This is a genomic window from Rhizobium sp. BG4, from assembly GCF_016864575.1.
Lineage (GTDB): Bacteria > Pseudomonadota > Alphaproteobacteria > Rhizobiales > Rhizobiaceae > Rhizobium.
In genome coordinates this window covers 739,307-790,983 of sequence record NZ_CP044127.1, presented here as the reverse complement: position 1 = coordinate 790,983, position 51,677 = coordinate 739,307, and the positions used below count along the sequence as shown (strand labels likewise).

The window sequence follows — 51,677 nt, the reverse complement described above, 5'->3', positions numbered from 1 at the left end:
GGCGATGAAGGGCGCCGGCGAGGAGTTCGCGAAGCTCGTCAACGCAGGTGCCGCCTCATGGGCAAAGCGCTGGGCGGCAAACTTCGAATGGCGAATGGTGATCTCTTCAAAATTCTCGGTTCCCAGAGGTTGCGGTTGGCGCAGACAGCGCGGAGGTAAAATGAAGCAATGCCGAGCGTCTTCGATCCAACCTCGGAGTTCCAGGCGTAGAAGCCGCGGAAGTAGAGATCCGGCTCGCCGTTCGCCAACCGCCCGGCTTCGATCGGATGGGTGTCGTCCACCAGAAACAGGAAGACGTCACGGTCGCTGGCATAGAGCGTCGTCGTATCGGTGGTGATATCGACGAAGGGATTGTGGGTCATCGTCGCCCAATCCAGGACGCCCGGCACTTTCCATATCGTCGTGTCGCCGGTCCCATTGCCGGCGATCTCCATTACCGCCGACACCAGCTCATGGTCCCAGATGCGGCCATAGTCGGGTCCGGTCACCGCTCGCAGTTCCAGGCGGCCATCGTCCATCTCCAAAGTCTTGACGAGCTCGGCGCGGTGATTGAGCAGGCCATGCTGCAGATTGATCGCCGCAAGCGGCGCCGGAAGCTGGCGCATATAGGTGGCGGGCGCGCCAACCAGGCTGCAGAGCTGGCCGAAGCTCCAGTGGGTCGGCGCGATCGGCTGGCGCTGGCCGGGAACAAGAAGCGCAAGCGCTCAGCATTGTGCGGGTTGCTTCGACCCGGGATCGCAGCCTTTCGATCCTCCGGGCATGGGCGTGCTCAGCGCGGGATCGAACGGTGTCATAGAGATCGCTCAGCGACAGGAAGCGTTCGTCGTCGGGCCGTGAGAACCATTCCGACGAAACGCGGCCGATCCGCATGCCGCGGGGAGATATCGACTTGAAGGCGGAAGAGGCTTGGATGTTGGAAGGCAGGATGTGCATCGATTTGTCTCCATAAACGTAAAACCCGGCGCGATGGCCGGGCGAGGTCGAGGGGTTTTTTTCGAAAAAAGCTTAGCCATGTGCCGGCGGCGATGCGGCAAGCCGGATCGCAAAAGCCGCGGCGAATTTTGCGCTGGCGATCATGCTGGAAAACCATCGCTGAGAAGACCCGACCGCACCGCGATCGGGTCAGGCTTTTGTGATGCTGGTGAACCGACTGGGCGGCCGTGAGATTCGCTTTCAAACTCACGTCCCGTATCGCCGGGGTCATCGCTTGATGCTTGCGGCTCGTCTTGGAGGTCGGCCGGCTGGTCGGGGATCCCGAACTGACCCGCCTCGTTCACGCCAATGTAGTCATGGTCGGCGCTCTCCTCCTCGCTTAGACCCTGCGCGCGCAGGGCCAGGAAGGCGCGAAACTGATCGAGCGGATGCAAGGGGACGCGCTGGAGGCCTTCAGCAAGCGGGTCCTCGACCTACTGGGTGTCGTCTCTGCTGACAATGCCGGGACTGCTGGCGGTTCTGGTCAGTCGCTTCTGTGCCACAAGCGTTCGAGAGCGCGATAGCGCGCCCACCGTTGGGAATGCGGCAGATGCCGGTCTCGTTGCCATCGCCGTCGAGTTCAGGCCGGACGTTGAGGCTGGTGAGCAATCCGCGATCGCGATGTCTTGCGCCAAGTCCTCGATCGACAGGCTCGCCCTGAGCTTGCGGACGGTCTGCTGGTTGAGCACCAGCTTGTCGAGGGGAATATTTCGGGCTGCACTGAGGGTGAACTTCTCGATCGCCTTACCCATGCCGTTTCTCCGTAGCGAGCCGGCCAGAAACTCTCTCCAGCCTCCCAACCCGCTACAAAACCCCTTCCCTCCTCTCCCTCTGTCACGCGCCGCTTCGAGCACCTTTCACCGCACAACCTGACCGACCCAGTTATTGAGCGGCACCGTTCTCTAATTCGCGCTCCATTCAGGCGTGGCTCGCCCGTTGTTGAAAAGGCTGAGTCCTGGCTTCTCTGCCTGTTGCGGAACGCCGCAGAGGGCAGATGTCGAGCTGGAGTTCAGGGCGTTCGCAAAGACCGTTTCCTTCGGTAAAGAAGCCGCAGCCCCGAAGATGAACTTTGCGGAACACGTTTTCGATCTGCCGCAAGAAAGACCTCGACCAGGACCCTGACTGGATGCTGTCGGACGCGTTCGGATGATGGTTGCGGGAAACGCATCGTGGGCAACCTGTCCCTGCACGCGACGTGCCTCTGTCGCAAGCGTCCGTGAAGATGGGTCAGCGACCGGCGCTGGGGGCGCGGTCTTCTAGCCTTCGGCAAGGTCTCGATCGCGGAGTTCCGTCATGGGCTCAGAGGCTTTCAAGCTTTTACGCCGATGCGCTCGACGTCCGTTTGACCAGTTCGGATGTGCGATCCCTCATTATCAGAACCCATAGTGTGAATACCCACCTTAGCGTGACGCTCGCCCTTTCTGACACATCGCGCCGCCTCTTACCGCTATTGACCCAGCGGGACGAGCTCGTGATGATGGCGGCCGAAGCACATCACGGCATGTCGAGGGTTGATGATGAAAGACGAGTGGCTGATGGAGGACCATCCGCGGTGACGCTGACAACGCAGATGATTTCGGATTTCGTGCGCGCCGCAAATACCGTCCAGGCCCTGACGCTTGCCGAGCGCAAACGGCTTCTTGAACGCGGCATGACGACGTCAGGAGCGCTGCGCGGCTTATTGCTGAAGACCGGCAAGCCTGCTCCGTCGGACGAGCCGACCGGGCGGGTCATCGAAGACATCGCCCAGCATATCGAGGAGATGTCGGACGAGACTGTGGCGAAGGCGCTTCTCGCCCTGGCAAGCCAGATCCGGACGTTGCGAATCCTGAACCAGGAGCGCGCCTGAGAGCAAGACGGCCCGCTCAAGCTTTATGGTCAAGCTTCCTTGAACCAGCACCTGCTTCGAACGCGCCACGGATGGCCGTGGCAGGGGGCGTCGGTGCAGTCGCGTTCAATGAGGGTGCGTCATTCCCCGGTCCCGCATTACCACTCGGATCAGCAAGATGCGCCCTTGTGTCCGAAAGCGGAGCGGTGTCTTACCTCGGCTCGGGCGGGTAAATGACCGGGTTTCGAATAGCGGCCGGCTCGCTCGGCGAGCCCGCGACAAACATGAAGCGTATCGGAGCTTTCAGCATCGCGCCGTGCCTCCGGCGCGGGAAAGCGGGAATTCGCGACGCAGGTCGGGCGCGTCGGGGCAGCCGTAGGAGCTTCAGCATAGCGGTCCGCAGGAGAAGCGGGACCGACTGCCCGCGTCCGGCATGCTCCTTGACGGCCTTGTGCCGGCTTGCACCAGATGCAGGCCGCCACTTTTTGGCGTCACGACAGCTCCGCAAGAGTGTCGAGGAAGGCGCGCACTGCCGGGTTGGACCGGCGGCTTTCTGGCCACAGCGCTGTGATATTGTGCCGTTCCACCGCGTGGTCAGCCAGGACAGGGACAAGCGCCCCGCGGCTGACCCAGGCGCCGGCCATGAAGCTGGTTGCCATTCCGATGCCGGCACCGGCCGCGATCGCCGCAAGCACAGCTTCGCTCGCATCGACGATAATGCCGGAGGGCGGCAGGATCTCCACGTCCCTGCCCCCGACGAGAAATGGCCAACGGAACAACTGGCCGCTGTTCTGGTAGCGAAGGTTGACAGTTTCATGTTCTTCCAACTGGTCGGGACGGGTCGGTGGACTGCGCCCCGCCAGGTAGTGTGGCGAGGCATAGCAGCACAGCCTGTATGGCAGGAGCCGGCGTGAAAGCAGGCTGGAATCTGGAAGATCGCCGATGCGGACCGCCAGGTCGAAGCCGCCTTCGACGAGATCGACCGTATGATCGCTCAAACGCAAATCGATGGTCACCTTTGGATGGAGCCTGCGAAATTCAGGCAGGGCCGGTGCGATGATGTGCAAGCCGATCGGCAACGAGGCCGCGATCCGCAAGGTCCCGGTAGGCTCGGTTCGTGCTGCTCTTACCGCCTGCTCGATCTCGTCTGCGTCGTGCAAGAGCTTGAGCGCGCGCTCATGCAGGTCGCGCCCTTCGGCCGTCAGGGTGAGAGAACGGGTGGTGCGCATAAACAGCGAAATGCCGAACTGCTTTTCCAGCCGCTGGATGCTCTTGCTGACCGCCGAGGGTGAGACCGACAGGGAGCGGGCGGCGGCGGTGTAGCTTCCAAGCGATCCGGCGCGCGCGAAAGCGATTAATCCGGTCAGCCTGTCAATTCCGATTTGTTCCCTCATGGCATGATTAAAGCGAATAGCGCCGCCATTATCAACTCACAAAGATGCTCGTATTTTCTTCTGCGGAAACAAGCACCAGTGAGGCGATGATGACTAAAATGATGAAAGCCGTGCGCATCCACGAATTCGGTGGACCGGATGTCCTTCTCCATGAGGATGCGCCCCGACCGGCAATCTCAGCGGACGACGTACTCGTTCGCGTCCATGCCGCAAGCATCAACCCGCCGGATCTCTACCTGCGCGACGGCTATCGCGCCCTGCCGCCGCAATGGCGTCCCAGCCCGGCTTTTCCGCTGATCCTGGGCACGGACGTTTCCGGCGTGGTCGCGGCTGTCGGCGAAAACGTGTCGCAGTTCCACGCGGGCGACGCTGTCTACGCGATGGTCCGGTTCCCGCACGACTTGATGACCGGAAGCAGCGCCTACGCAGACTATGTTCGCGTTCCGGCATCGGACCTGGCGCTGAAACCATCCGGGATCGACCATATCCAGGCGGCTGCTGCGCCGATGTCGCTGCTGACAGCCTGGCAGTTTCTGGTCGAGCTTGGTCATGATGCGCCGAACCCTTTTCAGTCCTTCCCCCATGCCCCGGTGCCGCTCGCCGGCAAGACAGTGCTGGTGAACGGCGCCGGAGGCGGCGTCGGTCATCTCGCGGTGCAGCTCGCGAAATGGCAAGGGGCAAAGGTGATCGCCGTTGCTTCCGGCAAACATGAAGCGATGCTGACAGACCTCGGCGCGGACGGTTTCATCGACTACACGAAGGTGGCCGCCGAAAGGGTAGTGGCGAATGCGGATCTGGTGCTTGATGCCGTCGGCGGCGCGAAGATGGAACGCTTCCTTTCCAGCATCAAGCCGGGTGGCGCCCTCTTCCTCGTCAACCCGCTTGGCTTTTCCAGCCATGAGGAAGCTGACCGGCGCAAGATCACCGTCTCGACGACGCAGGTGCGCTCGAACGGCAAGCAACTGGCCGACGCTGGCCGTCTGCTTGATAGCTCCGTTCGGGTGGTGATCGACAGCACCTATGCCCTGGCCGAGGCACCGGCAGCCCACCGCCGTGCGTCTGCAGGAAGCATCCAGGGCAAGATCGTGCTGGTTGCCACGTGATCATCGCTTGACCAAACACCTGGCCGCCGCGGGCGGCCGGTCGGGTCTTCTTGATGGAGAAAGTTCTCATGCTGATCATTACGGGTTACGTGCATGTCGATCCAGCCGACCTGGCGCAATTCATGGCGGAACTGAATGTACTGGCATCCACCACTCGCGGGCGTCCCGGATGCATCAGCTATGATGCTGCCGTGGTCGGTTCGCGCACTGGGCGACTGCTAATATCGGAACGGTGGGTCGACCAGAATGCGTTGACCGCTCATCTGCTGGCAGCTGATACCATTGCGTTTATCGGCCGGTGGAGCGGCAGGATGCGGGGCGAACTGCAAAAATATGATGGGTGTAACGCACGCGACGTCATGGATTGCTGATGCCGTTCCGGTCCAAAGTCCTGTCTGCTTCACCGAGAGGCAGACGCACGCCACGCCGCCGTCCGCTTTACATCGATAGAACGTAAAGCCTCGCCGCAATTTTCCGATTGTCTCCGACAAGCATCATCTGGCGAGACATCTGCATTGTGGGGGCCGGCGCCTGAAGTTGCACTCAGTTTCGATGGGTATCGAATGGTACGCTCGCCATAGATCTACGAGGACAACACCGGCTTCTTCAAAATCTTGGGTATTGCGGGCTGCAACCGCGAGCGCCTCACAACTGACATGGTGGTTAAACTCACGGCTCGTCAAGCGGGTGGTGCCCATAGCTGCCTCCATGCAGAAACATACCCACATGAACATACCAGTAAGCGTCCGGACGTTTCTAACGCCATGGAATTCGGATGTAATGCTCTGCGGCAGGGATGAGATGTCGCAGCCGCGAACCGATTTATATGGGATACGCCGGCGCCTGTCGCTGCGCGTCGAAGAGCTCTACGAACGCAGGCAATAGCGTCTTGTCGTGATAGGACGTCTGCCTATCTCCCTGGAGACAGATCATCGGGAGGAGGTCATGGTGAATATCATAGACTGGCTTGACGACCGCGTTCAGGAGATTGTCGATCTGTCAGGCCACCACGCAGAAAAATCCGACTTCTGGGACCAGGCGAAAGCTCTGGTCGAAGCGGGCGTGGCCGAAGGTTTCAGCATAGCCGAGATAAAGGACGCCTGCGCGGGCGATGTCGAGCGCTATCTGCTTGATCATCAAAACGCCATGTCAGACGTATTGGCGCAGCAACGGGGCGACGGCAGTGCGGGGCGAGGTCATGGCTCGCACTGAACCAGATCGTCCGCGGCAGTGGGCTGTGGCTTGCGCGTGATCCTGACGTCGCATTTGTCAATCCGGCGCTGCTGTGACCGCTGACGATAGGGGAAACCTGGCGTCAAGTGGCCATACGTCTGATTGTAAGATCCGTATGATGGCGGCCATTGAGCGCGCAGAACATCGGTGCCGACGCCGTAAAACGCCAGCTCCGTCAATCTTGTCAGGAACAGACGGACCGCGACTGTGGAACCCAAATGGTCATCACGGACGCGAAATGGTTTGTCGGCAAAAGGTCGATTTCGCCGAATCGGCACCGAATAAGTCCGGAGTCCGTGCGAGGTTCATCATCGCCCACGGCTGTCAGGGCGCAGGCGCCGGACCGCCTCAGGCACCCCTAACGACGGTTCCAGGCATGAACATAGCGATGATCTCGCAGGAGCGGTGGCTTGAATACAAAGGTGGAAGGCAGGTTTAGACCCTGCTCCTTTGCAATCATCAGGCTCCTGCCCGCCCCAAGGCACGGATCGCTTCTGCCATGTTTACCGGCTTCATGATACACGGCACGGCGGCATACTCTTGCGGGAGCGCGGACGTCTCGTATCCGGTGACAAAGACGAACGGAATTCCGCTCCGCGCGAGCAGATCCGCGACGGGGTACACCAGCTCGCCACCAAGATTGACGTCCAGGATTGCTCCATCGATAGCGCCACTCTCCTGGATCAGAGCGGTTGCTTGCTCGACGGTCGGAACAGGCCCAATGACGACCGCACCTGTGCCCGAAAGCTCGCTGCTCATTTCCGTGGCAAGCATGTACTCGTCCTCAACGATGAGTATCCGGCTGGTTGGCACGCCAAGATCAATCATGGGGATCCTCCAAGCGGTTGGACACCGGAATTGATATGGTGCAGCGGATACCACCGGCGCCGAGACTGTAGGCCGTCCGCGCACCAAGTTGATAGGGCAGCGCCTTTTCGATCAATTCACGGCCTTGACCTGTCCCCCGCGGCACGCTGCCTGCCGCAGACATGTCTACACCGCTCTCCGCCCAATTGATGTGGAGCCACCGCCTTCCATGATCTTCGTCGGGATCGAGCGACCACGTGACTGACAATCTCCCGCTGGGCCGCCCGAGAGCACCATACTTGACCGCATTGGTGGCCAGCTCGTGGATGGCCATGGCGAGCGTCTGAACCGTCGAGGATCGAAGCCTTACTCCAGCTGGCCCTTCTACGGTTGTGCGCTCGGAACTTGCGCCGACTGCCGAAAGTTCCATATGGATCAGATCATCGAACGTGACGCGATCGACGTCGTCCTTCAGCCGGGATAGAAGACCTTGCACGCGCGCCAAGGCGTCAAGACGGTCGCGATAGCGGACACGGAAGTCAGCCAGATCGATGCTGGATCGGGCTGTATTCTCCGCCACCGAGCGGACGACGGCGATGAGATTTCGCGTCCGGTGCTGCAGTTCGGCGACAAGCACCTTCTGGCGTTCCTCCCAGGCGCGTCGCTCAGTGGTCTCGACCATTGCGCCGACCATGCGCAGCGGCCGGCGGGCGTCGTCGTAGAAGAACTTTCCGCGTCCGGACAGCCAGTGGACGGAACCGTCAGGATGAACGGTTCGAAACTCATGGGCGAATTCCTCCCGGCCCTCCATCGACCTTCGGATGGCTTCCTCCGCCGCAGACCTGTCATCCGGATGTATGCGCGACACCCACGCATCGTAGCTGGGCGTGATTTCACCTACCTCGTATCCTTCCATGCGGAAGTGCTCGTCCGACCAGTGAATGGCACCGGTTTGGACGTCCCAGTCCCAGAGGCCGAGCTTTCCGACCTCGACAGCGCTGCTGAGCCTCTCCTCGCTTTGGACGAGCCGCACTTCGGCAAGCTTGGATTGGGTGACGTCACGCCGGATACCGCCGATCCTCTGCACTCGCCCGTCCGAACTTCGGATCGGAAAGCTGGCGTCGCGCAGCCAGCGTATTTCGCCGTCCGGCCTCCGGATTCTGAAGTCGACGCTTCGTTCATCGCCTGCGCGAACCCGATCGAGATGATCGATGACGCGTTCGCGGTCGCTCTCAACAATCATCTCACGCCAGGTGTCGATGTTGTCGGCTGTGAGCGCCTTCTCGACGGCAATGCCGTACACCGTCTCGAAAGCCGGGCTTAGATACTCCCATTGCAGGGTATCAGCGTCGCGTATCCATATGACGTCCGACGACGCTTCACCGAACTGACGCAGACGAGCCTCGCTTTCCCGACGCCCGCCTTCCGCCCTCGCCCGATCTATGGCGACGCGGAGGCGTTCGCCGACCTCGCGGATGATGAATTGATCAAGACTACTCCAAGTTCTCGGCGATGCGCTCTGCACACCGAGAAAGTTCACGATCGAACCATCGTCGAAAATGACGAGATCGGCGAACGCCGCGACCTGTCTGTTCAGGAGGCTGTCCTTGCCCGCAGCGTTGATACCGGCTTCCGCGGCGACGTCATTGGACGTCACAAGGTTACCCGCCTTGTATCGGCCAAGGAATTCCGCACCCAAAGAAGTCAGGTGGTGACGGCCGAGGAGCGATCGGACACCGGCAGTATATTCGGCCGAAACGTTCATTTCGCTATCCTTAATGGCACCGTAGATAACGCGATGCGCGTTCAAGACGGCGCCGAGGCGCTGCGCCGCTTCAAGCGCGATTTCCTCGACCGTTGAAAGCGACCGAAGCGAATCCGACAGCTCCAGGAGGAACGCCTGTTGATCTTCATTGCGCTTTCGCTCTGTCTGATCCTGACCGATCTTGTAGTAGCCTTTAAGCGTATCACTCGCGTCGCGAAGAGCGATGGTCTGGCCCTCCAGAAAGACTTTCGAGCCGTCCTTGCGAAGATGCCAGCGGATGTCGGCGGAGTGCCCGCATTCGCGTGCGTTGGCGAGTTCGCGTTCGGGAACCCCGTTGGCCCGGTCGTCCTCCGTGAAGATCATGTCGGCACCCTGCCCCACGGCTTCTGCGGCTGTCCAACCAAGAATTTGCTCGGAGCCACCCAGCCAGTCGGTAATCTTATCATCGGCGTCGCTAACAATGAGGACGTATGCACGTGCGTTGTCCACAACGAGGCGAAGACGCTTGTCGGTGGCCCTGAGCTCTGCCACGGTCTGGAGACGGTCGATCACCGGTCCGAGCACCATCGCATATGTCTTCAGGAACTCGATGTCGGCTCTATCGAAGCTGCGGGGATGGCGGGCATCCACCTGCAGGATGCCGAAAGGCTTGCGGCCGGGGAGGATAATCGGAACGTTGACCAGCGCCACGACCCCGTGATCACGCAGAAATCTCGTGAACACGAAGCGACCTTCGTCAGAGATGTCGTTGGTGATCACCGGTTCAGATTTCTCGATGGCGTAGGCCTCCGAGGACCGATCGTTAAGGTCTACCCGTGCTCTCCCAATGACGCCGTCGTGCCACCCGACGCCGGCACGCACGATCGCAGTGTTGCTTCCTCGCTCGATCTCCATGATTTTTGCGAGATCTGCTCCAAGCGCCGCGGCGACGAGCCTGCATCCCTCGGTCAGTATCTCGTCGAGATCGTCGTGATCGAGCACAAAGTCTCCGAAGTCGGCAAGCGCCCGCTGGCGGTCATTGCGGTCCGAGTGATCGCCCATCGCGCGTCTCCTCCTTGCTTAGCGAACCTCCGTCCTGCCCCGAGGTCAAAGGCCGGCGGGCTGCTGACGGCCCGACTACGTCGTGGCAGAGGCCATGTGGAGGATTGAATTCCAACGCATGCATTTGTTCAGCTTGAACAGGTAGGGCACGGCTGCCTCGCGGCAATTGCAATAGGCCGCCTCAAAAAGTCCTGAAAATTTGCCACGGTATCCGGGGGCAACGGGCACCACCTTGGACGCCAGTTCGGTCGCAAGAGGCGCTGCCTCTACAGGAGCGCTTCTATTTAAGACGCGGGCAAGGTCTTCCCCATCGTCGTCGATCGAATTCGGGAATAATCCGGATACACTCGCCGACGAATTGAAGGTGATGCTAGGACACCCCCGCGGAAAGATAATCTGAGATATCATATTACTTTTCAAACGCAGTGCACGGTGCGTGTTCTGTGGATATTTACGGTTCGTGCACCGGCTGTTCGCTCGTATTTTGAAAAAGTATTGTTTAGCACAAGCTTGTTGCTGATGTTCTTATATCGTTCCACAGAAATCGATGGCATCGCGCTTGCGATGCGTTCGCTATCGTTTCTCGCCGCACCGATGATAAACTCTTGTCGTGCTGCTCGATCAGCATGACATCTGCCCGCTTTTCTCTTTTCTCAGGACCTCCCGGCAGCAGCACTGTTCCGGCTTGGCTAACTTGCACGCGGGTAATGGCGACGCAGGCCTCATTTAGGAGGAGGTCATCGTTTTTTCCCTGCAGTCCGGCGATGACCTCACCTAAGTTTGCGACGTGGCGATTGCAGCCCCGTTATCGCGTGGGGGTGCTCGTTTGACCTAACCCTCGCCGGGCAGTTCTCACGTATAAAAAAGCCACCGTGGCGGGCGATGCGACGGTGGCCTTTTTGGCTAATTGCAGTCAGCCTTGAACGTGCGTGCTGGGTCAAAGCGATGACGTTCACGGCACAAACGAGTTGGGCCTTGTCAGGTTCCATCAAGACGAAAAATTAGCGCCAGTGTTTCCACCCGCGCTAAATTGGAACATCCATTGGCAGTGCCACCCGACAGGATGCGGGATAAAAATGGCGGTCAGCCATACGCGCGACGAGAGAACCTGCGAGGGGCCTTGCTTTCGTAGAGGGATTGCCCGAGTAGGAGCTGTCTTGACGTCATCAGGCCGTCCAACTGTCGTGCTCGACCAGACTCCGAGCCACTTTAGACGCCGCTGAGGACGACCTGGGAGGATAAAACGGACGATGGCTCGCATTAAGCTCATCGCCGATATGGCTGAAGCGGAACTGGGGGTTATCGGCCGCGTTTCTTGCATCATAGTGAGCACAGAGTGGATCGGACGTGCACCAAAATTCCGGACGCGAGGTGCAGAAGCGCGATTTGATGGAGGCCTTCGAAGCTGCCTTGGGAAGAAGCAAAGCGTCGAAGACCTGGCAACTGCCACCGCAGCCTTGATTGCGCCGATCTAAGGCGGCCCAACTGACTAGGCTCGTTCTGCTGAGCAAACCGCGCGCTTTCTTTGATAGTCTCAAGAGGATGACACATGAGCAAGATCACCTATCATGTCGCAGAGCACGACGGAGGTTTCGCGTATCGACTAGGCGAGGTGTGGTCCGAGTCCTTTGCCGACCATGACGCGGCGCTTGCCGCGGCAAGATCTGCTGCAGAGCGACAGCACCTGGAAGGCCGCGACGCCGAGATTTCATATCAGCTTGCGGACGGACGCTGGCAGACCGAGCATGCATCTGGCGGAGACCGTCCGGAGACCGACGTCGTCGATGATGCAGCGGAGAAGTCGGCATGAGAACGCTGGTCGGTTCCTGCTCTTGTGGCGATGTGAAGGTTGCTGTGCGCGGCGAACCCCTGCGCACCGGCATCTGTCATTGCACCGACTGTCGTCAAGAAAGCGGATCGGCGTTCACGTTCTTCGGCGTCTGGCCCGCGAGCGGGTTCGAATTGAAAGGCGAAACACGTGAGTTTCGCGGTCGATCATTTTGCCCAAAATGCGGGTCGCGGCTGTTCTCGGCCAACGAACGGGAGGCCGAGGTCAAGCTCGGCGTTCTGTCCGACGCGCCGACGCCGCTAAGGCCTACATACGAACTTTGGGTAAAGCGCCGGGAACCCTGGCTAGCGCCGATCGCGGGGGCAGAGCAATATGACGAAGATCGACCATAACCGGTAGTGTGCGTAGGACAAGGATCGATCATCGTGGCTTCCAGTTGCTGGACAAGATCACTTGTTTTCGGAAGCGAGTTCGCCCGGCTTGAAGCTTCCCGGCTCGTTTGAACGGATTGCGTCCGAGGAAGTCTCGCTTCCGTCCGGCGGTACGACCCCGCCACCATGGTCCGAAGACCACGTCTGTGGTGTCCCGCTCGATTTCGACCGGTGGGCCTCTTCGGCCTCGCGCCAATGTCGCTCGTGCTGGCCTTCAGGGCGACCTTCGTCCTCCCACCGCTTGTATGCGTCCTTTCGAATGTCGTCGTCCATGATTGCCTCCTGTGGCTTATGATTGGCGGCCTGCTCCTGCGCCTTCAGGCGAGCCTTTTCGAACGTTCCCTCATCTCGTGGCGCCGTCGACGCTCTTCGGCCAGCGCTTCACGGCGGGTGAATTCGTACACTCGCTCGCAGCGAGCCGATTGGCCGCGTCGTGGCATTCCTGCTTTTGCTAATTCCGTCCGTCATGGTTGCGTTCTCCGGGAGAGTAACGCGCCAACGAGCGGATCGATCAGTCCGATCGCGTTCTGAGCTCGCCTTCTTGCCGAGTTGGATCGATTTTTCTACGGGAATCGCCGGTCCAACCAACAGACAGCTTCACGGCGTTTTTCTCTTCGCGTTGTAGCGCGCTTCGTGATCCTGTCCGCCGGCTACCTGGGCGCGGCCTCTCCGATGTCTTTCCATGGTCGTCCTCATTACCGCCCAAAAACGGCGTCGATTGAAATTCCCGTTTGTGGCCAGCAATCGTGCCCTAGCGCCGTTGGGCCCGTGGAAGCATCATCGCGTTGATTATCAGGTTAAGGAACGCTTCAGAAATATCTGCAGTGTAGGGGTAGCCCTCTGAAAACAAAACATATCTTTGCGTGAGAAGAAGTGAAATGGATCTTAGTTTCCGTCATCCCTTTCCTCAAGGTGTAGGACTGCTTTTTAGTTTGCATGGGCTTTCATCATCGGGCCTTACGGTTTGCATGCGACTTTCAACTGTTCTGACGGCTACCTCGCAACAGTGCCTGGAGCATGGGGCCTGGCTGGAAGGAGCGATGCCGCGCTCGAAGGGTGAGGCTGCGCAGGTATCCACCCGGCGAGTTTATCCGCTCTGCGCCTTCAAGAATGCACGCCGTGACGATTGCCGCCCCTTCGGCACCCATAGCGAGGACCGCATCCTGATAGGCCGAACGACTGATGCCAAGCATGGTGCGCACGATCTCTGTTGCAGCAGCGAGATCCTGCCAGTTTCGGACGGCTCCGTTCGGGCCGTAGGAGTTCACTTGCGGGCATGCCTTCAAGACAGCGCCGAGATTGACCGCTGACGTTGTATATTCTCCGCCTCCCATCTGAGTGACGAAGGTCTCCGGACCTGACTGCTGGATTTCTTCGTGGTGATTTGCGGCTTCAATTTCAAAAAGGGATTCTGGATCTGAATCCTGTATGTGGCGCTCACCCTGCGATTCATTGGCGCCTGTATTTTGTGCTTTTACATGAGTTTCCAATTGGTTGACGACACCGGAGCGAATATCTTCGAGCTGACGCAATGCAGTTTCGACCTCCAGGAGAGTGGCCTGGCGAGGCAATCCATCGACAACGCGGCGGAACGCCCCAAAAAGCGATGTCCAGTCACCGGGGACTTCCTCGAGCGTAGCTGCAGCAATCAGTTTGCCGATATCACGGCGGCAGATTGAAAGACGTTCCTTGGCAAGGCGAAGGTGTTCCCGCTCGAGGCGCAGACGTTCGGCGACAGCTTCGATCTCATCGGCGCGGGCAAGCAGCGGGGCCAGGTTGAACCCGAAGGCCTCATCGATTTCCCCACCCTTTCCCCGCCGGGCATAGCGCTTTCCATTGGGACTGTCCTTGCGGGCAATCAATCCGGCGTCAACGAGCATAGCCAGATGCCGGCGTAGGGTCGCTGGCGTCATGCCCCGGGCCCGGATTGAGAGCTGAACATTCGACGGAAACACAACGAGGGAGGCACTGCCGGACAGGTCATCATCAGGCAAAAACGTCAGCAAGGCATCAAGAACCGTCAGCGCCCGGTCGCTCACGCAGAGATCACGGCGTGCCTCGCAGACCGATCTGAAGAGCTTCCACTTGTTGCGCCGGTGGTCCTTTGGCAAGGTACCGGCCTTGTGCTGTGCCAACATCATGGCAAGCGTCATCGGCCGCCGCCCAACAGGCGTCGTCACATATGTCGTATCCATTTTTCTTTCACCTACGTTGAGGCAAAAGAAATCCGCTCACCAAAATGGCGCCAAGACTCTTGACTGTGATTCGGGGAAATGCGATTCTTGATTTGCTTAAGATCGAGAAGGGCTTCCACGACGGCGACGTTTGGGGGCCTTTTTCTTTTGCGCGTTACGCTCCTTGTTGCTGTTGGTATTCGGCGAAGAGCTGCGAAAGCCTCTCCTGCACAAATCGGTCGAATCCAGGTGCGGCCTTGTTGTTGAAGACAAAGGTGGCACTCTTTGCTGACGTCTTCAGGGTGACGGGCAGGCCTGGAATTTCTGCCTTGGTAGCGGCCGAAACAGTACGCTGCTCCTTGTTTTGTGCAATTTCGAGAGCTCTTTGGAACCGTTCCGGACTGCTCAAGGCACGCCAGTTGTCCGCGGACAACTCGGTCGCAATGGTCTCGCAATTGCTTGGGGTCAGTCTTTCTGCCAGCTCTGCCCAGCGTCGCCGGCCGACATCTGGAGCAGCGCCGATTGCCGTAAGGACGGCCATCGGAACCTGAGAAATGACCGACATCATCTTGGACAGCGCAGCCTTGTCGACGCCGAGAGACGCCATGATTACGTCGCGACCGAAGCCGCGTTCCTCCAGGCGTGCAGCAAACAATGCCCGCTCGATGAATGACAGGTTGGTGCGGGCGCTGTTTTCCTGTCCTTGGCTGACCACCAGCTGTTCGTCGGTCAGTTCGCGAATGACGGCACGGACCTTGATGCCGAGCATCCGCGTTGCCGCCAAACGACGATGACCATAGGCAACCTGGTATCTCGATCTGGCCCCGGGATGCGGCCTGAGCAGAACCGGAACCTGCTGCCCGTGTTCGCGAATCTGCTCGACGAGTTGTGCAAGTTCAACGGGATCGATTTCAAGTCGATCGGCAACGAATGAGGCGTCAACGAGAGCCGGATCAATCTCGACGATTGTCTGTCCCTGTGCCAGCTGCCTTTCAAGGTCGGTGGCGCGCTCCATCTTCTCGGTTATGTTTCCGAGGGTTTTTGTAATGCCCCCGACAGGTGAGCCTGAGCGGACCGTCGGAGCAAGGCCGGCCAATGGCCGGCTGTCACGATGAGGTGCCGGTTCGGGGCGTTCCCCGTTCGGGCTCGAAATCTCAAGCAGGTTCTTTCTCGACATTCACTTACCTCCTTCCCCAGGTCGACCGGATGTGGGCCTCGATTTCGCTATTGACGAGATTGAGGGAATCCAGTGCGCGATCGTAGGTCCCGCGGGTAAATTGCGCGCGGTCCACCTCATAGAGTGTCTGCTTCGTTACGCCGGCATCGGAGACAGCCGTCGATTTGAGCATCGCATTGTGAAGCATGCGATTGCCGAAGATCGCGCGCATGAAACCGGTCATCTGGCTCTGCGGTCCATCATTGGGCTCGAAGCGGGTCACGAGATACCGCATCCAGTCGTAGCTTGTGCGGCCCCCTGCCCTTTCGACCACGGACATCAACTCGCTGGTCATCGTCAGGAACTGCGACATCGACATGACGTCGAGCATCTGGGGGTGAACGGTGATCAATACCGATGTCGCCGCGCAAAGGGCAGACATCGTCAAAAATCCGAGTTGCGGCGGGCAATCGATAATCACCAGATCATAGTGGCTTTCGATGTCCGTCAGTGCTTCGCCGATACGGGCAAAGAACATCGTCTCGGCGTTGCCCGATGCCATAGCGCGCGGCGTCTCGTGCTCGAATTCCATCAGTTCGAGATTGCCCGGAATAAGATGGAGGTTCGGCGTATAGGTCGCGCGCACGATTTCGGCGATTGGCCGCGGATCCTCGTAGCGGATAGCGCCATGGAGGGTTTCCCCCTCGCCGACATCCAACTCAGGCTGATGACCAAACAGCGCCGACATCGACGCTTGCGGGTCGAGGTCGATCGCCAGAACACGGTAACCTCTCAGTGCCAGATATTGCGCCAGATGCGCGGCGGTGGTTGTCTTGCCCGATCCGCCCTTGAAGTTCATGACCGAAACGACCTGGAGTTTTTCGGAGGCCTTGCGGGCAGGAATATATTTGGTGTTGCCGTTGCGCTGGTCGAGCGCATGGCGAATACGATCCATGTCCTCGGCGCTGTAGAGGCGGCGGCCATTGGCCAGGGGATCGGGGCCGTGGCCCTCGGCTGCAATCTGGCGCAGGTAGCCCTCGCCGATGCCGATGAAGCTTGCCGCTTCGGCCGGCGAGAATGTCCGCAGGGTCTTGCGTGCCAGCGGCGAAAAGATCTTCGCCTGGTGCTGCTGAAGCTGGTATGAGAGTTCCTGCGCATCTGTTGCCAGAAGCGAGGGGAGGTGCTCTTGATCATCCTGAAGGGCGAGACTCGGCTGCATAGTGTTTTTCCAATCAACTGCGCAAATGTTCGAATAGGGTGGAAAACTGCGCAGTTAGAGTATGCTCCGATTCGTTACCAATTTACAAACGCTTAACCATGACCTGTGGAGAGCCGATTTGATGGGCCTTTCGGGCCAAGAAACGGTGTTCGCCACGCCCTGATTTGCGAGTTGTCCGCGGACAACTCGGCGGGTTGTCCGCGGCCCCCGTGAAGCGGAAACTCTGCGACAGGTCCGTTCCAGCCGGCGCCAGCGGCGATGCACCCCGTTCATCAATGTTGCGGTGGGCCGCGAGACCCCTGTCCAGTCGCCTTGCAGAAAGGGCCGGTCCCACACGGGCGGCGAACGCTGGTGCCAGGCATGGCGAGCATGCCAGTCAGGATCAACGATTTTGCCGCTGAGCTTGTAGTCAGTTCTGCCCGGCGGTCGGCAGGAACTTTTCAACTGCATTGGGTTGGTCCTGTCGTGGCCGATGTGTGGCGCTGAGTGCTGTGCGTCGCGACGTCGGCGCGGCGGTGCGGCTCTCACCCGCGGCCTTGTCCCACGAAATTGATAGGCGGCGACAGCACATCGCATCATTCGAACCTGGAGCCTTACAGCTTCAAACGGGCACCGCTCTCGCCGCTCCGTCAATGTTCCGGATTGTGGTGCGCAGTCCAATTTGAGATGCGTCCCAGAAGGGCTTCCAGTCAGACAGTATGACAATGGTTGGTGGCGGCGCCTTGCGTGGGGTAGCCACCTAAAGATGGTGAAGATAAGCCGCGCCAACGATCTCCATCACGCGCTGGATGCCGCAGCGGTCCGTGTCAATCGCCAGCAAGGGATTGGGAGCGACGCATCCCAGCGTCAGGCGATTGCGAACGCGCGACCTTAATGAGACGACGGTTCGCGTTGGGAGTTTTGTATCGAGGCGGATAGGTGATTGCGCGGCTTGTTTTCTACCAGCCGGCCAACCCGCCCCTGTGGCAAACCTCGGCTAGCGCTCTGAGCTTGCTGTAAGAAGGTCACGCTCGAAACGGTCCCGGCACCTTGCGAAGCCGACATGTCGGGAAGATTGCTCACTCGTTCCCACGCTTTCGAGCGCTGGTGGACCGTCAGCGCCGATGCCCACCCGCCAAGATGTAAAGCAGCACAACAGTTGTCCGCGGACAACTCCGGTGCCCCAATGCTTGCGCTCATCTTGCCGATGCGACACCCACAAAAGGCCGTACACATCGGCGCCACTCAGGATGCGATCTCTTCGCGCCGGCGCTTGTCAGGGTCCAGTTGCGATCGCCATGCGCGCCGAAGCTTCTTCCTGTCTCAGTCGCGTCGCCAGAGGCCGTTGACGATCGCGACGCAGCTTTTGCGACTTTCCTGCGTCGCGCCGGAAAACAAAGGGGACGTGAGACCGGCGAGGGGGCTCCCCTGGCATCGACGCGAGGATCGGTTCGCATCAGACCAGACCGATGCTCGCAGCTGGATAGCAGATCCAGAGCCTTCCGGCGGATGCCAATGCCCGCTCGGGGTTGACGAGCTGCGCTGGACGAACATTCAGGGGAGGGGATTTGCTGCGCGGGGCGTCCGGCCTTGGAATAAGCCGCGATAGGAGATCCTGCGGCGCATCAATCCGTGATGCGATCACGGCGTGCAGCGCGGGGGCTGAGGCAGGGTCCCGCGCGTAACGTCCCGCCACGGCCCGTAAGGGGTGCCTCGGCACGGGGGGCTGCGGCTTGATTCATGCTGCTCCGAAGCATCACGTCAATCTGCTGGTGCCCGGCAGGCCGCCCCGTCGCCCTTATCCCTGCCCGGTCGGTTCGAATGCCAAGGACATGCCGCTTGTCATTGACAATTCCGAGGTCACTTAACTCCTGGCGGCACTGCCTCACGGGTTGCCCGCGGGAAACATCTGTCGGACGCTCGATTTTCTGCTTGGAAGGCCTCCGCCTTGGTTCGTCGATGACACTAATATCTGCCTTCTTGATCGCAACGCCGGCCGGCACCGGCCCTGTTGCTTCCCCCTGTTGATCTGCGCGCAAAGCCAATTTGGGCTAGGACTTTGCCCGGGATCTCGAACCCATTCCTCCACAGGTCTTCATTGCAGACGCCCGCGGCGAGGTCGCCATAGTCGCGTTGCGTGCCGTCCGAAGACGTCGCCCATCTTTCGCGACCGGCACCGCAATTCTGCTGACGCCATTGGGTCGGGGGCTATCCTTGGCAACGCGTGGATCGGAAATTGCGAACATTGGCCCTATGTTAGAGGCGGTTCGGCTTGATAAATCCGTCGCCAACGGGTATGTTTGCCAGGTGCCAGACTGGTTGGCCACGTGCGCCGGATGCCATGCACAGTACTCTCCAGCGATCGACTTCCAGGGCCCGGAAATAGTGGCTTCGTAGGCTGTACGGGCAGCGGAAGAAAAGGCCGATATTGCTTCCGGCACGGAAAATAATGTCATTTCTTCAGATGGTTAACAGTAGAATAATCTAGGCAGCGCAGGATCGAAATCCAGCGGTCGTGCAGGCGTGAGCTGAGAACAGCAGATGGGGATTATGCGGAGCACATTGCACTTTCGCAAAAGACCCCGGACGGTAAATAGTGGCAAGCGAGTGATGCAAACTTCCCCTGTTCCGGCTGGTTTTTTCCACCCCCTCTCGGAGCTTGCCCGTGCGCTGACGATCGAGTGGACAGAGGCGAAGTAGGGCCGTCAGCCGAGACTTCAGTCACAGGGTGAGGAGGGGGCGCCCGCACATGCGGTTTTCGCGGGCTCCCTCCGGCGAGGGGCATGCCACTCGGCTGATAGTACTGTCGGCTGTCTTATCGTGGCGCCGCCGCGACAGGGCGAAACAACACGGCGCTGTCTGCGCATAAGGTCGAGCGATGCAGCAGGTCGATCGGCCTTCTGCCGGATCCGCCGTAGACAAACTCTTCGCTCGCCCACTCCACTGACCATCGTGTTCCCGAAGGCGCCGCCAAAAGCGGATCTGCACGGCTCATGACCGGGAGATCCCGGCCCAAGTTAACGATCAGCAGTCTCTCGTCCAACGGGTCCGGGGAAAAAAACCGCAACTGGAAAGCCGACTGAGCAAGAACGCTTCCATCAACGTCGCCGTTGCCGGCTATTGCTGGCGTCTGCTGACGCAGAGCAATGAGATCCCTGTGCAACGCTATGACATGCCCGCTCGCTTCGGTCTCCGACCAGTTGAGTTTCGAGCGTTCAAAAGTGCTCGGTTGAGCCGGATCGGGCATCCGTTCGACGAAGCTATCGTCCTGCAAGCTCGGAAACTGTTTGAGGAAGTCGATCCGCCCGTTGCGCACAAGGTTCGCGAGTTCGCCCGACTGATCGGCGAAGTAAAAGAACGGACTTGAGGAGCCGAACTCCTGGCCCTGAAACAGCATCGGCGTCTGCGGACCTAAAAGGAGCAGCGCCGTCATCGCCCGGACCCTTGCGGGTGACGCAAGCTTGTCCATACGGAGGCCCACGCCGGAATTGGCGATCTGGTCGTGGTTTTGCAGAAAATGGACAAAAGCGCTGGGACGCAGGTCGAAGCCCGGCTGCCCTCGCGGCGCGTCCTGCCAATCATATCGTTGACCCTGGAAGAGATAGCCGTACTTCGCAGCAGAAACGAATTCTTGTGCGCAGCCCAGATGGTCGTGGTAATAGGCTTCATTGCGTCCGGTCAGCGCGACGGTCGCGGAGTGGTGGAAATCGTCATTCCAAAGCGCATCGAGACCGTAACCGCCCTGTTCCAGGCTGCGCACCAGACGGGTCTGCTGAGGCTCGTTCTCCGCCACGAGGTATATCGACTTGCCTTCGCCGGCTCGGCGCGCCTCCCGGGCAATCACCTCCAATATATGCTCGTCGCCTTCATCGAAGAGCGCCTGTGTCGCATCCAATCGCAAACCATCGAAATGAAATTCATCGATCCAATAGGCAGCATTTTTCGCGAAATATTCGCGCGCACCGGCACTGTTGGGACCGTCGAAATTGATCGAGCTGCCCCACTCGTTGGCGTAGCGATCCGTGAAGTAGTCCGGCGAAAAATCCTTAAACCGGTCGCCGGCACCAAAATGGTTATAGACGACATCCAGAATAACCCCAATTCCGTGTTTGTGGGCCGTCTCGACGAAGAAGCGCAAGTCATCGGGCGATCCGTATAGGCGTGTCGGGGCATAGGCCAGAACGCCGTCATAGCCCCATCCGAACGATCCGCAAAATTCATTGACCGGCATCAGCTCCAGGCAGGTGATGCCGAGTTCTTTGAGGAAGGGAAGCTTCTCGGCCGCTGCCCGATAGCTTCCCTCAGCCGTGAACGTTCCAATATGCATTTCATAGAGCACCTGACCGCCTGGGCTGAGGCCCGTCCATTCGTGATCATGCCAGTCAAAGTCTCCCGGATCGACGACCATCGATGGACCGGTGGGCCCGTCGGGTTGAAACCGCGACGCCGGATCTGGGGCAAGTTGGTCACAGCTTCCCAGCTTGAAGCGGTAAAGGGCGCCCGGCCTGAGGTTATCGACTTCGATTTGGAAGTAACCGTCATGCTGACGACGCATGTCGAACGTCTGTCCCTCGTCAAGCACAATTGTCATGCTGTCCTGTGCCGGTGCCCATACGCGAAAGGACACGCACGCGCCGATCGGTTCAGCGCCGATCGGATATCGCCGGTTTTCCCCGATCTTTTCGTTACCTGCCAAGACGTCTTGATTGGCGCTCATGTTTCACCCTCCAACAATGGACCACGAGCATCAGACAGCCATGCGCGGGCGTTGGTCGTAACCATGTTGCCCGGTCATTGTTCCATTCGCCTAGGTTCGCATGACAAGAATGGCAAAAGCCTCATATGGCTGGAGTTCGACGACACCGGCTAACCGTGTGACGGGCGCATAATTGCTGATCAGGCATTGACCGGAGACGAGCAGCTCTTCCGGCAGTTCGACGGTTATGATGCGGGCGGAAAAACTGGCGACCACCACCATGAACTCGTCGCCGAGCCTGCGCGAATAGACGAATACATCAGGGTGATGGTCCAAGTAGGACTGGTAGCGCCCGTGTACGACGATGGGACTGTTTTTCCTAAGCGCGATCAGCTTGCGATAGTGGTTCCAGATGGAGTGTTCATCAGAAATAGCCTGTTCCGCGTTGATCACCGTGTAGTTCTCATTGATTTCAATCCAGGGGATGCCAGTGGTGAAGCCGGCATTGGCCTCAGGCGCCCACTGCATCGGCGTGCGGGCATTGTCCCGGCCATTTTCGTTGGCACCCTTGATGAAGTCTTCGGGCGAAAGGCCGGCTTCCAGGTGCAGACGGTGCATGTTGAGGGTTTCGATGTCCCGATACTGCTCGATCTTGGAAAACGGCACGTTGGTCATGCCGATTTCCTCGCCCTGGTAGATAAAGGGCGTTCCTTTCATCAGATGCAGAACCGTTGCCAGCATCTTGGCCGACTCGACCGGATAGCCTTTGACGTCTCCATACTTCGACACAGCCCGCGGCAGATCGTGATTGCCCCAGAAAAGGGAATTCCAACCGTCGTCGGCTAGCGCATATTGCCATTTGTTCAAAACGGATTTCAGCCTGATCAGATCGAACGGCCGCGAGCGCCACTTGCCGTAGACTTCATCCCATTGCTGCGTCACATGCTCGAACTGGAAAACCATCGAAAGTTCATTGCGGTTCCGGCCGGAGTAAAGAAGTGCGGAGCCGGGTGTTGCGCTCCATGCTTCGCCCACAGTCAATATATCGCGATCCGCAAAGGTCTGGCGGCGCATTTCCTGCAGATAGGTGTGCAAATGCGGTCCGTCTGTGATGACTTCGCGATCCACCTGCTTGCCGATATAATCGATGACGTCCATGCGGAAGCCCGCAATGCCGCGGTCAAGCCACCAGTTCATCATCTTGTAGATCTCGTTACGGACTTGCGGATTTTCCCAGTTCAGGTCGGGCTGCCGCCGTGAGAAGAGATGAAGATAGTATTCGCCGGTTGCGGGATCGAGTGTCCAGGCGGGGCCCCCAAAGGACGAGGTCAGGGAATTCGGGGCAGTCCCATCGGGGCGGGGCTTTCTCCAGATGTAGAAATCACGGAAGCGATTATCGACCGATTTTCTCGCTTCAACAAACCATGGGTGTTCATCAGAGGTGTGGTTGACGACCAGATCCAGTACGATGCCGATGCCGCGTCGCCGCGCCTCACTGACGAGACGGTCGAAATCTGCGAGCGTGCCATATTCCGGGGCGATGTCGGTGTAGTTGGAGATGTCATAGCCGTTGTCGTCCATCGGCGACGTGTAGATCGGGGAAAGCCATATGATCTCGATACCCAGTGTCTTGAGATATTCGAGCTTGGAAATGATGCCGCCGAGATCGCCGACGCCGTCACCATTGCTATCGGCAAAGCTGCGTGGATAAATCTGGTAGATTGTCTTGCGTTCCCACCACCTGTCGGTCCGTTTGCTGTCGTCGGCCATGGAAGATCCCCGCGGTGTCAGAGTGATTGCTGAACAAAGATCAGACGCGAAGAAGGTTCCGGCTATTCCGGCAAAACCTTGCCCACCGCTTTGCCGCCAGCATTCTTTATGCGCGATCGCATAAACGGGTCTATCTCAAGAACCGACGAAGGTCCCACCTTGCATCTGCGGTCAAAAAGGAACGTCTCTAACGATGCCGGGCGGCGATCTCACGGTTGGCCACGTCGGCATGGCCCAGCGATTTAGCTCCCCCTGTTTCTTCGAGCAGCAGGCGAAGCTCGCAAGCGCGAGTTGGAAAAACTCCCGAGGCGAGCTCCGGCCGCTGCGTCAAATATTCCACGAACTCGATAACGAGTGACCGAAGTGAAGCGTCGGCGATGGAGGTGAAGGCAGACAACAAGTCTTCTGAGGAATGAAAAGCGTCGGAGAACCGTGAAACTGATGCGTCACCGAGGGCGCCTACGAACATTGCATCGCCAAAAAGCCATTCGGGAGCCACCGCTAGGCACCTGGCGATCTGGAGGAGCCGTACCGGGCTCAGTTTGTTGCGTCCCGTCTCATACTTTTGAATTTGCTGATAGGTGATGCCAATGCAGTTGCCGAGCTGCGTCTGCGACAGACCTAGACGCCGTCGCTGCGCGCGCATCCGCGATCCAATGACCGCGTCAAATTCTTCCGGTTTGCTTTTCGTCAATTTCGCTCCGGTTGCTTCGGGTGGTTGACGGTACTTGGTAGGAGCGACTTGTAAAACCTCTCCGGCGAGGCGGCAACGACCATACCGTCAGCATCGGCAATTTCGATACGATGGCCATTAACCTTCTGGCCTCCGCGAATTTTCTCCGCCATCAGATCCCTAGCGCTCGCCCTTGCTTCTTCGAAGGCAAGTTCGACAGTTTCGAATTCGGTACCGTCTGGGTCGACCGCAGCTCATCGCCATTCGATGTTCAGAAAAACCGCAAGCCTGCGTCTTAATCGCATCAGGCCCACGGCGATGGGGGCCTGGAACCTAATGGCTGTTCTTGTGGCTCTGCTGGCCCGGCTTGACGTGTTGCTCATGCGAGCCACCCTGCTTGTCAGCCGATTTGCCTTCGGAAGGCGATGACTTCGTCGTCGAAGCCTGCTTTGAACTCGACTTGCTCTGAGCAGCCCTTACGTGCTGTTCGTGCGATCCGCCTTGATTTGCCATGGTGTTCCGCAGGTCGATCGAGCACCGTACCTCAGCGCCACTTCGGGTTCTGAGATCGGTGTCTGGCCGCGCTGTCGGTGAAGTGCTCCTGCAGTCGATCGGTGGACCAACGAATTCAATGCCTTTCCGCTTGCAGAGCGCCGCAAGCTTCTGCTGGTCGTCCGGGGTGAATGGCACCTGCGGCGGAATTTCCGCTCGCTCAGTGGACACAGAGGCCGCACGGCGCGTCCCTGTCGTGCCGCTATTAGAGTGCAATGACGGACGAAGTTTGCTGGCTGCAGCACTTTCCGCAATGGGCATCGCATTGCAGTCAGCATTTGGTCGTTGGACCGGCGATCCGGACAGGGCAACTCGTTCCGGTCCTGAGCGACTGGGACATCGCGACGCTGGTCCATGCAGTCTATCCTGCCAATCGTCACATCGCCGTCAAGGTCAGGATGTTCGTGTCCTTCCTCGTCAATCATCTCTCCGGTGATCCGGACCTGCGACGAGAAAAAGCTAGGCCCGGCCAGCTCAAGTGCCGACCTCAATCTCGCTGCGGCTTTGCTAGAACCGCCCGCTGGCCGTCCACTCGTTAAACAGGACGGCCTCGACAAAAACCAACGCGCGATGGGATGAGGCTGAGTGGTCTATTTCCAATCGTCAAGAAGGTCGTTCGGGAAGCGGATCTGTGGCGGTTTTGTTGAGGCGCGTTTACACCTCTTGCTCCGGCGCTATCCGCGCTTCGTTTCAACATCGACGCGCAATCTTGCTTGGCTCGATGCCCCCTGGCGGAACTGGACCGCGATTGAACCGTTTCTCCGCAAGAGAGTGCGGGGGCGTCAAATTGACATTCAGCAATATAAGTTTTGGGAAGCCCTCACGTTCAGTGTGGCCGATCGCTTTCTTATGCTTCATGTCATCTTGCGGCGCCGCGGCAGCGGCGGAAGGAAACGGCACCGGGGCGTCCGAAGCCTTGTTTTTGGTTCAGATCATGATCCTCGTCGTGGTCGGCAGACTCCTGGGCGAGGTGATGGTGCGATTGGGGCAACCCTCGATCATGGGTCAGATCATCGGAGGAATTCTCCTTGGTCCTTCCATCTTCGCGGTGATTGCACCGGGCGCACACACGGCACTCTTTCCGGATGGTGAAGCGCAGAAGGCGATGGCTGATGCTGTTGCCCAGCTTGGCATCCTATTTTTGTTGCTGCTCGCGGGCATGGAAACCGACCTTGGCCTAGCCCTAAAGCTTCGTCGCGCGGCTGCAGGCGTCTCGCTCACAGGCATCGTTTTGCCGTTCGCATTGGGCTTTGCTCTTGGTGAGCTCGTGCCAGCTACGCTGCTCCCTGATCCTGACGCGCGTCTTGTCACCTCGCTGTTTCTCGGTACTGCCTTGTCTATCTCATCGGTGAAGATCGTTGCATCAGTTGTCCGAGAGATGGATTTCATGCGCCGCAACGTCGGCCAACTGATCGTGGCGTCTGCCATCATCGACGATACGGTTGGTTGGGTCATCATCGCAGTGACATTCAGTATCGCGCAAAGCGGGCACGTTGACCTCACAACATTGGCGAAGAGTGTGGTCGGTACCGTCGCTTTTATGGCTTTGAGCTTCACAGTCGGCCGACGCATCGTTTTTGAAATCATTCGCTGGACGAACGACAAATTCAAAAGCGATCTGCCGGTCTTAAGCGCCATTATTGCGATTATGGGCACAATGGCGATCATCACCAATGCCATAGGCGTTCACACCGTGCTCGGGGCGTTTGTCGCGGGCATTCTGGTAGGGCAATCTCCTATCCTCACCAAGCAGATCGAAGGTCAGTTACGGGGGTTGACGACGGCACTGTTCATGCCGGTCTTCTTCGGACTGACGGGCCTCAGCACGGATCTCAGCGTGCTTGGAGAGCCCTCGATCGCTCTCCTCGCTGCCGGCCTGATCGTCATCGCAAGTGTCGGGAAGTTTGCGGGTGCATTCGCGGGCGCTAAGGTCAGCGGCTTCACTAACGCGGAGGCAATTGCACTCGGATGTGGCATGAACGCACGCGGATCGACAGAGGTGATCGTCGCCTCGATTGGCCTTTCTGTTGGCGTGCTGGACGAGCGGTTGTTCTCGGTGATTGTTGCCATGGCGGTTGTCACAACGATGGCCATGCCACCGACATTACGCTGGGCGCTAAAGAGACTGCCGATGCGGGACGACGAGAGAAACCGGCTGGAGCTTGAATCTTTCGAAGACACCAGCTTCCTATCGGATTTCGAGCGCGTTCTGCTTGTCACCGATGAGTCATCCAGCAGCGATCTGGCTTCCCGGGTGGCAGGGCATTTCGCGGCGGTCAGGAATATGCCTGTCACCGTTCTGGCGGTCGATGCGCCAGATGCCGACGCCGCCAAGGCAGAGCAATCGTCGAAGGCTGGCGATCGCGCAAAACTCGTCAGCGATCGCGTTCGCCAAATCGCCGGCGGCGCTGTGGAAGCCGCCTCTGAAGAAGGAGCTGAGGTCAGATCCGACATCCACGTGTCGATCAGAGAGCGGGATGGCAAGTTGGAAGATGTCCTCGCTGACACGGCAGAGAAGGGCCATGACATGATGTTCGTCGGCATCGAGCCGACGACGTCAGAAGGTGGCGGCTACAGCGAGTATCTTTCGACCATGATTGAAGCATTCGAAGGTACGACCGCTCTCGTCGCATCAAGAGGAAGAGTTCCAGCGGAGGATACCGAGCTCAGAATTCTTGTTCCCGTCAGCGGAACAGAGCGCTCCATGAAGTCTGCCGAGTTCGCATGCGTCATAGCAAAGGCGAGTGGTGCCGCGATATCCGCTGTCTATTTCCAGGAGCCTGGGCAAGCGGCGTCGCCGTCCAGGGTAAGCGACACCGGCAATATTCACCACTCTGCTTTCCAGCGCATCGATCAGATTGCGGGCTTCTACGATGTCGATGTGGAGAAAGTGGTTTCGCATGGTTCCTCCCCTGAGCTGGCGATCCTTGCTCATGCGAGAAAGGGCCGGTTCAATCTAATTGTTCTAGGGGTAAGCAAGCGTGCAGGCTCAATTCTTTCTTACGGAACAATAGCAGACACTTTGCTGGAGACCGCCGATCGATCCTTTGTATTCATAGAGACATAAGGGAAGGGCGCTCCATTGGCGTTTTAGAAAAGCCAGCCGAGGTCATTCGATAGTTCTAAAAGTAAGAAGGGTCGCGGAAACCCGACGCTTCGACCGAAACTTGAGCCGATCTTAATGATTTCCTTCTCCGCAGGCCTGATCCCGTGGCGTGGCATCGCCCTTACCGGCATGGGTCCGAGGTGCGCCCTTGGCATTTGACCTATCCTTGCACTTCCTTATGTCGGTGCCGGTCGTGCTGTTTGTCATGTATCCGTTGGTTGCCACCGGCCTCATGGTCTTGGCGGCGGTTGCTGCCAATCGATCAAGAGGCCCAGGTTTGACCGGACGAAATTCGCAGCGTTCGGTCGCTCATTCACGCGAGCGCGTCTCCGCCGGGAGGTCCCAGTTCGGACGATACGGTTCGTTCCACATCCAAATGACGAAGCAGATGCCACAAACCAGCACGCTTCCGATGACCGCCGCCACAACAATGCGGGTATCTCTCTGCACGCTTGAGTCCCTAGAAATATCATGTCGTGATGTATTCGAGGGTCGAGTATCGGTCAAGTTCTAATATCCGCCAACTTTTCAGGTGTCCCCTTAACCGTTGCGTGGCACGTCGGCGCCCGGCAAACGAAGGTTTCAATAATCGATTTGGCCGTCAAGAGTCCACAAGTTCCCTCGGGCGGACCGCCATGCCGGAGTGTCCCTAGCGAGCCTTGTCAAGGCGGGCGCTTTGGAGACAATCGCCGCTCCTGAGGCTGCAATCACGAGGTCGAAAGTCGCCTAGCCGCTTGCTGCATGCCGCTCCAGCGCGTGGCTTGCCATACGCCCCAGCGTAAGCCCCTGAACCAATATCGAGAAGACGACCACGCAGTCTGTCGTTGAGAGGAGGAGCGGCTTCCATTCGGTGTCTGGAAGCGACAGCGCCAGCGCGATCGTTATACCCACGCGCCGGCTATCGCAGGCCAGCACCACGGTCGTACTACGCTGGAAGCTATACCGACGCTTGACTGTCGCAACGGCAGATGCAGTGGCGACGAAGCGCGCGCCGACGGCAACCGGGATCGCAAGGAGCGAGACCGGAAGCTAAGCCGGGTCGAAGGCGAAGCACGGCAACTTCGATGCCGATCAACAGGGAGAGGATTGAATTGAGTATCTGATCGACCAGCGTCCAGGGGCCGAAAAGATGGCGCTGGGTCACGTCACTCAGCGCATCCTTTGGACCGCGGTTCCCTACGAGAATGTCGGCGAACACAGCGGCGAGCCAGGAGACGAAAAGCACAGCGGTTCATTGCGTAACGACCACATGTGACACGCCTGCGAAGTTCACTTGAAAAAGGGGTTGAACCGCTGGCGCTCATTGATTTATATCACGACATGATATTGCTATGACCGGAGCGTGACGTCGAGGTGTCAGATCCAATCAAACCCCGGCATCTGCCGAATGACGAGATCCTGGCGGATCGCCTGGGCCTCTCCACCAAGGAGTTCAAGCGATATCGCCTGCAGAACCTCGTTTCAGTTTCCACAGCGGACGCGGTCGGGAGCGACGGGTTTGTGGTCACCTGCCAGCTCGGTAACAGGATCTGGGAAGGGGTTATCCTAGATGGGACCGTCATCTCTGAAGAGGTCCGGTTTCTGCGCGGAAAGCGCGCCGGCAACCCGCCACCGATGGTTCGCCGCGGATCCTGATTCGACGTAAAGAAAGGAAAACAATGAAGAAGCTCGCCGGCCTCTTTGTCGCAATCTCGATCCCTCTGTCCGCCCACGCTGCGGCCAGAATGGTCTCTCAGACCGGCGACTGGGGCGTCTACTCCTTCGAAAGAGATGGAAAGCTTGTTTGCTACGCGCTTTCGGTGCCCAAGGAAGCCAGACCCTCGGAGGTCGATCACGGGAAGAACTACTTCCTGGTCGCGCCAGCGGAAAACGGCGGCAGCAACGAGCCAGAGGCCGTCCTCGGCTACGCAGTGCAGCCCGGTTCGGTACGGGTTTCCGTTGGCGAGAAGACGTTCAAGATGTTCGTAAAGGACAATACCGCCTGGGTCGCTGACGCCGCGCAGGAACCCGGACTCATCAACGCGCTTCGCTCCGGCAGTCGCATGACCTTGCAGGCGACGTCTGCACGAGGAACGCGTACTAGCTACGATTATTCTCTGTCAGGCATCACGGCTGCTTTGGAGCGGGTCGCGAGATGCAGGTGAAGCCGGGCTTAACCAATTCGAAACGAACGTGTAAGCGGGCGCCGCGAGTTCGCCAGGGAGGCGCAACGGCGGTTTACCTTTGCCCGAAAGTAGCGGTCCAATTCGTGCTTCGAGCTTTCGAACTTATGCCAAGGCGCTCTGCGTCGTGTTGGCCGACACTGTGGCGTAACCTCAAAATCCTCACATCGTATCCGCATTGAAGATACTGTTCAGGGTCCACAGTCGCCAAAATGTCGGCGCCACTTTCAAAAGTGGCCCGCCCGAAATCATTTCGGACGGGCCACGCGCGGACCGGACATCTCATCACGTCCGACCTGAACTCTAGCTGTCGGTGACTGGCGCGTCTCCTCCCGATCGCGGCAGTTCCTTCATTTTTACGAGCTGGTCGGCGCAGGCGTCGGCCGCGTTCGTGACGGTTCCGTCGATCCCCGCGATCTTCGCCCACCCACCTTCGGTGATGAAGTCGTCGCGCTGCCATGAGGACTTTGCCTGCAGCGCTTTGAGATTGTGCTCGGCGTCGTTCGCGGTAACAAAGTTATGAACGCAAATGCTTGCGACCAGATCCGCCTTGGCGTTACGGACGGCAATCTCGGTCATGACGTTCGCCCTGCCTGATGTCGTCCAGCCGCCCCAGGTGAAGCCGAGCACCATCGTCAATGCCGAGGCGCCGACGATCGACCAACCCCAAAGGGTCTTGGAAGGCCGGTATCGCGACCAGCCACTGTCGCCATTTTCCATAGCTGTTCTCCTCCATTTTATATCATGTCATGATACAAAATTGAGAGCGGAGGTCAATCACGCAATGATCAAAAAACGGTGACGCCGGTCAAGCGAGCTCGGTCACCTGTCGCAGTCGCGAGAGGGATTCGGCCAACAGCGGTTCGTTTTCGAGCATACCGTCGACATGAACCCTCGCCAGACCCTCAAGCACCTTTTCGCCCTTGTTGGTCATGCCGATCAGCACACTCCGCTTGTCGTCCTCAGCGGGTATCCGCTCCGCAAGATCAGCCGAACATATGCGGTCAACGAGCTGTACCGCGCCATGGTGATGCATCAGCATCTGTTCTGCGAGATCGCGAAGCTTGATCTGGCGGCCAGGCGCCGTGCGGACGACGAGAAGAACCTGATACTGCTGGGAGGTCACGCCAGCCTCGGCGAGCGCCGCCTCGCTGAAGGACAGGAATCGGCGCATGGCAAGCCGGAAGCCAGCAAGTCCATCATAGACTTCGTCAGCCGGGCCGGAAATCCGGCGTCCCGATCGAGGCATTCATTAGTCCTTCCAAAATGTCATGATGTGATATAAACGTCGAACCACGCCAGGAGAATGGATCGCGTGTGCGAGATGCGGAGACGGTGCAAACCACCGGCGTCGACCGATCACTCGCGGACCATATTCTTCTGATGCTGGCAAAAAGACTGTGCCTATTTCGTGACGTCGAGAAAACATTCATCATGGTTGGCAAGAGCAGGTCAGGAACGCAGCCATTTGAGACCGATCGTTTCGGCGTCCGGATCGAAGGGGATGGTACCTGGACGGTGTTCGACATCTTCACCGGCTGGCCGGCAGATTATGTCGGACGGTTTCTCGATGGATTGGACAAGGGCGTCGCCGACAGCCTTTGCGCCGTCGTAAACGCCTTGGACAAGCGCCACCGCGTGACGCCGCGCCGCTGAAACGGCTCTTTCCAGATCGATTTCAGGCCGGAAATATCCGAGCGATTGCATTTCCATCTCCTAATGCTATCTGAACCTGTCTCGAGGAAGGGGATGCCATGAGCTCGCGCTTGATTTGGTCGATATCGGTTCTGGCGCGGCGGATCTGGTTCAGGGCGACCCTGTTCTCAATCGCGGCAGTTGCCACCGCCCTGCTGGCGATCGTCGTCACGCCCTACATCCCGGCGGACTTGTCGACGAAGATCGGCGCCGACTCCGTCGATAATATCCTGGGTATCATCGCTTCGAGCATGCTCACCGTCACGACCTTCTCGCTCAGCACAATGGTCTCGGCTTACTCTGCGGCAACGAGCAACGTAACGCCGCGTGCGACCCGTCTCGTCATGGAGGACAGCACGACACAAAACGTGCTGGCGACTTTCGTCGGCTCGTTTCTGTTCAGTCTTGTCGGCATCGTCGCCCTGACGACGGGCGCATATGGCGAGCAGGGGCGGCTGGTTCTCTTCGTCGTCACGATCGGCGTCATTGTGCTCATCGTGGTGACGCTTTTGAGATGGATCGACCACCTGTCCCGGCTAGGAAGGGTGACAGAGACGACACGCCGTGTGGAGGAGGCGACGCTCGACGCCGTAAAGGCCTGGCGGAAATCCCCGAACCTCGGGGGGAAAGCCCTCGACGCAGACAGTCTCGAGCCCAGGGCCGGTGACACACCGTTTTTCACGGACGAGATCGGCTACGTGCAGCATGTTGATGCAGCGGCGCTGGCGAAAATCGCCGACGAGATAGAGTGCGACGTGGTGATCTTGGCGTTACCTGGCAAGCTTGCCTCGCCCGCCCGGCCGCTTGGATGGCTGCGTGGAGCTTTGGGCGAGGATGTTTTGGATCGGGCCGCGGCCTGCTTTTCGATCGGCGACGTCCGATCCTTCGATCAGGACCCGCGGTTCGGAGCGTCGGTACTAACTGAGATCGCGTCGCGCGCCTTGTCTCCTGCTGTCAATGATCCGGGGACCGCCATCGACGTCATCTCCCGCGCGATGCGAATCCTTTACTCCTGGCACGAAGCAATCGGCGAGGCGCCGGAGGAGGCTGTCTATCGCCGGCTCAATGTCGCGACACTGACGGCAGCCGACTTGTTCGACGACCTGTTCACGCCGATCGCCCGCGACGGCGCCGGCCTTGTCGAAGTCGGACTTCGACTTCAGAAGACCCTCGCAGCTCTTTCTAAGCTCGGCCCGCAATTCCATTCAAACGCCGTGCGCCATTCGAAGGAGGCACTCGATCGAGCGGCCGCGGTGATACACATTGACGCCGACATGGAGAGGTTGCGGGCCGCTGCTGCACCCATCATTGCTGACGGTAAACATATTTGGGCGCCGGGCGCAGAGGATTGATGGGACACGACATCAAGGTTGCCGAGCGCCGTTCAATGATTTCGCTTCTACGCAATCGATCACGACGGCAGCGTCGTCCCCGGCGACGGCTCACTGACGGCGCCGTTTCGCAGACCGGTTCGTCGATCGGCACGGTCTACCTCGCTAAGGCGTCCAGGGAACAAGTTCTCCGAGCCTAGAGGGCCACAGTCCGAGATCGTCTTGCACCGCAACTGGCAACGCGTCCCTCTGCCGCACCAGCAAGGCGTGATGGATTGCGGCTTCGAGTGGTTCCGCTTCGCCTTGATGCGGTTGGCCTCTGATTGCGAGCTCGCCGGTTGTCCTTACGTCGTCGCCTGCGACGATGATAACATGCCCCGGATAAGACGATGCGGTTCCGCTATCCACCAGGTCGAATCTTCGCATTCATTCCCCCTTGTCACTGCTTTCGGCGCCTCTCGGAGCATCCGAAGCTATTTCGGACCACACCTCTTCAATGGTCTTGCCGGCCTTTCGGAGCGCCACGATCCTGGCAATTGTGGCATAGGCCACTGGATCGCTTCGGTTGACCGCCGTTTGCCTGCACCACTGGTCGAGAAGAAGGCTCACAGCCACAAGCTCACGGGCGTCCGTCCTTTGAGCGTGCGGTTGACGATGAAGGGCAGGGCTTACGAATCCAATGACCTTAAGACCTACCGCTGCGGCTGAAAATATCATGTTGTGATACTAATTCACTTTTGGACGTGAAGGAAATGACAATACCGCGAGCGGTGTCTGCTGCTGGGAAGGCGCAAGCATTGGTAGGGCTCGGTGGAGTGTCAGTCTCCGCCGGGCAGGTCGAGCCCCACCCATCTCAGGCGACTTTGCTCGTAGACGCTTAGTGTCGGAACCAGGGAGGACGGATCGTGGAAACATCCCAGGGCGAGCGCGACGAGATCCTCCCGAAAGTCCGTCATCCAAAAAACGTCGACCCGCAGTCAAGACAGAACTTGAACTCGATCGATCTCCCGCTGTCTTGCGCCCTCGTGTAACGTCGCGAGGCTCCTGAAGCCGCCACCTCTTCCCGGTCGAAGAAGACCGCTACCCCGAATGCACTGCCAGTGCGGCGCTTGCACTCCTGGCAGTGGCATGCGGAGATCTTTACGGGGGCCGCGTTAGCCCTGATGGTAAGCTGGCCGCAGGAGCAACTGGCTTCTCGCGTCACTGTCGCTTTGGTCTGATCCTCCATATGGCCTGCGTCTTTCCCAAATCCACAGCGAGCACTATGTCGAGGTCTGTCGCCGCCGTTGCTTGTCGAGTGCATTCATGACGATGCATAGGGACTTCGATCCGCCTTCGTCCATCAGTGTTGTTGTGCGTCCGTAGTACTCCGCGGCGAGCCCGGTGAACAGATCGAAGATTGTCCAGGAGCCGTCATGTTCGCGGCGAATAGAATACCGGTCAGTGAGATAGTCGCGCATGGTCGTCGGCCGAGTGTGTTAGGTTCGATTTGATCCCGGTTCCTTCTCCGCAGCGCGTCGCGCCCGGATTGCGGCGGCGATAAAGACCCGCGACAGACCGTGGTAAAGCGGTTCACGTGAAAGCAAGCGCGAGGTCACGTAACCGATCATCGACACCGCCATGATCGGGATGACGGCCTGGTGGTCGCCGGTCATCTCCAGGATAATGACGAAGGCCGTCATTGGCGCTTGTACGACGCCTGCGAAGTAACCCGCCATCCCGAGGATTGCTGCAAGGGCGATGCTGGTGCCGAGCAGGGAGCCGACGGTGCTGCCAAGACCGGCGCCGACGGCGAGCGACGGCGCGAAGATGCCGCCGGGTATGCCTGACAGCATCGATAGGAAGCTGGCTGCAAGTTTCTCGACACAGAAGAGCAGGGGCAAGGCATTGCCCTCGACCGCGCCACGCGCCTGCTCGTAGCCGGTGCCGAAGGTGGTGCCGCCGGATGCGATACCGATGACAGCGATTCCCAGTCCGCAGGCTCCCGCAAGTGCCAGCGTGCGCTTCAGCGGTCTCGGTTGCGCCCAGCGGCGGATCTTCTGGCCGAAATGCAAGGCAAAACCGCTAAATGCGGCACCAAGGGCGCCGCCACCCACACCGCAGATCAAAACCAGTCCCCAGTCACGAAGGTCGGTCGGCGCCGCCGAGGCCATACCGAAATAATTGTAGCTGCCCGAAAGCCCGAGTGCGGCCAGACCGGAGAGGATGACGGCGGTCAGCACCAGCCCGTTGGCTCGCGATTCATACGTACGGCTCATCTCTTCGATGGCAAAGACGATACCGGCGAGCGGCGTGTTGAAGGCAGCGGCGATACCTGCTGCCGAACCCGCCAGGATCAGCCCGCGTGCCTGCGCCATGCCGCCAAAGCGGGCGACGGCGAGCATGATCGAAGCGCCCACCTGTACCGTTGGCCCTTCGCGGCCGATCGAGGCGCCGCAGAACAATCCAAGCACTGTCAGTACGATCTTGCCGAAGGCAATCTTCAGCGACAGCAGCCGTGCCCTGTCTTCTGCGTGATGTAAGTGTCGCGCTGCAATTGCCTGCGGAATGCCGCTGCCGCCTGAATTCGGAAACAACGTCGACGCCAGATAGGCCGACAGGATGAAGCCCGCCGGCGTCAGCAACAGCGGCAGCAGGAAGCTTCCTTCAGCGACAGAGTTGAGAGATAGGAATGCGTTTTGCGCCAGATCCGCGAGCTTGGCGAAACCGACGCTTATTACACCGATCGCGAAGGCCCCGCACCAGAACACCAGTCTTGGCTTCCAGAGAGAAAACGAACCCCAAATCACGCGGGAGCGGCGAAGAAGCTTGGAAGGGCGGTAACGGCTTGGCATGGCGGACTCGGTACGTGACGCAGGCAAGAAATCTTCTAACGCCAAAGGCGCCCGGAGATCACCCCCCAAGAATTGAAAATGCGCCGGATCGGGGTTTGTTGCTCCGTGCCGAACCACCGAGCACGTTATACTCAGCGCCTTCGGAAGGGGATCGCCATCCCTCGGCCAGACGACGTTTCCACGATGCAGGCTCTGGTGAAAGACCATTGCCTGACGAAGGCAATCAATCCGGACAGCGAGGAAGGGCGGGACCTCGCGCGCGAGTTGCTGAAGTGCTTTCAGATCGGCGTGACCAATAAAAGCAGACCAATTGAACCGCTCGCGTCCCGCATCTGACGCCGATCGAAGCTTGTGATGTATACGCGTCTACGTCGGTTGCTTCCTATGGCCCGACGCCCTCAGGACGACGGCCCCGGCCACGCCCGATGCAAGCGAGCCCGCAAGGATCCCGATCTTCACGTGATCTTGAGACGACGCATCCGGGAAGGCCAGCAGTCCGATGAACAGGCTCATCGTGAAGCCGATGCCGCAAAGCAGAGACACGCCCGTCATCTGCGACCAGGTCGCCCGCGCCGGAAGCTGCGCCAACCCGGACTTGACCAGAAGCGCCACCGTTCCAAGCACGCCTGCAAGCTTCCCCAGGAAGAGGCCGGCGGCGACGCCGATGGTCACCGGCTCCGCAAGGACGTTTGCCGACGCGCCTGCGAAGGAGACGCCGGCATTGGCGAAGCCGAATATTGGCACGATGAAGAAAGCCACCGGCTTCTGGAGTGCGTGCTCCAGTTTATGGAGCGGTGAGTCCGCGTCCGAGGCTTCGGGCGCGCCGGGGGTGACCTTCAGCGGAATGGCAAGCGCCAGGACGACTCCCGCGAGCGTGGCGTGAATCCCTGACAGGAAGACGGCGATCCATAGGAGAACTCCCAGCGCCAGATAGGCCCAGATGTTCTTCACGCCGGACCGGTTCAGGATCACCAAGTTTCCGATCAAGACGGCTGCGACGGCAAGTGCAAGAACGTTGATGTCTGCCGTATAGAAAATGGCGATGACGATCACCGCGCCGAGGTCGTCGATGATCGCCAGCGCCGCCAGGAAGATCTTCAGCGAGGCGGGCACCCTATCCCCGAGAAGGGAAAGGACGCCGAGTGCGAAGGCGATGTCGGTCGCGGTTGGAATCGCCCATCCTCTCAAGGTCGACGTGTCTGAAAGATTGAAGGCGATGTAGATCAGTGCGGGCAGCACCATTCCGCCCGCTGCAGCGGCGCCTGGAAGAATTCGTCTGCTCCAGCTCGACAGTTGTCCGTCCAGCATTTCCCGCTTGATCTCAAGGCCTACCAGCAGGAAGAAGGCGCTCATGAGGGCGTCGTTGATCCAGTGCTGTAGACTGAGCGGGCCGAGGTAGACATGCAGGGCGTGGAAGTAGACGTCTGCGGCGGGAGAGTTTGCGACGACGATCGCCAGCACGGCCACCGCCATCAGGATCAGGCCGCCCGACGCCTCGCTATCGAGAAACTGACGCAGCGTGGACTTGATGCGGCCTTGGATCGTTTTCGACACGGGTTCGCTTCTCCGATGAAGGTTGATCTCAGTCTCCGTCAATAAGGGGAATCCCCGGCGCACGCAGCACACGCGTGTCTCATAAGTAAGGACTGGATATGGGTTTGCCTAGTGAAATCGACAGGCGCGCCCGTTCTGACAAAGGCTTGAACGGCACGTCAGGCGCCTTACTTGTCGATCAGCAGCCTGAACCGGGCCGTGCATTCCGTCTCTTCCCATAGGAGGTCGCTAATGCGTCCCTCTCAAACGATATTGCTTGCCGTCACAGCAGTCGCGATCGCCGGACTGCTATACTTGGCTTTCTCCGTCGGCCATACCGTCGCCCCGCCACCCGTCTAGGAAGCGAGATGGAATGAGGCTCAAAGCCGAACCACCCAGCGACGCCGGCGGCGCCGACCGCAATTTGCCCCAGTGCAAGGAGGACCAGAGCGCGATCACTTATAGACGCCACTTATTTCTGACATGCATGCGTCTTCCACTCAAAATTGCGTTTCCCTTCCTTAGCGTGAAGCGTTAGACGCCTGCAAAGCGCGTGTGGCGGCTTCCCCGGCGCCGGCCCCTGTGCGGGAATGCTTGAAGGACGTCTCCGGCGGTCGGCTGTTAGTGGGAGGTCTTTTCAGCTGCTGGAGGCTTATCTGTAAGTATGGTTCGCCGGGCGAGTGCACCCAAGGTGAGACCCTGGACGATGATGCTGAACAACACCACCGCATAGGTGGAGGAGAGAATGGCGAGCTTGGCCGGGCTCTCCGGAACAGACAGGGCCAGCGCAATGGAGATGCCACCACGGATGCCCGCCCAGGTGAGGAATGGCACGTTCCTGGTCGACATCATATCGCTCGACCAAGCAGCCATGGCGGGCGCGCCGACGGCGATCAACCGAGCAAACAGAACAAGGGGGATGGCGACGGCCGCTATCTCCAGGGATCGTGTGTCGAATTTCAGGACGAGTACTTCGAGCCCGATCAGCAGGAAGAGAACCGAGTTGAGGATCTCGTCGATCAGCGTCCACAACCCGAACAGATAGGTCTGGGTGCGATCACTCATGGCCTTGCGCGGTCCGTGGTAGCCAATCAGCAGGCCCGCAGCGACCACGGATAACGGTCCGCTGACGTGAAGGCGATCGGCGATCGCGTAAGTGGCTGTGACAAGGGCAAGCGAGATCAGGACCTCGACCGAATAGTCGTCGATCAGGCGCATAGCCCAGTAAGCAATACCCCCGGTAACGATGCCAAGCAGGAGACCGCCGCCGCCTTCCACGAGAAGGAGTTTGATAATCGACCCGGCGGTGATGGTGCTGTCATGACCCTGCGTCGCAAACAGCAGCATCACGGTGAACAGAACAATCCCGATACCGTCATTGAAGAGTGATTCGCCCTGCATTTCGACCTCAAGATTGGCAGGCACCTTGACGTTCTTGAGGGTTGCCAGAACCGCCACGGGATCCGTAGGGCTGATGAGGGCGCCGAATACCATCGACCAGGCCAGCGGCATCTCGAGTCCGAACAGTTTTGCGATGAGCCAGAAACCGACGCCAACAATAGCGGTGGACACGATCGTTCCGAACAGGGCGAGGATAGCCACAGGCGCAGCGCGGTCGCGCATCCTGCCCAGATCGACATGCAGCGAGCCGGCAAACAGCAGAAATGCGAGCATCCCGTTCATCACCACTTCGGTAAAGTCGATCCGAAGCAAGGCCTGGGTCAGCGGCTCGAAGAGGTGCCGCTTGGGATAAGCGGCGTCGACGGCGACAAGGATCAACGACGCCCCCACACTCATCACCAGAAGGCCGATCGTGTTCGGCAGCGGCAGGTACTTGTGGTTGATCCAGCCGAGGGCGGCCGATAGAGTCAAGAGAATGGCGGAGAGTTCAAAGATCGACACATCTACCCCGAGTGATCTGTGGTTTCTATCCGGAAGCGCGGATTGGCCGGAGACCGAACGCGCTTTTGCCGATCGAGAGCACGTTCGTCGCCGAGGATGGCACAACGTACAGCTTAAAGGCATTGGCGAACGGCAGACCGATGCCGCTCATTCCGGTTCTCCATCGGAATATACGTGGCATTCGTATTGAATTGATCGATTTTTCTGATAGGTGAGCGGTGTCCCTGCTGCAGTCATTGCGGAAATGCTTGGGCTGGTCCATCCGGTTTTGAACGAAACCGCGGTCCGGGCGAACTGGGGTTCTGCAGGCGGTCTTGGCGCGCCAAACCCTGAAGCGCTCTGCCGAGTCTCACGATGGAACTTCGATGCCCTAAGACAGGGTTTCGCATTGAAACGCGCACTACCCAATACCAAACGCGGCGTCACTCTCGGGTGTAGCGACCTCACGCCGTCGATGGAGGGCCGTCCGACCGCGGCCTGCGAGGAGCAGATCCAGTTCATCCCTCGAATTGCCGAAGCGCTCGATAAGCCGGCGGGCCTCGTGCCTGCTGACGCCGTACTGCCGGCGGAGCGACGCGATGTTGTGGATCGCTTCCGGCTCATTTTGACCGTCTGTGGTTTCGTCCTGGGGCTCGCTCATGTCAAAACTGCCTTTATTATCATCCAGACGGCCATCGCGACCATCATGAGGTTTTCGGTCAGGGATATGAATCCCAAGGGAACGTTGCTGTCGCCACCAAGGCACGCGCACTTCAACTCGCGCTTCTCGACGTAGACCGCCTTGAATACTGAACAGGCGCCGATCGTACCGATGGCCAGTGCGACCGGCGAGGCGATCAGGGCCAACATCCCGCCTGCGATCATCAGCACGCCCGCGAAGGCTTCGGCGAATGGATAGATATAGGCGTAGCGAACCCAGCGCCGAGCCAGGAGATCGTAGCCGAGGAACATGTTCGTGAAACTCTCCAGGTCGCGCAGCTTTAGGATCGCCAGCTCGCACATGCTGAAGGCGGCAAACCACTCGACCGTGCGAAGCGATGCCAGAGTCCCGGCAGCACAGCCAGCTGCAATCGCCATCGATGCGGTCATCGCAAATACTGCCACGACCGGCACGTAGGAAGTGGCGTCCGGATCCTTTAGAGGATCGCCAAAGAAATTGCGAAGGTCGTCGTACCCACCGACGGGTCTGCCGTCGATGAAAATCTGCGGTGTGGTGCCAACGTCCTGGTCAGCCTTGAAGCGATCCGTTTCTTCACGGGTCCTGAGCCAGTGGTCCTCGACCCGATATCCTTCGCGTTGCAGCAGGTCGAGCGACTTGAGACCGAACGGACAGATGTGGTCCTTCATGACCATGCGGTAGATGACGGCCTTCTTGACCGGCGTCGCCATGAGCATCACGATGCTCCCGCACCGCGGGTTGACGTACGGTGGATCAGAAGGTCCGCGTCTTCGTAGGCCCACCGCGCGAACGCGTCCAACGTTTCCGACCGGGTAAAGGAAACGCCGAAGACGCTCACGCTGTAGTCGACGACGCCGCAGTCGATCCTCGCGACATATCTGCGATTGCGGCCGCCACGCGCGACGTAAGAATGGTTCGGCCTGATGAGGGTAGGCTGCATCTGCGTACTCCCTTTATCAAAAGATAATGGAGAGGCGCCCTTGCGGTTCCGCGATCCGCAAAATTTATATCACGTCATGATGAAGGTGCTTCAAAGATAGAACAGGACATAAACAGATCCGCCATAGATGCTCGCGCACATGATGGCTGCTCCGGCGAGAAAAAGCTTCACGTCCATCCCGTCAACCTCAGTTGACCGCCTGCTGGGTCTGCATTTGCGACACGACTTGGGGCGCTTCTGCGGGGATCGACGCGACAGCGAACATGACGGCGACATAGGCTGCGAATACCGTTGAAATGAAAGCCGTCTTCGTCATCGTATCATCCTTTATATCATGTGATGACATTCTTTAACGCTTCGACCATATTGTCAATCCTGAATACAGGCTGAACAAAACTGGGAGGAGGGGGCGATGACGGCCGAGAAAATATTGATTGTGGAGGACGACGCCATCCTGGCCGCCGATCTTCGCGACATAGTGACAAGCTTCGGCTACGAGACGTCCGGCGTCGCCGATAGTTTCGAGACCGCTCAAGCGCTCGCTCCGTTCAGCGATATCGCGCTTGTCGATGTCAAACTTCGAGACGGTGCAACGGGTCCCAGGGTTGGACATTATCTGGCAAGCGAGTTCGGGTTGGCAGTCGTGATGGTGACTGGCAATCCCGAGGCCATTCAAACCGGACTTCTGGGCGTCGTGGGCGTGATATCCAAGCCAGTTCATCCGCCGATGATAGGCAAGGTCCTGACCTATCTGCAGGACATCCGAAAAGGCGGCCGTGGCATTCCCCCGGGGGGATTACGACTATTAGACTGAGCTGGCAAGGGCAGGGGTATAGCGATGAAAGACATGCGCGCCGAACTCGGCCTTTGGGTCGGTCGGATCGAAACCATACTCATCGATCGGGGAGTGCTCGATGAAAAAGGACAGCTTGCCGTCGGGATAGGGCGTTCTTTCCCGCAGGAGGTAGAGGAGATTCTCGACGGCTTCATAGAGAATCCAATCGAGTTGATTGGTTTCCTGAGGATTTCGCGCGATGCGCGCGATGGAATGCCGCTGTCGCCGGCAGTCCTGACGGCGGCACATCTCATGGCGAAGGAGGTCTTGAACGTGTTGCAGCGCTCGGAATTCGATCGATAGACAGGAGCCCGGCTCGTTCAAAAAGTCATTGCCACGATCCATACGAGGACACCTATCCCGAGGATCGCGCCAATGCCGACCGTGCCATAGTTGGGTTCGTGATCCATGCCTCGTCCAGCTCACTGGCCAAGCGTGCCTGAGCGATCAAACCATACGCCGAGGAGAGTAACGAAAGACACGATCGCCAGAAAACCGGCTCACGGCGAGCAGCAGGACGCTCGGTATCTTCTTGATATCCGGCTCCGGCGGCGGCGGCCCAGGATTGAACTCCCTGATAACGGCGACGACGAAACAGAAAGCGCTGAAGACGACCAGAATCGTCCCCGTCGTGACAATGAGGATTTCCGGAACGACGTCCGCCAAGAGTGCTTTCGCTCCTATCCCGCTGGCAAGCGCCGTTAAGCCCGTTCGCATCCAGGCAGCATAGGTGCGTTCGGCGGCATAGATCGTGCGGTCGGCGGCAAGCACTGTGCGCCGGTCTGGTCCGGCCTCATCGCTGCGCTGGCTCATGCTGCCAAGCCTCCTGTCCCCCGCCGGGCGCCCATCATGGCTCGGCCTCTATCCTGACGGGTATCGATTTAGAGGCCGGCGTCTTCGAAAGCTCGTCGTGATGATCGATCGCATTAAGAACGTTGCACTCCGGATAGTAGGAACAGATCGTCCCCTTCGGCAGGGCGTGCTGTGTTACGACTAGACCGCCGAGCTCTCGCCGCCTGCCGTCCTCGAAGTCGCTGACGAGCCGCACTGTCTGTCCGGGCGCGAGGCCGGCTTCGGCGATGTCTTCGGCGCACATGAGGACGACATCGCGCGTGCCCTCGATCCCGCGGAATCGGTCGGAATATCCATAGATCGTCGTGTTGAACTGGTCGTTCGATCGCATCGTCAACAGTCGGTAACGGCCAGGTCTGTCGGGGAAGGACAGCGAGTTCAGTTGATCGGGCGTTGTGAAGACCGCCTTCTTTTCCGGGGTCTTCCAGATGCGGTCGTGCGCCGCGTTGCCACGATAGAAGCCGCCGGGTTCGTTGAGCCGCTCGTTGTACTTCGCGAAATCTTCCGGGTAGGTCTTCTCGATGAGGTCCCGCACGAGGGAGTAGTCGCCGGTCCAGTCGTCCCATGTCACTTTGGGATTTACGGGAAGGGTCGCCTTGGCGATCCCGGCAATGATGGCGAGTTCACTCTTCAGGTGCTCCGAGGCCGGGCTGCGCTTGCCGATCGAGCCGTGGATGTGGGAGAAGCTGTCCTCGATGGAAATATATTGGTTTCCGGTCGCCTGATCGTCTACCTCCGAGCGCGAGAGACATGGCAGGATATAGGCCGCCTTTGCCGGAAAGAGATGGCTTCGATTGAGCTTGGTCGAGACCATCACGGTCAGTTCCTGCTTCGCCCATGCGACTTCCATGTCCCTCTGGTCGGGACGGCCCGAAGCAGATTGCCGCCGAGCGATACGAAGCCCTTGACGTGACCGCTCATCAAGCCCTTCACCGCGTCGACCATATGGGTGCCATCCTCCGTCGGCGGATCGAAATCGAAAAGTTCCTTCAGCTTGTCCATCGGAACCAGCTTGGTCTTTTCTGCGATGCCGACCGTACGCTGGCCTTGGACGTTAGAGTGGCCGCGCACGGGACAGACGCCTGCGCCTTCGCGCCCGATGTTGCCCCGCAGCATCAGCAGGTTGGCCAGCATCGCGATGTTGAGCGCGCCCTTCGAATGCTGTGTGAGGCCCATGCCGTATACGCCGATGACCCTCTCGGCCTCGACATATATTTGACCGGCCCGGCGGATGTCGGGCTCGGTTAGACCGCTCTCGCGCTCGATGTCGGACCAGGATGCCGTCCGGACACAGTCGACGAACCGGTCGAAGCCCGTCGTATGCTGCTCGATGAACTCGACGTCGAGGATGCGTTTAAGACCGAGCGTCTTGGCGTCGTCGTCGGCCTCGACCACCACCTTGCAGAGGCCAAGGATTGCCGCGACATCGCCGCCGCTTTGCACCTGCAGATATAGATCGGAAATTACCGTCTCTTCGCCTGTCAGCATTTGGCGCGGGCTCTGCGGATTGACGAAACTGACAAGGCCCTGCTCGATCACCGGATTGAAGGTGACGATCTTCGCCCCACGCTGCTTCGCCTCCTGGAGAGGGTGCAGGAAGCGTGGGCTGTTGCTTCCAGGATTCTGCCCGAAGAAGAACAGGCAGTCGGTCTTTTCCAGATCGTCCCAGACCACGGTACCCACCGGCGAGCCGATCACCTTGGTCAGGCCGACCGACGTCGTCTCGTGACACATGTTGGAGCTTTGCGGGAGGTTGTTGTTGCCGTAGAGACGTGCGAGCAGAGCATAGAGATAGGAGGCTTCGAGACCGGCATGGCCGGAGGAATAGAAGACGACCTCCTTTGGTTCTAGGCGCTTCAGCACGGCGCCGATGCCGGAAAACGCCTCTTCCCAACTGACTTCGACATAGCGATCCGTGTCGGCGTCGTAGCGCATCGGATGCGTAAGGCGTCCGGCCATTTCGAGGTCGTGATCTTTCCAGTCGCGAAGTTCCAGGACCGTGTGGTCGTTCCAAAAGTCGGGCTTGCACCGTGCCGAGGTCGATTCCCACAACGTCGCCTTCGCCCCGTTCTCGCAGAACCCAAAGGGATGGTAGTTTGCCGGCTTCGGCCAGGCGCAGGAAACGCACATGAAGCCGCCAGGCTTGTTCTGCTGCTTCAGGGTTTCGAGGACCGCCGGATTGGAAAGGGTCTCGCCGTAAATGCGCGCGATCGATTTCACCGATCCCCAGCCGCCGGCCGGTCCTTCGGATGCAGGGTCAGTCAGATGCTCGTTCATGAAAACCTCCACGCCGTAGGAAATGCAAACGCGCGGGCGATGCATCGGTTTCCAGGTGGCGAACTTTTAATGCGGGACGCTATCGATGTATGCTTCGATTGTTTGAGCGCCCGTGCAAAGGCGGAAGGCCCGCCCATAATGACGTCAAGGCTGATGCGCCGACGAGCGACCACGCCCAGAGGGTTTTTGAGGGGCGATAGGGTGCCGACCAGCGTTCTGCGTCCGCGATAGCTGTTATCCTGGTTTTATATCATGTCATGATACAAGAACGAAGTTGGAGATCAATCACGACGTGATAAAAAACTTTGACGGCGTCAGGCGAGCTCGGTGACCTGTCGCAGGCGGGAGAGGGATTCCGCCAGCAGCGGCTCGTTTTCGAGCATGCCATCGACGTGGATGCGGGCAAGTGCTTCAAGGACCTCCCGCCCTTTCGAGGTCAGGCTAATCATGACGCTGCGCTTATCGTCCTCCGCCGGGATACGCTCCGCCAAGCCAGCGGAACACATGCGGTCGACGAGCTGGACGGCGCCATGGTGATGCATCAGCAACTGCTCGGCGAGATCTCGAAGCCTGATCTGACGATGAGGGGTGGACCGCACCACGAGGAGGGCCTGATATTGTGGAGACGTGACGCCCGCTTCCGCAAGCGCGGCCTCGCTGAACGCCAGGAAGCGCCGCATTGCGAGCCGGAAGCCGGCCAGACCTTCATAGACTTGATCGCTCAGGGCCGCTGATTTTGAACGGGACATCGAAAAGACCTTATATGTGTCATGGTATGATATAATCGGCATGGCCACGCTGAGATAACGGTTCGCGGGCCGGTGGAGTCTGTGCGGGAGACGCTGCAAAGCAGCGGCATCGAGTCGATGCTCGCGAACCATAATCTCACCAAATACGCGTGACGACTGTGCCAAATTCGTGACGCCCCTGCATTTTGTGCGTGGGGTGGCTCGTCCTGCGATGCCAACGGAAATCAGTGCTCGTGACGGGTCTACTGCCGTTTGCTTGTGACCAAAAGCGCTGCAGCACTAAGCGGCCGTACCGAGCACAAGCAAAGCAGTCATGGCACCCTCTGGTCGGGCGGCGAGATCCGCCCTGATGACCTTTTCTACCGCAGCGACCGTTTCGAACAGAAGGCCCGGGGATCGCTCCTCGATCTCGCTGCGAAGCGGCGTGCCCTCGCAGAATGCCGCCGCGATCGTGCCGGCGTCCGGTGCTGTCGATGTCAGCTCGACGCGATCGCAGGAGACGGCCGAGAATCCTGCCGCCGACATCTGCGCTCGGATGACATCCTGATCGTAGTATGAATACGGCAGCCGGCGCAGGAACGACGGTGGGTCTGCAGGAAACAGCCTCGCCAGTGCCTCGTCCACGGCCCTGGCGAAGTCGTTGTCGTGAAGCCAGTCCCAGGTGCAAAACAGGAACCTGCCGTTCTTGCGCAGAACCCGCGCAGCTTCGCGAAACGCTGCCACCTTGTTCTGATAAAACATGACGCCGAACTGCGAGACGACCAGATCGAACATTTGCGGCCCGAAGGGCAGCTTACCAGCGTCGGCCTCCAACCAGTGGACCTCCAGCCCCTCGGTCGCCCTGCGCCCCTCAGCTGCCATGGCCGGGCTGATATCAGTCGCCACGATTTCAGCGGTTGGCATGCGAGAGCGAAGCGCGCGTGTCAGGACGCCGGTGCCGGCTGCGACTTCGAGGATGTTTGCTGGACGGGATCGGGCGGCATACTCGACCATGTGCACGGCATAGGGATCGAAGAGGATCGGAGAGAGTAACGTTTCGTAGCTGGAAACGAGGCGATCGTTGAACGTCGGATTCAACCAGCCGGAGGTCTGCTGCGTCTCGATCATACCAAACCTCCGCGATCAGTGGAACGTGGGCACTGCGACACGAGAAGCGCTGATTCCGTCGAGAACCGCAATCAGTTTCTCGAACTCGATTAAGATGCCGAGGAGCTCTGCTGTGTCCATTGCTGCAATCTCGTCCAGAGACGTCTTGACGGACGCAATGAGGGTGTCGATCCAGAAGCGTTTGTCCGGCCGCACGCCCTCAAGCGCCGTCGTGCGGTAGGCTTCAAGCTGTCCGAGTATTCGCTCGATCAGGCCCAGGCGGCTCTGACGATCAAGCTGTGGCAGAACAAGGCACGCATCACGGATATCGGTCGCCAGCGTCATTCGGGTCCTCCCCAGGGCAGATCAACAGCTAACACAACCGTCGCGTTTGATCATCCGGACTTTGGTCCGGGATCGCAGCTTGGTCCGCATCCGTACAAAGCGCGGCCGATCAGGTCCCCGAGCCGCAATCGTCTATCAGTCAGAAGCACCGTCCGGCATTACAGGCTTCCGAAAGTGCCCGCGACAACTGGGTCTGACTGAACGGCTTCGACAATCGGACGACATCGCTCAGAAGCTCGGCCCCCTCGGGAAGCTCGGCGTAGCCTGTCGCTAGAATCAATGGAAGGCTCGGATACTGCTGCCTTACGCGCCTGCAGAGCTCTGCGCCGGTCATGTGGGGCATGGCATGGTCCGTGATCACGACAGCAGGGAGCTCACCACTATCCAATATCGTCATGGCCTCCGCCCCGGAGGACGCCTGCATGGTTTCCATGCCGAGATCCTCAAGTAAGAGGACTGTGTTCATGAGCACCAGCGCGTCATCATCGACCACCAGGACCGTCATGGCGGTTGGCGCGGGATCAAACACGGTCTCGGGGGTAGAAGCGGCCAATGTCGACGGCTCCCCTGACACCGGAAGCCAAAGCTCGGCTGTCGTGCCGACACCCGGTTTAGACTTCAGCACCAGTTGTCCGCCGCACTGTGCCATGAGCCCCTGGACCATCGCGAGACCCAATCCTGTGCCCTTGCCGACGCCTTTCGTCGTGAAGAATGGTTGGCTGGCATTTGCGAGTGTCTCTGCATCCATCCCCTCTCCCTGATCGGCAATCGAAAGGCAGACGTAGTCGCCTGTCGCGAGCGAGTTAGCACTGCCTGTTGTCACATACCGCCGCTCCGCCGTGATGGCGATTTCGCCACCATCCGGCATTGCATCGCGCGCATTCACGACGAGGTTGAGGAGCGCACTCTCCAACTGATTGGCGTCGGTAAGCACGGGGGGAAGATCAGCTGGAAACGCGGTGTTGATGACAACCTCCGGGCCGATCGTTCGACGCATCAGGTCTGCCATCCCGCCGACAAGGTCGGGAACGCGTAGCGAGTCGATCTTCAGCTCTTGCCGCCGTGCGAACGCCAGAAGCCGTTGCGTCAACGTTGCGCCGCGCTGGGCGCCCTGAATGGCATTTTCGATGAGGTCTAGGACGTCCGGCCTGACGGCTCGCTTCCTGGCAATCTCGAGGCTGCCCAGGATCGCCGTCAGGAGATTGTTGAAGTCGTGGGCCAAGCCGCCTGTCAGCTGCCCGACCGCCTCCAATTTGTGAGCCTGAACCATGGCCTCCTGAGCCGCGCGCTTTTCGCTGATATCGCGCGTGATCTTGGCGAAGCCGATCAGGTTCCCGTCAGCGTTTCGGATCGGATCGACGATGACGTTCGCCCAAAACTTGGATCCATCCTTGCGCAGCCGCCATCCCTCACGCTCGAAGCGACCGTCGGCTTCAGCGATCCTGAGCGCCTCTTCCGGGAAACCCTTTGCGCGGTCTTCCTCGGTATAGAAGGTCGAGAAGTGGCGACCGATGATCTCGGCCTCGGAATATCCTTTCAGCCGCTCCGCTCCCGGGTTCCAACTCGTGATGTTGCCTGCCGGGTCCAGCATGTAGATTGCATAATCGGTGATTGCTTCGATCAGCAGGCGGTAGCGCTGCTCAATGCTGGGGTTTGGTCCCTGTGTCATTCGACTGCAATCTTCCCGGTAAAAAATCGTGAACTGCAAACCCGTGGTTACCCCACGCTATCTAGTGCGTCTATCAAAATGCGCCACGGACCTTGGTCGAATTGATGCATTTTAATCATTGGAAAGAGACTTCATTTGCCATTGGTTGGCAGGACGCTGGACAAACAGGGAGCAAACACCAGCTTGTAGCTACACGTATCCAAAAAGGGCAAAGATGCCCGTCCAATCCAATAATGACTTAGTTAACACCTGCGACGAAAAGTGATGACGGACCTTCTTGATAAGCTGGAACGCCTCAGGGCTCCCGCACTACTGGTTGGCGCGGACGACCTGATTATCTTCGCGACCGCAAGTGCGCAGGATATTCTTCTCGACGTCGATGTGACGGACATGCCGGCAGCAAGCTTCCTGTGTGACTGGGATCGCTGCCGCGAGCTGCGCGCCAATCCGGAAACGAAGACCGTGGAAGTGTTTCTCCGGAGTGGACAGTACCGGTCGATGTCGGCTGCCGTCTTCAATACGAAGTTTCGCAGGAGACCGGTGTCGGGGGTCGTGCTGTTTCCAGATAGCCAGAACGCCTCGTGCACTCCGTTCCGGAGGCGCTCTTAGCCGCCCAATACGTGTTTGGTCGCACAGCCGACCTGGCGGGCAAGTCCGCCAGATCATCATCATCCGACATCAGCTCGCCCACGAGACGTTTCCGTTCGTCTTCGCGAAGACCCGCCATTCATGGTCGAACGTGAACCTGCCGCACATGCCCTTACGCTCTCCCGCTTCTGAGGCCCGCCAGATCGCGTTCCAGATCACGATTTGCGAGCTCCGAAAGCATGAGGTTGTCCGCCAGCTCCACGAGTGCGGCCCAAACTTCTTCCGGTGTCCAACCCGCGTCAACGCCCGCCAAAGCAACCGCGGCCACGACGTCGTCCTGGCTTCCTGACACCGCAGGAAACGGTCGGGATGCCCGTCGGCGGGAGGGGAAGGGATACGGTCCATGGCGGTGAACTGTCTTGCCCAATCTCGGCGTCAAGGGACCCGTCTTGCGAACGTCGCCGGCATCTTCGTGAGACGATCGCTTTTCCGTCAACTCTCCTGGCGCGTCCAGACCTTGCAGATGGCTGTTTCCGTTTGCCGGTACGTCTTGAAGCCCATGCGCTCGTAGTAAGCCTGGGCGACAGCGTTCGCGTTGCCTATGAAAGCTTCGATTTTCGTCAGTCCCGTACTGATCGCAGCCTGCTCACTCGCCGCAAATAGTCTGGTTCCGACGCCGCCTCGTGCGGCATCCGGTGAAACGTGCGTACCAATGATACCCCAGCCGGCCGGCGTGCCGTACGGATTGCCATCGACGGCGCGGATCAGGGACTGGAACCCGAGGATGATACCGTCGTCGTCTTCGGCAAGAGTGCAGCATATGCTCAGCGGATTGTCGACATAGTGCTCCCGAACGTAGTCGATCTCTGCCGGCATCGTTCGCTTGCCGGCCTCGACCAGATTTTCGAGAAGTTCGCTCATCGCGTCCACGTCGCTGCTGGTCGCTTCCCTGACTTTCATCGACACGCTCCAGCGCTAAGTCAGGCGCCGCGGACGCCCTCGGCCCGTGACTTGCCGGTCCGGCGATCCTGGCCCACCTCGTAGGAAACCCTCTGGCCATCCCGCAGAAGCGTCGAACCCTGCACTGCGCTCACGTGAACGAACACGTCCTGACCGCCTTCGTCCGGTGTGATGAAGCCAAAGCCCTTTTCCTGGTTGAAAAACTTGACCGTGCCGTAAGCCACTAGCGATCCCCCTGATGTCGCGCAGGCATTTCATAGCCTCTCAACAAGTGGGCCGCAACAGGGGTACAGTCGCAACAAGGAGGCGGCCAAGCGATGAACCGGAAGAAAGGCAAAAGCGCGCCCAGGCAAGCAAGGGCACCGACGAGGAGGACAAAGCGAAGCGTCGGAGCGCAGGAAGAACGGCTGCCCGTGCCGAGCGACGATCTCTCACCCCTCGCTCGGCCTATGGCGACAACCGCTTTCGGCCTTGTCGTCGTCACCGAGGTCACCGGCGAACTCGTCGATCCGGAAGAGATCGCCGAATATCAGCCGTGGTGACTTATGGTCACCTCAGGCTCGATGGCCTGGTTTGCAGGGCATCTCCGAGTTCCAGCTGCACATAATCCGCCCCGGCTAAGCGGCGGTTGACTTCTTCCATATATCCATTATTCTGGATATATGGAAAGCAGAAGCGCAATAGCGGCCCTTGCGGCCTTGGCCCAGAACACCCGCCTGGAGACGTTCCGTCTGCTCGTGCGGCACGAACCGGAGGGAATTCCGGCAGGTGAGCTCGCACGGCTCCTCGATGTCCCGCAGAACACAATGTCGGCGCATCTTGCGACGCTTTCCCGTGCAGGGTTGGTGAGGAGCGAGCGCCAGAGCCGATCAATCATCTACCGGGCCGACCTGAACGGCTTGCGCGACCTGACACTATTCCTGCTGAAGGATTGTTGCGGCGGATCGACGGAGCTTTGCGCTCCTTTGATCGCAGAACTGACGCCGTGCTGCGCGCCGGGGGCGACCCCATGCTGAGCGTGATCGCATTGCACGAAGTGGCCGGTAGCGACGCTCGTCTTCGCGAAGCGCTCCGTGCGGCGGATCTCCCAACCGATGACATTGAAGACGATGGCCGCGCATTCTTTGAAGCAGCCTCAGGCGACGGCCAAACGATCGGATATGCCGGCCTCGAACGCTGCGCCGGCGATTGTCTGCTGCGGTCTGTTGTCGTTCTGCCGGCACATCGGGGTCATGGGGTCGGCCGAGCCATCGTCGAGGCAACGCTGCGCGACGTCGATGGCAATGTCTTCCTCGCGACCACTAGCGCCGCCCCGTTCTTCTCCGCCATCGGGTTTTCCGAAGTTCCTCGGGCCGAAGCCGGCTGCGGTGATGGCGACCCGCCAACTATCATCCATTTGCCCATCGTCGGCGACCATCATGAAGCTCAACAGGCCTCCGATGACCACGGACCACGACCATGACTGACAAGACCGATAACGTGCTGTTCCTCTGCACGGGCAATTCCGCTCGCTCTATTCTCGCCGAGTCCATCCTTAACAAGGAGGGTGGCG

Annotated in this window: 50 protein-coding genes and 3 pseudogenes (1 of these 53 cut by a window edge); 21 read left to right on the top strand and 32 right to left on the bottom strand. The window is 59.4% G+C overall.

What is annotated here, in order from left to right; genetic code table 11:
* The 3 genes and pseudogenes from F2982_RS31470 to F2982_RS31465 all read right to left on the bottom strand — a co-directional run.
* Window positions 1-933, bottom strand: a pseudogene (locus F2982_RS31470) (DUF932 domain-containing protein); the annotation flags it as partial.
* A gap of 140 nt (window positions 934-1,073) precedes the next feature.
* Window positions 1,074-1,367, bottom strand: coding sequence for a hypothetical protein (locus F2982_RS32270; RefSeq protein ID WP_348652540.1), 294 nt, complete (start codon window positions 1,365-1,367; stop codon window positions 1,074-1,076).
* A 39-nt stretch (window positions 1,368-1,406) separates the two neighbouring features.
* Window positions 1,407-1,724, bottom strand: a complete 318-nt coding sequence (locus tag F2982_RS31465) for a hypothetical protein (protein WP_348652539.1) — start codon at window positions 1,722-1,724, stop codon at window positions 1,407-1,409.
* An 800-nt stretch (window positions 1,725-2,524) separates the two neighbouring features.
* On the opposite strand from F2982_RS31465, the gene F2982_RS31460 reads away from it, so the two are divergent.
* A complete protein-coding gene (locus tag F2982_RS31460; RefSeq protein ID WP_203431394.1) occupies window positions 2,525-2,821 on the top strand; it encodes a hypothetical protein in 297 nt (98 codons plus the stop codon).
* A gap of 470 nt (window positions 2,822-3,291) precedes the next feature.
* Here the strand turns inward: F2982_RS31460 and F2982_RS31455 are convergent, their stop codons facing one another.
* Window positions 3,292-4,194: a LysR family transcriptional regulator gene (locus tag F2982_RS31455; RefSeq protein WP_203431393.1), complete on the bottom strand. Its 903-nt coding sequence runs from the start codon at window positions 4,192-4,194 to the stop codon at window positions 3,292-3,294.
* A gap of 89 nt (window positions 4,195-4,283) precedes the next feature.
* Here F2982_RS31455 and F2982_RS31450 point away from each other — a divergent pair, with 89 nt between their 5' ends.
* The 3 genes from F2982_RS31450 to F2982_RS31440 all read left to right on the top strand — a co-directional run bounded on the left by F2982_RS31450 (window position 4,284) and on the right by F2982_RS31440 (window position 6,509).
* Window positions 4,284-5,297 carry an NADP-dependent oxidoreductase gene (locus F2982_RS31450; protein WP_203431598.1) on the top strand — a complete coding sequence of 338 codons (1,014 nt, stop codon included), beginning with the start codon at window positions 4,284-4,286 and terminating at the stop codon, window positions 5,295-5,297.
* A gap of 68 nt (window positions 5,298-5,365) precedes the next feature.
* Window positions 5,366-5,668 carry a putative quinol monooxygenase gene (locus tag F2982_RS31445; protein WP_203431392.1) on the top strand — a complete coding sequence of 101 codons (303 nt, stop codon included), beginning with the start codon at window positions 5,366-5,368 and terminating at the stop codon, window positions 5,666-5,668.
* A gap of 574 nt (window positions 5,669-6,242) precedes the next feature.
* A complete protein-coding gene (locus tag F2982_RS31440; RefSeq protein ID WP_203431391.1) occupies window positions 6,243-6,509 on the top strand; it encodes a hypothetical protein in 267 nt (88 codons plus the stop codon).
* Window positions 6,510-6,989: 480 nt separating this feature from the next.
* On the opposite strand, the gene F2982_RS31435 is transcribed toward F2982_RS31440, so the two are convergent.
* On the bottom strand, window positions 6,990-7,358 hold the full coding sequence (locus tag F2982_RS31435; protein WP_203431390.1) for a response regulator: 369 nt from the start codon (window positions 7,356-7,358) through the stop codon (window positions 6,990-6,992).
* Window positions 7,351-10,143, bottom strand: a complete 2,793-nt coding sequence (locus F2982_RS31430) for a PAS domain-containing protein (protein WP_203431389.1) — start codon at window positions 10,141-10,143, stop codon at window positions 7,351-7,353. Before F2982_RS31430 ends, F2982_RS31435 begins: the two co-directional genes overlap by 8 nt.
* Window positions 10,144-11,393: 1,250 nt before the next feature.
* Between F2982_RS31430 and F2982_RS31425 the strand changes: the two genes are divergently transcribed.
* The 3 genes from F2982_RS31425 (at window position 11,394) to F2982_RS31415 (ending at window position 12,324) form a co-directional block, all read left to right on the top strand.
* Entirely contained in the window at window positions 11,394-11,618 is a 225-nt protein-coding gene (locus tag F2982_RS31425) for a hypothetical protein (RefSeq protein WP_203431388.1), read from the top strand.
* A gap of 74 nt (window positions 11,619-11,692) precedes the next feature.
* Window positions 11,693-11,953: a DUF2188 domain-containing protein gene (locus tag F2982_RS31420; protein ID WP_112717245.1), complete on the top strand. Its 261-nt coding sequence runs from the start codon at window positions 11,693-11,695 to the stop codon at window positions 11,951-11,953.
* Window positions 11,950-12,324, top strand: coding sequence for a GFA family protein (locus F2982_RS31415; protein ID WP_203431387.1), 375 nt, complete (start codon window positions 11,950-11,952; stop codon window positions 12,322-12,324). Before F2982_RS31420 ends, F2982_RS31415 begins: the two co-directional genes overlap by 4 nt.
* 57 nt (window positions 12,325-12,381) lie before the next feature.
* Here F2982_RS31415 and F2982_RS31410 read toward each other — a convergent pair whose 3' ends face one another.
* The 7 genes from F2982_RS31410 to F2982_RS31380 all read right to left on the bottom strand — a co-directional run bounded on the left by F2982_RS31410 (window position 12,382) and on the right by F2982_RS31380 (window position 24,051).
* Window positions 12,382-12,636, bottom strand: a complete 255-nt coding sequence (locus F2982_RS31410) for a DUF2934 domain-containing protein (RefSeq protein WP_203431386.1) — start codon at window positions 12,634-12,636, stop codon at window positions 12,382-12,384.
* A 704-nt stretch (window positions 12,637-13,340) separates the two neighbouring features.
* Window positions 13,341-14,558 carry a plasmid replication protein RepC gene (repC, locus tag F2982_RS31405; RefSeq protein ID WP_203431385.1) on the bottom strand — a complete coding sequence of 406 codons (1,218 nt, stop codon included), beginning with the start codon at window positions 14,556-14,558 and terminating at the stop codon, window positions 13,341-13,343.
* 154 nt (window positions 14,559-14,712) lie between these two features.
* A complete protein-coding gene (gene repB / locus F2982_RS31400; protein WP_203431384.1) occupies window positions 14,713-15,714 on the bottom strand; it encodes a plasmid partitioning protein RepB in 1,002 nt (333 codons plus the stop codon).
* Between the two features lie 4 nt (window positions 15,715-15,718).
* On the bottom strand, window positions 15,719-16,912 hold the full coding sequence (gene repA, locus F2982_RS31395) for a plasmid partitioning protein RepA (protein WP_112717235.1): 1,194 nt from the start codon (window positions 16,910-16,912) through the stop codon (window positions 15,719-15,721).
* Window positions 16,913-19,706: 2,794 nt separating this feature from the next.
* Window positions 19,707-21,608, bottom strand: a complete 1,902-nt coding sequence (gene treZ, locus F2982_RS31390) for a malto-oligosyltrehalose trehalohydrolase (RefSeq protein WP_203431383.1) — start codon at window positions 21,606-21,608, stop codon at window positions 19,707-19,709.
* Between the two features lie 90 nt (window positions 21,609-21,698).
* On the bottom strand, window positions 21,699-23,357 hold the full coding sequence (locus F2982_RS31385; protein WP_203431382.1) for an alpha-glucosidase: 1,659 nt from the start codon (window positions 23,355-23,357) through the stop codon (window positions 21,699-21,701).
* A gap of 187 nt (window positions 23,358-23,544) precedes the next feature.
* Entirely contained in the window at window positions 23,545-24,051 is a 507-nt protein-coding gene (locus F2982_RS31380; protein WP_203431381.1) for a helix-turn-helix transcriptional regulator, read from the bottom strand.
* 746 nt (window positions 24,052-24,797) lie between these two features.
* On the opposite strand from F2982_RS31380, the gene F2982_RS31375 reads away from it, so the two are divergent.
* The 4 genes from F2982_RS31375 (at window position 24,798) to F2982_RS31360 (ending at window position 29,832) form a co-directional block, all read left to right on the top strand.
* A complete protein-coding gene (locus tag F2982_RS31375) occupies window positions 24,798-25,121 on the top strand; it encodes a hypothetical protein (protein ID WP_203431380.1) in 324 nt (107 codons plus the stop codon).
* 290 nt (window positions 25,122-25,411) lie between these two features.
* Complete coding sequence (locus F2982_RS31370; protein ID WP_246777707.1) at window positions 25,412-27,649, top strand: cation:proton antiporter; 2,238 nt, start codon at window positions 25,412-25,414, stop codon at window positions 27,647-27,649.
* Window positions 27,650-29,041: 1,392 nt separating this feature from the next.
* A complete protein-coding gene (locus F2982_RS31365) occupies window positions 29,042-29,323 on the top strand; it encodes a hypothetical protein (protein ID WP_246777706.1) in 282 nt (93 codons plus the stop codon).
* A 23-nt stretch (window positions 29,324-29,346) separates the two neighbouring features.
* Window positions 29,347-29,832: an invasion associated locus B family protein gene (locus tag F2982_RS31360; RefSeq protein WP_112717222.1), complete on the top strand. Its 486-nt coding sequence runs from the start codon at window positions 29,347-29,349 to the stop codon at window positions 29,830-29,832.
* 321 nt (window positions 29,833-30,153) lie between these two features.
* Here F2982_RS31360 and F2982_RS31355 read toward each other — a convergent pair whose 3' ends face one another.
* Window positions 30,154-30,570, bottom strand: a complete 417-nt coding sequence (locus tag F2982_RS31355; protein ID WP_112717220.1) for a hypothetical protein — start codon at window positions 30,568-30,570, stop codon at window positions 30,154-30,156.
* Between the two features lie 88 nt (window positions 30,571-30,658).
* On the bottom strand, window positions 30,659-31,099 hold the full coding sequence (locus F2982_RS31350; protein WP_130279790.1) for a MarR family transcriptional regulator: 441 nt from the start codon (window positions 31,097-31,099) through the stop codon (window positions 30,659-30,661).
* 86 nt (window positions 31,100-31,185) lie between these two features.
* Between F2982_RS31350 and F2982_RS31345 the strand changes: the two genes are divergently transcribed.
* The 3 genes from F2982_RS31345 to F2982_RS31335 all read left to right on the top strand — a co-directional run bounded on the left by F2982_RS31345 (window position 31,186) and on the right by F2982_RS31335 (window position 33,584).
* Complete coding sequence (locus F2982_RS31345) at window positions 31,186-31,506, top strand: hypothetical protein (RefSeq protein ID WP_246777705.1); 321 nt, start codon at window positions 31,186-31,188, stop codon at window positions 31,504-31,506.
* Window positions 31,507-31,604: 98 nt separating this feature from the next.
* The gene (locus F2982_RS31340; RefSeq protein ID WP_203431379.1) at window positions 31,605-32,897 is read left to right on the top strand and encodes a DUF2254 domain-containing protein; all 1,293 of its coding nucleotides are present in this window, start codon (window positions 31,605-31,607) and stop codon (window positions 32,895-32,897) included.
* Window positions 32,898-33,098: 201 nt separating this feature from the next.
* Window positions 33,099-33,584 carry a hypothetical protein gene (locus F2982_RS31335; RefSeq protein ID WP_203431378.1) on the top strand — a complete coding sequence of 162 codons (486 nt, stop codon included), beginning with the start codon at window positions 33,099-33,101 and terminating at the stop codon, window positions 33,582-33,584.
* A gap of 110 nt (window positions 33,585-33,694) precedes the next feature.
* On the opposite strand, the pseudogene F2982_RS31330 reads toward F2982_RS31335, so the two are convergent.
* The 3 genes and pseudogenes from F2982_RS31330 to F2982_RS31320 form a co-directional block, all read right to left on the bottom strand.
* Window positions 33,695-34,080: pseudogene (locus F2982_RS31330) on the bottom strand (GFA family protein).
* 58 nt (window positions 34,081-34,138) lie between these two features.
* Window positions 34,139-34,336, bottom strand: a complete 198-nt coding sequence (locus F2982_RS31325; RefSeq protein WP_203431377.1) for a hypothetical protein — start codon at window positions 34,334-34,336, stop codon at window positions 34,139-34,141.
* Window positions 34,337-34,354: 18 nt separating this feature from the next.
* On the bottom strand, window positions 34,355-35,710 hold the full coding sequence (locus F2982_RS31320) for a chloride channel protein (protein ID WP_203431376.1): 1,356 nt from the start codon (window positions 35,708-35,710) through the stop codon (window positions 34,355-34,357).
* A gap of 183 nt (window positions 35,711-35,893) precedes the next feature.
* Here F2982_RS31320 and F2982_RS31315 point away from each other — a divergent pair, with 183 nt between their 5' ends.
* A complete protein-coding gene (locus F2982_RS31315) occupies window positions 35,894-36,046 on the top strand; it encodes a hypothetical protein (RefSeq protein WP_246777704.1) in 153 nt (50 codons plus the stop codon).
* Window positions 36,047-36,076: 30 nt separating this feature from the next.
* Here F2982_RS31315 and nhaA read toward each other — a convergent pair whose 3' ends face one another.
* From nhaA to F2982_RS32150, 6 genes are all read right to left on the bottom strand, one after another.
* Window positions 36,077-37,264: a Na+/H+ antiporter NhaA gene (gene nhaA / locus F2982_RS31310; RefSeq protein WP_203431375.1), complete on the bottom strand. Its 1,188-nt coding sequence runs from the start codon at window positions 37,262-37,264 to the stop codon at window positions 36,077-36,079.
* 600 nt (window positions 37,265-37,864) lie between these two features.
* On the bottom strand, window positions 37,865-39,145 hold the full coding sequence (locus F2982_RS31305; RefSeq protein ID WP_246777703.1) for a sodium:proton antiporter: 1,281 nt from the start codon (window positions 39,143-39,145) through the stop codon (window positions 37,865-37,867).
* Between the two features lie 25 nt (window positions 39,146-39,170).
* Complete coding sequence (locus F2982_RS32155; RefSeq protein WP_281438229.1) at window positions 39,171-39,296, bottom strand: hypothetical protein; 126 nt, start codon at window positions 39,294-39,296, stop codon at window positions 39,171-39,173.
* Between the two features lie 249 nt (window positions 39,297-39,545).
* Complete coding sequence (locus tag F2982_RS31300; RefSeq protein ID WP_130279783.1) at window positions 39,546-39,785, bottom strand: hypothetical protein; 240 nt, start codon at window positions 39,783-39,785, stop codon at window positions 39,546-39,548.
* The gene (locus tag F2982_RS31295) at window positions 39,782-40,540 is read right to left on the bottom strand and encodes a glutaredoxin (RefSeq protein ID WP_130279782.1); all 759 of its coding nucleotides are present in this window, start codon (window positions 40,538-40,540) and stop codon (window positions 39,782-39,784) included. The genes F2982_RS31300 and F2982_RS31295 overlap by 4 nt, the downstream gene beginning before the upstream one ends.
* A gap of 411 nt (window positions 40,541-40,951) precedes the next feature.
* Window positions 40,952-41,080, bottom strand: coding sequence for a hypothetical protein (locus F2982_RS32150; RefSeq protein WP_281438228.1), 129 nt, complete (start codon window positions 41,078-41,080; stop codon window positions 40,952-40,954).
* A gap of 96 nt (window positions 41,081-41,176) precedes the next feature.
* On the opposite strand from F2982_RS32150, the gene F2982_RS31290 reads away from it, so the two are divergent.
* Window positions 41,177-41,578: a response regulator gene (locus F2982_RS31290; RefSeq protein ID WP_130279781.1), complete on the top strand. Its 402-nt coding sequence runs from the start codon at window positions 41,177-41,179 to the stop codon at window positions 41,576-41,578.
* 24 nt (window positions 41,579-41,602) lie between these two features.
* A complete protein-coding gene (locus F2982_RS31285; RefSeq protein ID WP_203431373.1) occupies window positions 41,603-41,902 on the top strand; it encodes a hypothetical protein in 300 nt (99 codons plus the stop codon).
* 144 nt (window positions 41,903-42,046) lie between these two features.
* Here F2982_RS31285 and F2982_RS31280 read toward each other — a convergent pair whose 3' ends face one another.
* The 6 genes and pseudogenes from F2982_RS31280 to F2982_RS31255 form a co-directional block, all read right to left on the bottom strand.
* Complete coding sequence (locus F2982_RS31280) at window positions 42,047-42,412, bottom strand: DUF202 domain-containing protein (protein ID WP_246777702.1); 366 nt, start codon at window positions 42,410-42,412, stop codon at window positions 42,047-42,049.
* A 34-nt stretch (window positions 42,413-42,446) separates the two neighbouring features.
* Window positions 42,447-44,728 (bottom strand): annotated as a pseudogene (locus tag F2982_RS31275) (FdhF/YdeP family oxidoreductase).
* A gap of 314 nt (window positions 44,729-45,042) precedes the next feature.
* On the bottom strand, window positions 45,043-45,477 hold the full coding sequence (locus F2982_RS31270) for a MarR family transcriptional regulator (protein ID WP_112717566.1): 435 nt from the start codon (window positions 45,475-45,477) through the stop codon (window positions 45,043-45,045).
* Window positions 45,478-45,756: 279 nt separating this feature from the next.
* Complete coding sequence (locus F2982_RS31265; RefSeq protein WP_112717192.1) at window positions 45,757-46,584, bottom strand: class I SAM-dependent methyltransferase; 828 nt, start codon at window positions 46,582-46,584, stop codon at window positions 45,757-45,759.
* 15 nt (window positions 46,585-46,599) lie between these two features.
* On the bottom strand, window positions 46,600-46,908 hold the full coding sequence (locus F2982_RS31260) for a hypothetical protein (RefSeq protein WP_148194953.1): 309 nt from the start codon (window positions 46,906-46,908) through the stop codon (window positions 46,600-46,602).
* A 139-nt stretch (window positions 46,909-47,047) separates the two neighbouring features.
* Window positions 47,048-48,577 (bottom strand): PAS domain-containing sensor histidine kinase, encoded by a 1,530-nt coding sequence (locus F2982_RS31255; RefSeq protein WP_112717188.1) that lies wholly within the window; start codon window positions 48,575-48,577, stop codon window positions 47,048-47,050.
* Between the two features lie 264 nt (window positions 48,578-48,841).
* On the opposite strand from F2982_RS31255, the gene F2982_RS31250 reads away from it, so the two are divergent.
* On the top strand, window positions 48,842-49,186 hold the full coding sequence (locus F2982_RS31250; RefSeq protein WP_203431372.1) for a hypothetical protein: 345 nt from the start codon (window positions 48,842-48,844) through the stop codon (window positions 49,184-49,186).
* Window positions 49,187-49,657: 471 nt separating this feature from the next.
* Here F2982_RS31250 and F2982_RS31245 read toward each other — a convergent pair whose 3' ends face one another.
* Both F2982_RS31245 and F2982_RS31240 read right to left on the bottom strand, forming a co-directional pair.
* Window positions 49,658-50,125, bottom strand: coding sequence for a GNAT family N-acetyltransferase (locus F2982_RS31245; RefSeq protein WP_203431371.1), 468 nt, complete (start codon window positions 50,123-50,125; stop codon window positions 49,658-49,660).
* A gap of 20 nt (window positions 50,126-50,145) precedes the next feature.
* Window positions 50,146-50,349 carry a cold-shock protein gene (locus tag F2982_RS31240; protein WP_112717180.1) on the bottom strand — a complete coding sequence of 68 codons (204 nt, stop codon included), beginning with the start codon at window positions 50,347-50,349 and terminating at the stop codon, window positions 50,146-50,148.
* A 438-nt stretch (window positions 50,350-50,787) separates the two neighbouring features.
* Between F2982_RS31240 and F2982_RS31235 the strand changes: the two genes are divergently transcribed.
* The 3 genes in view from F2982_RS31235 to F2982_RS31225 are tightly spaced (each overlapping or abutting the next) and all read left to right on the top strand, a layout consistent with a single transcriptional unit that may run on beyond the window.
* Entirely contained in the window at window positions 50,788-51,141 is a 354-nt protein-coding gene (locus tag F2982_RS31235) for a helix-turn-helix transcriptional regulator (RefSeq protein ID WP_148194956.1), read from the top strand.
* On the top strand, window positions 51,135-51,587 hold the full coding sequence (locus tag F2982_RS31230; protein ID WP_246777701.1) for a GNAT family N-acetyltransferase: 453 nt from the start codon (window positions 51,135-51,137) through the stop codon (window positions 51,585-51,587). The genes F2982_RS31235 and F2982_RS31230 overlap by 7 nt, the downstream gene beginning before the upstream one ends.
* Window positions 51,584-51,677 carry the beginning of an arsenate reductase ArsC gene (locus F2982_RS31225; RefSeq protein WP_203431370.1) on the top strand. 434 nt of this gene lie beyond the right edge of the window, so 94 of the gene's 528 nt are visible here — the first part of the coding sequence; the start codon lies at window positions 51,584-51,586; the stop codon falls past the right edge of the window. Before F2982_RS31230 ends, F2982_RS31225 begins: the two co-directional genes overlap by 4 nt.

Bases quoted from the DNA above. Each gene is read 5' to 3' on its own strand.
- F2982_RS31465 (WP_348652539.1), bottom strand. From the start codon at position 1,724: ATGGGTAAGGCGATCGAGAAGTTCACCCTCAGTGCAGCCCGAAATATT.
- F2982_RS31455 (WP_203431393.1), bottom strand. From the start codon at position 4,194: ATGAGGGAACAAATCGGAATTGACAGGCTGACCGGATTAATCGCTTTC.
- F2982_RS31450 (WP_203431598.1), top strand. From the start codon at position 4,284: ATGACTAAAATGATGAAAGCCGTGCGCATCCACGAATTCGGTGGACCG.
- F2982_RS31445 (WP_203431392.1), top strand. From the start codon at position 5,366: ATGCTGATCATTACGGGTTACGTGCATGTCGATCCAGCCGACCTGGCG.
- F2982_RS31440 (WP_203431391.1), top strand. From the start codon at position 6,243: ATGGTGAATATCATAGACTGGCTTGACGACCGCGTTCAGGAGATTGTC.
- F2982_RS31435 (WP_203431390.1), bottom strand. From the start codon at position 7,358: ATGATTGATCTTGGCGTGCCAACCAGCCGGATACTCATCGTTGAGGAC.
- F2982_RS31430 (WP_203431389.1), bottom strand. From the start codon at position 10,143: ATGGGCGATCACTCGGACCGCAATGACCGCCAGCGGGCGCTTGCCGAC.
- F2982_RS31425 (WP_203431388.1), top strand. From the start codon at position 11,394: ATGGCTCGCATTAAGCTCATCGCCGATATGGCTGAAGCGGAACTGGGG.
- F2982_RS31420 (WP_112717245.1), top strand. From the start codon at position 11,693: ATGAGCAAGATCACCTATCATGTCGCAGAGCACGACGGAGGTTTCGCG.
- F2982_RS31415 (WP_203431387.1), top strand. From the start codon at position 11,950: ATGAGAACGCTGGTCGGTTCCTGCTCTTGTGGCGATGTGAAGGTTGCT.
- F2982_RS31410 (WP_203431386.1), bottom strand. From the start codon at position 12,636: ATGGACGACGACATTCGAAAGGACGCATACAAGCGGTGGGAGGACGAA.
- repC (WP_203431385.1), bottom strand. From the start codon at position 14,558: ATGGATACGACATATGTGACGACGCCTGTTGGGCGGCGGCCGATGACG.
- repB (WP_203431384.1), bottom strand. From the start codon at position 15,714: ATGTCGAGAAAGAACCTGCTTGAGATTTCGAGCCCGAACGGGGAACGC.
- repA (WP_112717235.1), bottom strand. From the start codon at position 16,912: ATGCAGCCGAGTCTCGCCCTTCAGGATGATCAAGAGCACCTCCCCTCG.
- treZ (WP_203431383.1), bottom strand. From the start codon at position 21,608: ATGAGCGCCAATCAAGACGTCTTGGCAGGTAACGAAAAGATCGGGGAA.
- F2982_RS31385 (WP_203431382.1), bottom strand. From the start codon at position 23,357: ATGGCCGACGACAGCAAACGGACCGACAGGTGGTGGGAACGCAAGACA.
- F2982_RS31375 (WP_203431380.1), top strand. From the start codon at position 24,798: ATGACGGACGAAGTTTGCTGGCTGCAGCACTTTCCGCAATGGGCATCG.
- F2982_RS31360 (WP_112717222.1), top strand. From the start codon at position 29,347: ATGAAGAAGCTCGCCGGCCTCTTTGTCGCAATCTCGATCCCTCTGTCC.
- F2982_RS31355 (WP_112717220.1), bottom strand. From the start codon at position 30,570: ATGGAAAATGGCGACAGTGGCTGGTCGCGATACCGGCCTTCCAAGACC.
- F2982_RS31350 (WP_130279790.1), bottom strand. From the start codon at position 31,099: ATGCCTCGATCGGGACGCCGGATTTCCGGCCCGGCTGACGAAGTCTAT.
- F2982_RS31340 (WP_203431379.1), top strand. From the start codon at position 31,605: ATGAGCTCGCGCTTGATTTGGTCGATATCGGTTCTGGCGCGGCGGATC.
- F2982_RS31325 (WP_203431377.1), bottom strand. From the start codon at position 34,336: ATGCGCGACTATCTCACTGACCGGTATTCTATTCGCCGCGAACATGAC.
- F2982_RS31320 (WP_203431376.1), bottom strand. From the start codon at position 35,710: ATGCCAAGCCGTTACCGCCCTTCCAAGCTTCTTCGCCGCTCCCGCGTG.
- F2982_RS31315 (WP_246777704.1), top strand. From the start codon at position 35,894: ATGCAGGCTCTGGTGAAAGACCATTGCCTGACGAAGGCAATCAATCCG.
- F2982_RS32155 (WP_281438229.1), bottom strand. From the start codon at position 39,296: ATGAGCGGCATCGGTCTGCCGTTCGCCAATGCCTTTAAGCTGTACGTT.
- F2982_RS31300 (WP_130279783.1), bottom strand. From the start codon at position 39,785: ATGAGCGAGCCCCAGGACGAAACCACAGACGGTCAAAATGAGCCGGAA.
- F2982_RS31295 (WP_130279782.1), bottom strand. From the start codon at position 40,540: ATGCTCATGGCGACGCCGGTCAAGAAGGCCGTCATCTACCGCATGGTC.
- F2982_RS32150 (WP_281438228.1), bottom strand. From the start codon at position 41,080: ATGACGAAGACGGCTTTCATTTCAACGGTATTCGCAGCCTATGTCGCC.
- F2982_RS31290 (WP_130279781.1), top strand. From the start codon at position 41,177: ATGACGGCCGAGAAAATATTGATTGTGGAGGACGACGCCATCCTGGCC.
- F2982_RS31285 (WP_203431373.1), top strand. From the start codon at position 41,603: ATGAAAGACATGCGCGCCGAACTCGGCCTTTGGGTCGGTCGGATCGAA.
- F2982_RS31280 (WP_246777702.1), bottom strand. From the start codon at position 42,412: ATGAGCCAGCGCAGCGATGAGGCCGGACCAGACCGGCGCACAGTGCTT.
- F2982_RS31270 (WP_112717566.1), bottom strand. From the start codon at position 45,477: ATGTCCCGTTCAAAATCAGCGGCCCTGAGCGATCAAGTCTATGAAGGT.
- F2982_RS31265 (WP_112717192.1), bottom strand. From the start codon at position 46,584: ATGATCGAGACGCAGCAGACCTCCGGCTGGTTGAATCCGACGTTCAAC.
- F2982_RS31260 (WP_148194953.1), bottom strand. From the start codon at position 46,908: ATGACGCTGGCGACCGATATCCGTGATGCGTGCCTTGTTCTGCCACAG.
- F2982_RS31255 (WP_112717188.1), bottom strand. From the start codon at position 48,577: ATGACACAGGGACCAAACCCCAGCATTGAGCAGCGCTACCGCCTGCTG.
- F2982_RS31250 (WP_203431372.1), top strand. From the start codon at position 48,842: ATGACGGACCTTCTTGATAAGCTGGAACGCCTCAGGGCTCCCGCACTA.
- F2982_RS31245 (WP_203431371.1), bottom strand. From the start codon at position 50,125: ATGAAAGTCAGGGAAGCGACCAGCAGCGACGTGGACGCGATGAGCGAA.
- F2982_RS31235 (WP_148194956.1), top strand. From the start codon at position 50,788: ATGGAAAGCAGAAGCGCAATAGCGGCCCTTGCGGCCTTGGCCCAGAAC.
- F2982_RS31230 (WP_246777701.1), top strand. From the start codon at position 51,135: ATGCTGAGCGTGATCGCATTGCACGAAGTGGCCGGTAGCGACGCTCGT.